The 50577-nt window shown below is 72.1% G+C and carries 49 protein-coding genes and 2 tRNA genes; 39 read left to right on the forward strand and 12 right to left on the reverse strand.

Annotated elements, in window-relative coordinates; genetic code table 11:
• Positions 1 to 256: 256 nt before the first annotated feature.
• From WEB03_RS14925 to mfd, 11 genes are all read left to right on the forward strand, one after another.
• Positions 257 to 1027, forward strand: coding sequence for a TatD family hydrolase (locus WEB03_RS14925; protein WP_368071712.1), 771 nt, complete (start codon positions 257 to 259; stop codon positions 1025 to 1027).
• 150 nt (positions 1028 to 1177) lie between these two features.
• The gene (locus WEB03_RS14930) at positions 1178 to 2341 is read left to right on the forward strand and encodes a ubiquitin-like domain-containing protein (RefSeq protein ID WP_368071713.1); all 1164 of its coding nucleotides are present in this window, start codon (positions 1178 to 1180) and stop codon (positions 2339 to 2341) included.
• A gap of 84 nt (positions 2342 to 2425) precedes the next feature.
• Positions 2426 to 3256 (forward strand): 16S rRNA (adenine(1518)-N(6)/adenine(1519)-N(6))-dimethyltransferase RsmA, encoded by an 831-nt coding sequence (rsmA, locus tag WEB03_RS14935; RefSeq protein ID WP_368071760.1) that lies wholly within the window; start codon positions 2426 to 2428, stop codon positions 3254 to 3256.
• A 135-nt stretch (positions 3257 to 3391) separates the two neighbouring features.
• On the forward strand, positions 3392 to 4357 hold the full coding sequence (locus WEB03_RS14940; RefSeq protein ID WP_368071714.1) for a 4-(cytidine 5'-diphospho)-2-C-methyl-D-erythritol kinase: 966 nt from the start codon (positions 3392 to 3394) through the stop codon (positions 4355 to 4357).
• 42 nt (positions 4358 to 4399) lie between these two features.
• Positions 4400 to 4470 (forward strand) — tRNA-Gln (locus tag WEB03_RS14945).
• A gap of 56 nt (positions 4471 to 4526) precedes the next feature.
• Complete coding sequence (gene glmU, locus WEB03_RS14950) at positions 4527 to 5918, forward strand: bifunctional UDP-N-acetylglucosamine diphosphorylase/glucosamine-1-phosphate N-acetyltransferase GlmU (RefSeq protein WP_368071715.1); 1392 nt, start codon at positions 4527 to 4529, stop codon at positions 5916 to 5918.
• 92 nt (positions 5919 to 6010) lie between these two features.
• Positions 6011 to 6979, forward strand: a complete 969-nt coding sequence (locus WEB03_RS14955) for a ribose-phosphate diphosphokinase (RefSeq protein ID WP_368071761.1) — start codon at positions 6011 to 6013, stop codon at positions 6977 to 6979.
• Positions 6980 to 7187: 208 nt separating this feature from the next.
• Positions 7188 to 7892 (forward strand): 50S ribosomal protein L25, encoded by a 705-nt coding sequence (locus WEB03_RS14960; protein WP_368071716.1) that lies wholly within the window; start codon positions 7188 to 7190, stop codon positions 7890 to 7892.
• A gap of 65 nt (positions 7893 to 7957) precedes the next feature.
• Positions 7958 to 8545 carry an aminoacyl-tRNA hydrolase gene (gene pth, locus WEB03_RS14965; protein ID WP_368071717.1) on the forward strand — a complete coding sequence of 196 codons (588 nt, stop codon included), beginning with the start codon at positions 7958 to 7960 and terminating at the stop codon, positions 8543 to 8545.
• 19 nt (positions 8546 to 8564) lie between these two features.
• Positions 8565 to 9215 carry a DUF4191 domain-containing protein gene (locus WEB03_RS14970; RefSeq protein WP_368071718.1) on the forward strand — a complete coding sequence of 217 codons (651 nt, stop codon included), beginning with the start codon at positions 8565 to 8567 and terminating at the stop codon, positions 9213 to 9215.
• 4 nt (positions 9216 to 9219) lie between these two features.
• Positions 9220 to 12753: a transcription-repair coupling factor gene (gene mfd / locus WEB03_RS14975; RefSeq protein WP_368071719.1), complete on the forward strand. Its 3534-nt coding sequence runs from the start codon at positions 9220 to 9222 to the stop codon at positions 12751 to 12753.
• 91 nt (positions 12754 to 12844) lie between these two features.
• Here the strand turns inward: mfd and WEB03_RS14980 are convergent, their stop codons facing one another.
• Positions 12845 to 14119: an MFS transporter gene (locus WEB03_RS14980; protein ID WP_368071720.1), complete on the reverse strand. Its 1275-nt coding sequence runs from the start codon at positions 14117 to 14119 to the stop codon at positions 12845 to 12847.
• 192 nt (positions 14120 to 14311) lie between these two features.
• Here WEB03_RS14980 and WEB03_RS14985 point away from each other — a divergent pair, with 192 nt between their 5' ends.
• From WEB03_RS14985 to WEB03_RS15005, 5 genes are all read left to right on the forward strand, one after another.
• A complete protein-coding gene (locus tag WEB03_RS14985; protein WP_368071721.1) occupies positions 14312 to 15094 on the forward strand; it encodes an exodeoxyribonuclease III in 783 nt (260 codons plus the stop codon).
• A gap of 72 nt (positions 15095 to 15166) precedes the next feature.
• The gene (locus WEB03_RS14990) at positions 15167 to 15703 is read left to right on the forward strand and encodes a sigma-70 family RNA polymerase sigma factor (RefSeq protein WP_368071722.1); all 537 of its coding nucleotides are present in this window, start codon (positions 15167 to 15169) and stop codon (positions 15701 to 15703) included.
• Positions 15700 to 17382: a hypothetical protein gene (locus WEB03_RS14995; protein WP_368071723.1), complete on the forward strand. Its 1683-nt coding sequence runs from the start codon at positions 15700 to 15702 to the stop codon at positions 17380 to 17382. The genes WEB03_RS14990 and WEB03_RS14995 overlap by 4 nt, the downstream gene beginning before the upstream one ends.
• A 52-nt stretch (positions 17383 to 17434) precedes the next feature.
• Entirely contained in the window at positions 17435 to 17800 is a 366-nt protein-coding gene (locus WEB03_RS15000; protein WP_368071724.1) for an HIT domain-containing protein, read from the forward strand.
• 67 nt (positions 17801 to 17867) lie between these two features.
• Entirely contained in the window at positions 17868 to 18821 is a 954-nt protein-coding gene (locus tag WEB03_RS15005; RefSeq protein ID WP_368071725.1) for a hypothetical protein, read from the forward strand.
• Positions 18822 to 18830: 9 nt separating this feature from the next.
• On the opposite strand, the gene WEB03_RS15010 is transcribed toward WEB03_RS15005, so the two are convergent.
• Positions 18831 to 19631 (reverse strand): metal ABC transporter ATP-binding protein, encoded by an 801-nt coding sequence (locus tag WEB03_RS15010; RefSeq protein ID WP_368071726.1) that lies wholly within the window; start codon positions 19629 to 19631, stop codon positions 18831 to 18833.
• A 94-nt stretch (positions 19632 to 19725) separates the two neighbouring features.
• On the opposite strand from WEB03_RS15010, the gene WEB03_RS15015 reads away from it, so the two are divergent.
• Entirely contained in the window at positions 19726 to 20820 is a 1095-nt protein-coding gene (locus WEB03_RS15015; protein WP_368071727.1) for a metal ABC transporter solute-binding protein, Zn/Mn family, read from the forward strand.
• A gap of 77 nt (positions 20821 to 20897) precedes the next feature.
• Entirely contained in the window at positions 20898 to 21755 is an 858-nt protein-coding gene (locus WEB03_RS15020) for a metal ABC transporter permease (protein WP_368071728.1), read from the forward strand.
• Between the two features lie 26 nt (positions 21756 to 21781).
• Here WEB03_RS15020 and WEB03_RS15025 read toward each other — a convergent pair whose 3' ends face one another.
• Positions 21782 to 22204: a Fur family transcriptional regulator gene (locus WEB03_RS15025; protein ID WP_368071729.1), complete on the reverse strand. Its 423-nt coding sequence runs from the start codon at positions 22202 to 22204 to the stop codon at positions 21782 to 21784.
• Between the two features lie 236 nt (positions 22205 to 22440).
• Between WEB03_RS15025 and WEB03_RS15030 the strand changes: the two genes are divergently transcribed.
• The 5 genes from WEB03_RS15030 to WEB03_RS15050 all read left to right on the forward strand — a co-directional run bounded on the left by WEB03_RS15030 (position 22441) and on the right by WEB03_RS15050 (position 27159).
• Positions 22441 to 23532 carry a peptidylprolyl isomerase gene (locus WEB03_RS15030; protein ID WP_368071730.1) on the forward strand — a complete coding sequence of 364 codons (1092 nt, stop codon included), beginning with the start codon at positions 22441 to 22443 and terminating at the stop codon, positions 23530 to 23532.
• Positions 23529 to 24740, forward strand: a complete 1212-nt coding sequence (mazG, locus tag WEB03_RS15035; RefSeq protein WP_368071731.1) for a nucleoside triphosphate pyrophosphohydrolase — start codon at positions 23529 to 23531, stop codon at positions 24738 to 24740. The genes WEB03_RS15030 and mazG overlap by 4 nt, the downstream gene beginning before the upstream one ends.
• Positions 24741 to 24827: 87 nt before the next feature.
• Complete coding sequence (locus WEB03_RS15040) at positions 24828 to 25250, forward strand: hypothetical protein (RefSeq protein ID WP_368071732.1); 423 nt, start codon at positions 24828 to 24830, stop codon at positions 25248 to 25250.
• Between the two features lie 104 nt (positions 25251 to 25354).
• On the forward strand, positions 25355 to 26647 hold the full coding sequence (eno, locus tag WEB03_RS15045) for a phosphopyruvate hydratase (protein ID WP_368071733.1): 1293 nt from the start codon (positions 25355 to 25357) through the stop codon (positions 26645 to 26647).
• 50 nt (positions 26648 to 26697) lie between these two features.
• Positions 26698 to 27159 (forward strand): septum formation initiator family protein, encoded by a 462-nt coding sequence (locus WEB03_RS15050; protein ID WP_368071734.1) that lies wholly within the window; start codon positions 26698 to 26700, stop codon positions 27157 to 27159.
• 17 nt (positions 27160 to 27176) lie between these two features.
• On the opposite strand, the gene WEB03_RS15055 is transcribed toward WEB03_RS15050, so the two are convergent.
• Positions 27177 to 28298: a ferritin-like domain-containing protein gene (locus WEB03_RS15055; protein WP_368071735.1), complete on the reverse strand. Its 1122-nt coding sequence runs from the start codon at positions 28296 to 28298 to the stop codon at positions 27177 to 27179.
• A 434-nt stretch (positions 28299 to 28732) separates the two neighbouring features.
• Between WEB03_RS15055 and WEB03_RS15060 the strand changes: the two genes are divergently transcribed.
• Genes WEB03_RS15060 through WEB03_RS15075 form a run of 4 tightly spaced genes read left to right on the forward strand, consistent with a single transcriptional unit; the run spans position 28733 to position 32241 of the window.
• The gene (locus WEB03_RS15060; RefSeq protein ID WP_368071736.1) at positions 28733 to 29119 is read left to right on the forward strand and encodes a S1 RNA-binding domain-containing protein; all 387 of its coding nucleotides are present in this window, start codon (positions 28733 to 28735) and stop codon (positions 29117 to 29119) included.
• Positions 29116 to 29811, forward strand: coding sequence for a DUF501 domain-containing protein (locus WEB03_RS15065; RefSeq protein ID WP_368071737.1), 696 nt, complete (start codon positions 29116 to 29118; stop codon positions 29809 to 29811). Before WEB03_RS15060 ends, WEB03_RS15065 begins: the two co-directional genes overlap by 4 nt.
• On the forward strand, positions 29808 to 30734 hold the full coding sequence (locus WEB03_RS15070; RefSeq protein WP_368071738.1) for an exopolyphosphatase: 927 nt from the start codon (positions 29808 to 29810) through the stop codon (positions 30732 to 30734). The genes WEB03_RS15065 and WEB03_RS15070 overlap by 4 nt, the downstream gene beginning before the upstream one ends.
• 55 nt (positions 30735 to 30789) lie before the next feature.
• Positions 30790 to 32241 (forward strand): NAD(P)H-hydrate epimerase, encoded by a 1452-nt coding sequence (locus WEB03_RS15075; protein ID WP_368071739.1) that lies wholly within the window; start codon positions 30790 to 30792, stop codon positions 32239 to 32241.
• Positions 32242 to 32268: 27 nt separating this feature from the next.
• Here WEB03_RS15075 and WEB03_RS15080 read toward each other — a convergent pair whose 3' ends face one another.
• Complete coding sequence (locus WEB03_RS15080) at positions 32269 to 32616, reverse strand: DUF952 domain-containing protein (RefSeq protein ID WP_368071740.1); 348 nt, start codon at positions 32614 to 32616, stop codon at positions 32269 to 32271.
• Between the two features lie 25 nt (positions 32617 to 32641).
• Positions 32642 to 32723 (reverse strand) — tRNA-Leu (locus WEB03_RS15085).
• 569 nt (positions 32724 to 33292) lie between these two features.
• Between WEB03_RS15085 and WEB03_RS15090 the strand changes: the two genes are divergently transcribed.
• Positions 33293 to 34648 (forward strand): flavin monoamine oxidase family protein, encoded by a 1356-nt coding sequence (locus tag WEB03_RS15090; RefSeq protein WP_368071741.1) that lies wholly within the window; start codon positions 33293 to 33295, stop codon positions 34646 to 34648.
• A 22-nt stretch (positions 34649 to 34670) separates the two neighbouring features.
• On the opposite strand, the gene WEB03_RS15095 is transcribed toward WEB03_RS15090, so the two are convergent.
• From WEB03_RS15095 to WEB03_RS15110, 4 genes are all read right to left on the reverse strand, one after another.
• Positions 34671 to 35609, reverse strand: coding sequence for an amino acid ABC transporter permease (locus tag WEB03_RS15095; protein ID WP_368071742.1), 939 nt, complete (start codon positions 35607 to 35609; stop codon positions 34671 to 34673).
• On the reverse strand, positions 35606 to 36259 hold the full coding sequence (locus tag WEB03_RS15100; RefSeq protein WP_368071743.1) for an amino acid ABC transporter permease: 654 nt from the start codon (positions 36257 to 36259) through the stop codon (positions 35606 to 35608). The genes WEB03_RS15095 and WEB03_RS15100 overlap by 4 nt, the downstream gene beginning before the upstream one ends.
• A gap of 78 nt (positions 36260 to 36337) precedes the next feature.
• Positions 36338 to 37240: a glutamate ABC transporter substrate-binding protein gene (locus tag WEB03_RS15105; protein ID WP_368071744.1), complete on the reverse strand. Its 903-nt coding sequence runs from the start codon at positions 37238 to 37240 to the stop codon at positions 36338 to 36340.
• A 99-nt stretch (positions 37241 to 37339) separates the two neighbouring features.
• Positions 37340 to 38080: an amino acid ABC transporter ATP-binding protein gene (locus WEB03_RS15110; RefSeq protein WP_368071745.1), complete on the reverse strand. Its 741-nt coding sequence runs from the start codon at positions 38078 to 38080 to the stop codon at positions 37340 to 37342.
• Positions 38081 to 38255: 175 nt separating this feature from the next.
• Here WEB03_RS15110 and WEB03_RS15115 point away from each other — a divergent pair, with 175 nt between their 5' ends.
• Both WEB03_RS15115 and WEB03_RS15120 read left to right on the forward strand, forming a co-directional pair.
• Positions 38256 to 39854 (forward strand): gamma-glutamyltransferase family protein, encoded by a 1599-nt coding sequence (locus WEB03_RS15115; RefSeq protein ID WP_368071746.1) that lies wholly within the window; start codon positions 38256 to 38258, stop codon positions 39852 to 39854.
• Positions 39855 to 39945: 91 nt separating this feature from the next.
• Positions 39946 to 40191, forward strand: a complete 246-nt coding sequence (locus WEB03_RS15120; protein WP_368071747.1) for a hypothetical protein — start codon at positions 39946 to 39948, stop codon at positions 40189 to 40191.
• Between the two features lie 9 nt (positions 40192 to 40200).
• Here the strand turns inward: WEB03_RS15120 and WEB03_RS15125 are convergent, their stop codons facing one another.
• Complete coding sequence (locus tag WEB03_RS15125) at positions 40201 to 40734, reverse strand: hypothetical protein (protein ID WP_368071748.1); 534 nt, start codon at positions 40732 to 40734, stop codon at positions 40201 to 40203.
• A gap of 260 nt (positions 40735 to 40994) precedes the next feature.
• Between WEB03_RS15125 and purN the strand changes: the two genes are divergently transcribed.
• From purN to WEB03_RS15145, 4 genes are all read left to right on the forward strand, one after another.
• Positions 40995 to 41621 (forward strand): phosphoribosylglycinamide formyltransferase, encoded by a 627-nt coding sequence (gene purN, locus WEB03_RS15130; protein WP_368071749.1) that lies wholly within the window; start codon positions 40995 to 40997, stop codon positions 41619 to 41621.
• 53 nt (positions 41622 to 41674) lie between these two features.
• The gene (gene purH / locus WEB03_RS15135; protein WP_368071750.1) at positions 41675 to 43240 is read left to right on the forward strand and encodes a bifunctional phosphoribosylaminoimidazolecarboxamide formyltransferase/IMP cyclohydrolase; all 1566 of its coding nucleotides are present in this window, start codon (positions 41675 to 41677) and stop codon (positions 43238 to 43240) included.
• A 46-nt stretch (positions 43241 to 43286) separates the two neighbouring features.
• Positions 43287 to 44162 carry a bifunctional methylenetetrahydrofolate dehydrogenase/methenyltetrahydrofolate cyclohydrolase FolD gene (folD, locus tag WEB03_RS15140; protein WP_368071751.1) on the forward strand — a complete coding sequence of 292 codons (876 nt, stop codon included), beginning with the start codon at positions 43287 to 43289 and terminating at the stop codon, positions 44160 to 44162.
• A gap of 124 nt (positions 44163 to 44286) precedes the next feature.
• Positions 44287 to 45279 carry a sigma-70 family RNA polymerase sigma factor gene (locus WEB03_RS15145; protein ID WP_368071752.1) on the forward strand — a complete coding sequence of 331 codons (993 nt, stop codon included), beginning with the start codon at positions 44287 to 44289 and terminating at the stop codon, positions 45277 to 45279.
• 4 nt (positions 45280 to 45283) lie between these two features.
• Here WEB03_RS15145 and WEB03_RS15150 read toward each other — a convergent pair whose 3' ends face one another.
• Entirely contained in the window at positions 45284 to 45907 is a 624-nt protein-coding gene (locus tag WEB03_RS15150; RefSeq protein ID WP_368071753.1) for a class I SAM-dependent methyltransferase, read from the reverse strand.
• A gap of 97 nt (positions 45908 to 46004) precedes the next feature.
• On the opposite strand from WEB03_RS15150, the gene WEB03_RS15155 reads away from it, so the two are divergent.
• The 5 genes from WEB03_RS15155 to sdhA form a co-directional block, all read left to right on the forward strand.
• Positions 46005 to 46994, forward strand: coding sequence for a malate dehydrogenase (locus WEB03_RS15155; RefSeq protein WP_368071754.1), 990 nt, complete (start codon positions 46005 to 46007; stop codon positions 46992 to 46994).
• 35 nt (positions 46995 to 47029) lie between these two features.
• The gene (trpS, locus tag WEB03_RS15160) at positions 47030 to 48037 is read left to right on the forward strand and encodes a tryptophan--tRNA ligase (RefSeq protein WP_368071755.1); all 1008 of its coding nucleotides are present in this window, start codon (positions 47030 to 47032) and stop codon (positions 48035 to 48037) included.
• Positions 48034 to 48393 carry a mycoredoxin gene (locus WEB03_RS15165; protein ID WP_368071756.1) on the forward strand — a complete coding sequence of 120 codons (360 nt, stop codon included), beginning with the start codon at positions 48034 to 48036 and terminating at the stop codon, positions 48391 to 48393. The genes trpS and WEB03_RS15165 overlap by 4 nt, the downstream gene beginning before the upstream one ends.
• 162 nt (positions 48394 to 48555) lie before the next feature.
• Positions 48556 to 49284: a succinate dehydrogenase cytochrome b subunit gene (locus WEB03_RS15170; protein ID WP_368071757.1), complete on the forward strand. Its 729-nt coding sequence runs from the start codon at positions 48556 to 48558 to the stop codon at positions 49282 to 49284.
• 41 nt (positions 49285 to 49325) lie between these two features.
• Positions 49326 to 50577, forward strand: a 1252-nt coding sequence (gene sdhA / locus WEB03_RS15175) for a succinate dehydrogenase (quinone) flavoprotein subunit (protein WP_368071758.1), incomplete at its 3' end; no start/stop codon positions are given.

A 50577-nucleotide genomic window follows, 5' to 3' on the forward strand; every position in this document is an offset into this window, starting at 1 on the left:
CGACGGTCGCTTCACGACCGTCGACCACGCGCCGCGATCGCGACCGAGCGACACACCCCGCGCGGGACACCGGGACGAGCGTCCTGGTACGCTGTTCTTCGACCCGCCCGCGTGGCGGGTCGCGTCGTGTCCGGCCCTCGAGCGGGCCGACGGGGGAGCGACGGGGCGTGACCACCCCCGCCCCACTCGGCCCGGTCCTCGGACCGGAACCCCGGTCCCGACGTGCTCGTTCGTCCCCCAGACGGAGGCCAGCCTCGTGCCGTACGTCGACACCCACTGCCACCTCGACCACCACTTCGACCTCTCGGCCGCCACCCAGGTGGCCCGGGCCGTTGACGCCGGGGTCACGACGCTGATCACGGTCGGGACCGACATGGCGTCCTCGGCGCAGGCGGTCGCCACCGCCCGGCGTCACGACGGCGTCTACGCCGCCGTGGGGGTGCACCCGAACGACGCCATGGAGGCCACCCCGCAGGTGCTCGAGGTCATCGCGCGGCTCGCTACCGAGCCCGAGGTCGTCGCCATCGGCGAGACCGGCTTGGACTACCACCACGACCACACCACGCCCGAGCAGCAGGATGCGGCCTTCCGAGCCCACATCGATCTCGCCAAGGAGCACGACAAGACCCTGGTGATCCACTGCCGCGACGCCTGGGACGACCTGCTCGCCGTGCTCGAGGACCAGGGAGCGCCCGGCCGGGTCGTCATGCACTGCTTCTCGGGGGACGTCGATGTCGTGGCCAGGTGCGCCGACCGGGGCTGGTTCCTGTCCTTCGCCGGGAACCTGACGTTCAAGAACGCCGGGGACCTGCGCGCTGCAGCCGCTGCGGCACCGGCCGAGCTGCTGCTCACCGAGACCGACTCGCCGTACCTGACCCCGCACCCCCACCGTGGCGGGTCCAACGACCCCTCCTACCTCCCGCTGACGTTGCGTGCGCTGGCCGCGACGCAGGGTCGCGACCCGGAGGACCTCGAGGAGCAGGTGCTCGCCAACGCGGTCCGGGCCTTCGCCCTCCCGGTGGACTGATACCCGAGAACCGCCTCTGACCTGCAGGTTCGCTGCCGTGGCCACGATCCGATCGCGCCGCACCGCGCCGGGATCCGGAGGGGCGAGCTCGGTGGACCCTGTCCGGAAGGCCCCGGCCGTTCGTCGCGTCCATCCGTACGGTCCGCCCTCATGTCTCCCTCCGCCAACCGTCCGCGCCTGCGGTCCCGCACCCGCGCAGCGGTCTCCCTGGTCGCTCTCGGGCTCGCCTCCGTGCCGCTCGTGGGTTGGTCGCACGCCGTCGAGGTCGCCGTCGACGGGGACGTGCTGCACACCCGGACCTACGCCACGACGGTCGGCGGGGTCCTCGACGAGCTCGGGCTCGGGCTCGGTCCTGCGGACCAGGTGATCCCCGCCCGTGACGTCCCGCTCGAGCAGGTCGACACCATCGACATCGACCGGGCCATCACCGTCGACGTGGCCATCGCCGGGGCCGTGGTGCGCCGCGTGACCGCACCCGTCGGGTCCGTCGCAGGCATCCTGACCGAGGCGGGCATCGACGTCCGCGACGACGGCGGGTACAGCACGCCGAGGTGGACCTCACCGATCGAGGACGGCGACACCATCGCCGTGCACCTGCCCCGTCCGGTGCAGCTGCAGGTGGACGGAACGGTCCGCGAGGTGCGGACGCTGGCGACCACCGTCGGGGCGCTGCTCATCGACGCGGGGATCGAACTCGGTCCCGACGACACCGTCGACTGGGACCTCGCCGCTCCGGTCATGCCCGGCAGCAACGTCACCGTCGAGCGCGTGGCCTTCGACGAGGTCGTCGAGGATGTTCGGCTCGAGCGCGACGAGGTCGAGCGGCAGAGCGGCGACCTCGAACGCGGGGAGCGGCGCGTCGAGACGGAGGGCAGCGACGGGCTGCGACGCGACACCTACCGCGTCGAACGCGTCGATGGCGACGAGGTGCACCGCGAGCTGATCGACTCCGAGGTGGTCCGCGAGCCCGTCGGCCGCGTGGTCCTCGTCGGCACCGCGGCGCCGCATCCGCATCCGCCACCAGCGCCGGCGCCGAAGCCCGCTCCGGCGCCACGCGCGAGGAGCGCCCCCGGTGACGACGTGTGGGACCGGTTGGCGCGCTGCGAGTCGGGCGGGAACTGGGCGACCCGTGGGACCTACCACGGTGGGCTGCAGTTCCACCCCGACACGTGGCGGGCCAACAAGCCGGCCGGCGCCCCGACGTACGCCTACGAGGCGACCCGCGAGCAGCAGATCGAGGCCGGCAGGTGGGTGCAGCGGTCGCAGGGCTGGGAAGCGTGGCCGCACTGCTCGCGTCAGATCGGCGTGCGCTGACGGTCCGGCCCGGGTGGGGGCGTAGCCTCGGCCCGCCCCCCACCTTCGAGGACCGCCCTGCTCACGCCGACCGAGGTCCAGCGGCTGCTACGCGAGCACGGCCTCGCTCCCCGCAAGGCTGCCGGGCAGAACTTCGTCGTCGACCCGAACACCGTGCGTCGCATCGTCGCCGCGGCTGAGCTCGGTCCCGGGGACACGGTGCTCGAGATCGGGCCCGGCCTCGGTTCGTTGACGCTCGGCCTCGCGGAGGCGACCCGCCACGTCGTGGCGATCGAGATCGATGCCGGGATGGTCGGTGCGCTCGCCGAGGTCCTCGCCGACGTACCGAACGTCGAGGTGGTGCACGCCGACGCGCTCCGCAGCGACCTCGGGGCCCTCACCGGAGGCGAGCAGGTCCGGCTGGTCGCGAACCTGCCCTACAACACCGCGACGCCGATCGTCATGCACGCGTTGGCCGACCCGGCCGTCGGCGACCAGTTCGTCATGGTGCAGCGCGAGGTGGGCGAGCGGTGGGTCGCTCGTCCCGGTGACCCGCTGCACGCCGGCGTGTCGGTCAAGCTGGCACTCCAGGCCGATGCGCGGGTGGTCCTCGCCATCCCGCGTGCGGTGTTCCACCCGGTCCCGAACGTCGACTCGGTCATGGTGCGGATCACCCGCCGGGCCGACGCCCCGACGGGCGACCGGCGGCGGATGCTGCTCGCCCTGACCGATGCGGCCTTCGCCCAGCGTCGCAAGACCCTGCGCAACACCCTCCGCGCCGTCGCGTCACCGGACGAGCTGGCGGCTGCGGCGGCCCAGGCGGGCGTCGACCTCGGTGCCCGGGCGGAGACCCTCGACGCGGCGGCGATCACGCGGCTCGGCGACGCGATCGTCGCGGGACGCGGCGCTGGTGGTGACGGTCCCGTCGGCGGGTGACGCGCACCGGAGGCCCCCGATGCGGAGGCCAGGCGCCGCCTCCGTAGCATTGCCCATCGGCTGAGCGGGACGGCCGAGCCGCGCTCGAGCTGCGGCGCGTGCCGTCCCCACGGAGCGGCCGGGGAGGTGATGCGGTTGAGCCGCGACGGGGACGAGCACCGTCCTGTCTCGCGCGTCCGCGTCCGCGTGCCGTCGAAGATCAACCTCTTCCTCACCGTCCGCGGTGTTCGGCCGGACGGCTACCACGAACTGGTGACGGTGCTGCAGACCGTGTCCCTCTACGACACCGTGACCGCGCACGTCGAGGGGCCCTCGGCGCAGCACCCCGCCGGGCGGCGCTCGATGCAGCTCGACTTCACCCAGGACGGCACGTCGGGCGTCCCCGACGACGAAGCGAACCTCGCCGTCCGGGCCGCTCGCGTCATCATGGCCGAGACCGGCTTCGGCAGCGCGACCAACGGCTGCGGCCCCACCACGCGGCTGCACCTCGACAAGCACATCCCGGTCGCCGCTGGGATGGCCGGCGGCTCGGCGGACGCGGCGGCTGCGCTCGTCGCGCTCGACGAGCTGTGGGGTGCTGGTCTCGGCCGCGCGCGGCTGCGGGAGCTGGCCGCTGAACTCGGCGCCGACGTGCCCTTCTGCGTGTCCGGTGGCACCGCCCTGGCGACGGGCACCGGGACGGCCACCGCCCAGGTCCTCACCCGTGGCAGCTACCACTGGGTCGTCGGGATCAGCGACACACCGCTGTCCACCCCCGACGTCTACCGCGCCTACGACGAGGTGGCGACGCCCTCGGAAGCCGAGCCAGACGCGGTGTTGCAGGCGCTGCGCAACGGCGACGCGGAAGCGCTCGGCGACGCGCTCCACAACGATCTGCAGGTCGCCGCCGAACACCTGCGCCCCGAGCTGACCGAACGGCGCCAAGCGATCCTCGACGCAGGTGCGCTCGGTGCGCTCGTCTCCGGCTCGGGGCCGACGGTGGTCGGTCTGGCCGAGAACGCGCAGGATGCCGTCCGGCTGCAACGCGCGGTGGCCGACGTGTTCGACCGGGTCGAGGTCGGGCTGTCGCCGGCCGGCGGGCCCGACGTCTGGCGCGACTAGCCTCGCGCCGCACCCGCGGGTCGCGACGCGCGGGTCCACCCTTGGGAGGTGGTGTAGCGGTAACACGCCGTCCTTTGGAGTCGGAATCCAGGGTTCGATCCCCTGCCTCCCAGCTGCACACACGCCCGACGGGACGAACGCCCCGAGGGGCACCGCCGAGGAGATCACCGTGGACCAGGACCCCAACCCGGAGCGCGGCGACGTCGCTGCGATCGTGCTCGCCGCCGGGAAGGGCACCCGGTTCCGCTCGGACGTGGCCAAGGTGCTGCACCGCACCGCCGGTCGGTCGCTGGTCGGCCACGTGCTCGAGGCGCTCCGCCCCCTCGGGCTCGGGCAGGTCATCGTGGTGGTCGGCCACCAACGGGAGGACGTCGAGGCGGAGGTCGCGGCGGTCGGCGTCCCCGGGTCGGTCACGGTGGTCCAGGGGGAGCAGCGCGGGACCGGGCACGCCGTCCAGGTCGCCCTCCCGGCCCTGCGCGAGGGCATCGACCGGGTCGTGATCGTGCCGGGTGACACCCCGTTGCTGACGGCCGCGACGCTCGGGTCGCTCCTCGACGCCGCCGAGGGTGGCGTCGCCGCGATGCTGACGGCGGTGCTCGATGACCCGACCGGGTACGGCCGGGTCCTCCGGGACGGCCACGGTGCCGTCGACCGCATCGTCGAGCACCGGGATGCCACCGAGGATGAGCGCTCGGTGGGCGAGATCAACGCCGGGATGTACCTCGTGGCACGCGGCCCGCTCGAGGACGCGCTCAGCCGGATCGACGACCGAAACGTCCAGGGCGAGCTGTACGTCACCGACGTCGTCCAGATCCTGACCGGCGACGGGCAGCGCGTGGCGGCCGTGGTCGCCGACGAGACGCACGTCGCCGGGGTCAACGACCGCTGGCAGCTCGCCGCCGCTGGCGCCGTCCTCCGCGACCGGCACCTCGCACACCTCGCCGCCGAGGTCGGCGTCACCATCGACGACCCCGCGTCCACGCACGTCGACGTGTCCGTGCGCGTCGACCGTGACGCACGGCTCCTGCCCGGCACGATCCTCGAGGGCAGCACGGTCGTCGGTGAGCGTGCCGTGGTCGGACCGAACAGCCACCTCACCGACACCGAGGTGGGTCCCGACGCGACGGTGCACTCGACCCGCGCCGACGGCGCCGCCATCGGTCGTGGCGCGAGCGTCGGGCCGTTCACCCACCTGCGAGCTGGCACGCGGCTCGGCGCGGACACGAAGGCGGGGGCGTTCGTCGAGACCAAGAACGCCGACGTCGCGGACGGCGCGAAGGTCCCCCACCTGGCCTACGTGGGCGACGCGACCGTCGGCGCTGGCGCCAACATCGCCTGCGGCGTCATCACCGTGAACTACGACGGTCGGACGAAATCCCACACCACCATCGGTGCCGGCGCCTTCGTCGGGTGCGACGTGTCGTTGATCGCTCCGGTGACCGTCGGGGCGGACGCCTACGTCGCTGCCGGGTCGGTGGTGACCGACGACGTCCCCGACGGTGCGCTCGCGATCGCCCGCAGCCGCCAGATCACCAAGGAGGGCTGGGTCGGGGAGCGCTGACAGCGCTACCGTCGCGCGCAGCTTCCCCGCTCGCTCCCTCACTCCACCCACCACCTGCCGAGGCTCCTGTGGAACTGGTCACCAAGAAGCGGATGATGCTCTTCTCCGGCACGAGCTACCCGGAGCTGGCACGCGAGGTCGCCGACCACCTCGGGATGCGCATCGGCGAGGTCAAGCTCGCCCAGTTCAGTAACGGCGAGCTGTACACCCGCTTCGCCGAGTCGGTCCGTGGCACGGACGCCTTCGTGCTGCAGTCGCATGTCTCGGTCCCGGGTGGGATGAGCATCAACGACTTCATCGTCGAACAGCTGGTGATGATCGACGCGCTCAAGCGGGCGTCGGCCAAGCGGGTCATCGCGGTGGTGCCGTACTACGGCTACTCGCGTTCCGACAAGAAGGCCCTGTCGCGCGAGGCGATCGCGGCCAAGCTGATGGCCGACATGTACGAGGCCGCAGGTGTCGACCGGATCATGTCGGTCGACCTGCACACCGGCCAGATCCAGGGCTTCTTCGACGACCCGTTCGACGCCCTCACGGCGCTGCCGCTGCTGGTCGAGTGGGTCAAGGAGAACACCTCACCCGAGGAGCGGGTCATCGTCTCCCCGGACGCGGGACGGGTGCGCCTGACCGAGAAGTTCGCCGGCCAGGTGGGTTCGACCATCGCGATCCTGCACAAGCGGCGCGACCCCGAACAGCAGAACGTCAGCGTCACCCTGGACGTCATCGGTGACGTCGAGGGCAAGACCGCGATCCTGGTCGACGACATGATCGACACCGCGGGCACCATCTGCGGCGCTGCCAAGCTGCTGAAGGAACGGGGGGCGGCCAAGGTCATCGCACTCGCGACCCACCCACTGTTCTCCGGCCCCGCTGCCGAGCGGCTCACCGAGTCCGACATCGAACGGGTGGTGGTCACCAACACCCTGCCGATCCCCGAGGAGCGTCGCCCCGCGGGGGACAAGCTCGTGGTCCTGTCGATCGCGCCGATCATCGCCTCGGCCCTCCGAGCGGTGTTCGAGGACGAATCCGTCAGCGAGATCTTCCGCGGCGAGAACGTCTGACGAGCGGCCACCGGTTGCCGGGGTCACCGGCGTCCGGGTAGCCTCACGGGTCCACGGCCCGCGTCAACCGCGGGTCGTCGCACGTCCGGCGTCCGTGGCACCGCCCGGCCGGACACCCCGCGTGAAGCACCTCGCCGCCCGACCCCCGGGACCTTCGGGGTGAGAGTGACCGACCCACGCCGGGGACCGACCCACCCCAGGAACTCCCGTGTCCAAGCAGGTCAGCCTCTCCGCCGAACCGCGCACCGAGCTCGGCAAGGGCCCCACCGGTCGCCTCCGCCGCACCGGTCGCGTCCCCGCCATCGTCTACGGCTACGAGGTCGAGCCGACCGCGCTCCACGTCGACGCGCTCGAGCTCTACCACGCCCTCCACACCGAGGCCGGCCGCAACGTCATGATCCGGCTCGAGCTCGCCGGTGACACCACGCTGGTGTTCGCCCGCGACCTCCAGATCCACCCGGTCCGCCAGGAGGTCGTCCACGTCGACTTCCTCGCCGTCGACCGCAACGCGCAGATCTCGGTCGAGATCCCGGTCCACCTCGAGAACGAGGACGAGACCGTCGACGACGACGGCATCCTGAACCAGGTGCTCCACACCGTCCCGATCGCCGTCAAGCCGCTCGACGTACCGAACTACCTCGGGCTCGACGTCACCGGCATGGCGATCGGCGACGTCAAGCGCGTGTCCGACCTGACCCTGCCCGACGGCGCCGAGTTCGAGATCGACCCCGAACGCACCGTTGTCACCATCAACGCGCCGATGTCCGAGGAAGCGCTCGAGGCGCTCGAGGCGGATGCCGGCGTCGAAGCCGACGAGCCCGAGCTGGTGGACGCCGAGGACGCGGACGCGACCGAGGGTGAGTCCGAGGCTGACGGCGACGCGCCGGCCGACGGCGACAACGACGAGAGCTGAGCCCCGTGTTCCGCCGAGGTCGCCGCCGCGCGGCCTCGGCGTCGCGCCGAGCCGCGGAGGACGCCGTGACCGCCGACCGCTGGTTGGTCGTCGGTCTCGGCAACCCCGGCGGCGAGTACGCCGGGACCCGCCACAACGTCGGCGCGGACGTCGTCCGCGCGATCGCTCGTCGTGAGCACACCGAGCTCGGGCGCAACAAGCGGGTCCGCTGCGAGATCGCCGAGGTGCGCGGGCTCGGTTCGACCGGCGTCCCGGTCGTGCTCGGCGTCCCGATGACCTACATGAACCTCTCGGGTGACCCGGTTCAGTCGGCGGCGGCCTGGTTCAAGGTCCCGCCCGACCGGACCATCGTCATCCACGACGATCTCGACGTCCCCGTCGGGGGGCTCAAGCTCAAGCGCGGCGGTGGGCACGCGGGCCACAACGGTCTCAAGGACGTCGATCGGGCCCTCGGGACCCGCGAGTACGTGCGGGTCCGGATCGGCGTCGGTCGTCCACCTGGCAGGATGCCGGGCAAGGACCACGTGCTCCGCCGGCCCTCCCCAGCCGACCGGGAACAGCTCGACGTGGTCATCGAGGAGGCCGCCGACGCCGTGGCGCTCACCATCGCCGATGGCCTCGAGTCCGCCCAGAACCGTTACCACGCCCGCTGACGCGGGCAGGAGGCGCACCGTGAGGGAACGCATCCGTCAGCTCGGCGCCGCGTGGCGTCAGCTGCGCGAGCTCGACCCGAACGCGATCTGGTTCACCCTGCTCGGGGCGGTGGTCGGTGCGCTCGTCGGCGCCGGGCTCGGCCTGCTGATCCACCCGATCGCCGCGATCGTCTTCGGGTTGCTCTTCGCGTTCACGGGCGGGCTGCTGGTCTTCAGCCGCCGGGTCCAGAAGGCGCAGTTCGCCGCGATCGAGGGCCAGCCGGGCGCGGCCGCGGCCGTGCTCAACGTCATGCGCGGTCAGTGGTTCGTCACGCCCGCGGTCGCCTTCTCGACCAAGCAGGACCTCGTGCACCGGGTCGTCGGCCGTCCCGGCGTCATCCTGGTCGGCGAGGGCTCGCCGCAGCGGACCAAGGCGCTGCTCGCCAAGGAGCGCAAGCGTCTGTCGCGGGTCGCGGGCGACGCGCCGCTGCACACCGTGCTCGTCGGGGACGCCGAGGGTCAGGTCCCGATCAACAAGCTCCAGGTCCACCTCACCAAGCTCCCGCGCGAGCTCGGCAAGAACGACGTCCCCAAGCTCGAACGGCGGCTCAAGCCCATGGACCGGGGTATGCCGATCCCGAAGGGCATCGACCCCAACCAGGCCAACCGTCCGCGTCCGAAGCCGCGCTGACCACGTGGCCGACGTCCGTCCTCCGAGCTCCGTCGACGACGTGCTCGACCGCGGCCGCGCGGTCGGGCCGCTCGCGGCGGTGCTGCGCCGTGGGCGGGCGGACTGGAGCGAGCTGCTCGCCGAGCACGACCTCGTCGCGCCACCGTCGCTGCGGCCCTACCTGCTCAGCCTGCTCGTCGACCGGGTCGCACCCCTGCTCGTGCTGGTGCCGCGCTCGTCAGATGCCGACGCGATCGCCGATGGCCTGGCCGCCTACCTCGGTGAGCAGCGCGTGGGCGTCTTCCCCGCCTGGGAGACGCTCCCGCACGAACGGCTCTCACCGCAGCCCGCGACGGTGGGCCGGCGGCTCGCGGTCCTCGACCGCCTGCTGCACCCGGACGCCCACGAGCACCCGCTGCTCGCCGTCGTCGCGCCCGTGCGGGCGGCACTGCAACCGATGGACCCGGGCCTCGGCTCGCGTCGACCGCTGGTGCTCGACGCCAGCTGGCAGGGGTTCGACGAGCTGATCGAGGGGCTCGCCTCGCTCGGCTACAGCCGCGCCCCGCAGGTCGAGGTGCGGGGGGAGTTCGCGGTCCGGGGTGGGATCGTCGACGTCTTCCCGACCGCGGCGGACCACGCGGTCCGCGTCGAGTTCTGGGGCGACGACGTCGGATCTCTGCGTTCCTTCTCGGTCGGCGACCAACGCTCGACGGGCTCGGTCGAGCGGGTCATCTGCGACCCGGCCCGCGAGGTGGTCATCGACGCTGGGCTCCAGGAGGACGCCCGTCAGGCGATGCGCCGCTGGCCCCAGCTGACCGAGCAGCTGGACGCGCTGGCGGAGGGCAGGACCTTCGAGGGCATCGAGTCGCTGGTGACCCTCCTGCGGCCCACCACGCGGCTGCTGCCGGAGTTCCTGCCCGCCGGAGCGGGTGTGGCACTCGTCGACCCGCTCCTGCTCGAGGAGCGGGCGGGCAAGCTCCGCGAGGAGGCCGAGGTCCTGCTCGAGACCGCCTGGCACAGCCTGGCGGGCGACGACCTCGGGACGGATCAGGGACGCCACCGGTCGGGGTTCGCCGCACCGGGCGAGCTACTGGACCTCGCACCCGACGACGTGTGGCGGTTGGCTCCGTTCGGTGCGGCCGATGCGGTCCGTGCGGACGCCAGCCCGTGGGAGTCGTTCCGGGGCGACGTGGACACGTTGGCCGAGCGGGTCCGCGGCATGCTCCGCGACGGCCTGCGCGTGGTGGTCAGCGCCGACGGGCACGGCCCCGCCAAGCGGCTCGCCGACGTGTTCAACGAGCACGGGCTGCCGACGGCCTTCGCCGAGACCGCCGACCCGGATGGCGTCGGCGCGCGCGTCGAGGTGGTGCCATCGCCGCTGCGGCAGGGCTTCCGGTCCGAGGAGCTCGACCTCGCCGTCCTCGGGACCTGGGACGTGTTCGGTCCTCGGAGGCGACGGTCGAACAAGCGCGTCGGCAACCGGACGACGGCCGCGGACGCGGTGCTGCAGCTCGAGGTCGGGGACCCGGTCGTGCACCGCACCCACGGGGTGGGGACCTACCGCGGGATGATCACACGCGAGTTCTCCGGTTGGGTCGGCCCCGGGGGACCGAACGGCGGGAAGGGCCGGACCGCACACCGCGACTACGTGGTCCTCGAGTACGCCGGCGAGGACACCCTGTACGTGCCGTCCGACCAGGTCGACGCGATCAGCCGGTACCAGGGCGGCGAGAAGCCCAGCGTCATGAGCCTCGGCGGTTCGCAGTGGGAGAAGGCCAAGTCCCGCGTCCGCAAGGCCGTGCGCGACATCGCGGCCGAACTGATCCGCCTCTACGCCGCGCGGATGCACTCGCCGGGGCACCCGTTCGCACCCGACGGGACCATGCAGACCGAGCTCGAGGACGCGTTCGCCCACGTCGAGACCCAGGACCAGCTGACGGTCGCCGACGAGATCAAACGGGACATGGAAGCGCCGTTGCCGATGGACCGGCTGCTGGCCGGGGACGTCGGGTTCGGGAAGACCGAGGTGGCGGTCCGCGCCGCGGCCAAGGCGGTCTTCGATGGCAAGCAGGTGGCGGTCCTCGTGCCGACCACGATCCTCGCGCAGCAGCACTCGGAGACCTTCCGCGAGCGCTTCGCCGGCTTCCCCGTCGATGTCGCGGTGGTCAGCCGCTTCGTGCCGGACAAGGACAAGCGAGCCGTCATGGACGGGCTCGCGGCCGGCACCGTCGACATCGTCATCGGCACCCACGGCCTGCTCGGCAAGGACGTGACCTGGAAGGACCTCGGGCTGGTCATCGTCGACGAGGAGCAGCGTTTCGGCGTCCAGCAGAAGGAGCGGCTCAAGCAGCTGCGGACCTCCGTCGACGTGCTGTCGATGTCGGCCACACCGATCCCGAGGACGCTCGAGATGGCGGTCTCGGGGATCCGCGACCTGTCGGTGATCGAGACCGCACCCGAGGACCGCCAGCCGGTGCTCACCGTGGTGCAGGAGTACGACGAGGCCCAGATCTCGCTGGCGATCCGGCGCGAGCTCCTCCGCGACGGCCAGGTCTTCTACCTGCACAACAGGGTCGAGACCATCCACGCCGCGGCGGCCAAGCTCCAGGAGCTGGTGCCCGACGTGCGGGTCGAGGTCGCCCACGGGCAGATGGACGAGAAGCAGCTCGAGCGGGTGATGGTCCGGTTCTGGGAGCGCGAGTTCGACGTGCTGGTGGCGACCACCATCATCGAGGCCGGGCTCGACATCCCGAACGCGAACACCCTGATCATCGAAAGCGCCGACGTCCTCGGGTTGTCCCAGCTGCACCAGCTGCGCGGCCGGGTCGGACGGTCCTCGGAACGGGGGTACGCCTACTTCCTGTACCCCGAGGGCACGTCGATCACCGAGCCCGCCTACGAGCGGCTCAAGACCATCGCCGAGCACACCCGGCTCGGCAGCGGGTTGGCGATCGCGATGCGCGACCTCGAGATCCGCGGTGCAGGCAACGTCATCGGCGCCGAGCAGTCCGGCCAGGTCGCCGCGGTCGGGTTCGACATGTACTCGCAGCTACTCAAGGAGGAGGTCGCCGACCTCACCGGCGAGCCGATCGAGGTCGAGGTCGACATCAAGCTCGAGCTCCCCGTCGACGCCCACCTCCCGCACGACTACGTCGAGGACGCGACGCAGCGGCTCGAGCTCTACAAGCGCATCTCGGCCGTCCGCGACGCTGCCGGGGTCAAGGACGTCCGCGCCGAGCTCGTCGACCGCTTCGGTGCACCCCCCGAGCCCGCCGAGCGGCTGCTGACGCTGACGGCGCTGAAGGCGGCGCTGCGCCGGTGGAACGTCACCGAGGTGGTGGTCACCCCCGGCGCGGTGCGCCCGCCCGAGCTGCGGATCGCGCCCGTGTCGCTGTCGTCCGCGCAGGAGGTGCGGCTCGATCGTCTGCACCCCCGCCACCGCTACAACGCCGAACGTGGCACGCTGCTGATCCCGGTCCCACGCCCGAAGCCCGACGACCTCGTCGCGTGGGTCGCCGGGACCCTCCGCGACATCTTCGCCGCGCCGAAGAAGCGCTGACACCGCCCTGCCTACCGGTAGGTCCCGAGGGGCGTCCGTGCCCCTCCCCGCCTACCGGTAGGGCGGCGCGCGTCCTCCCGGTGCCGTTCGCTCAGGTGCCGTCGGCCGTGGCGTGCCCGGGCTCGTCCTCGTCGAGCTCGTGACCGCGGGTCTCAGGCAGCAGCACGAACCCGACCGAGACGAGCGCGACGACGATGCCGATGATGCGCGAGGCGCTGGCGAACGACCCGGTGGCGTCGGCCAGGACCCCGAAGGTCATGAGGCCGATGACGGCGCCGAGGACCCCGGCGACCGTCACCCAGCCGGCGACGGTCGCGCGCACCCGCGTCGGGACCAGCTCGGCGGCGAGCGCTCCGGTCGGTGGTGCGAACCCGGTCGATGTCGCGATGGCGGCGAGGTAGCCGATCGCGAGGGCGCGGGTGCTCCCGGAGTAGGCGTAGGCGATGCCCACACCGGTCAGCAGCATCATCAGCCCCGCGGTGACCCGCCGACCGATGCGGTCCGCGCCGGCGCGGCCGATGAGCAACCCGATCACGCCGGCGGGCCCCGCGCCGAGCACCAACAGCGAACTGAAGCCGGTGGACGCGCCGAGGATGTCCTCGCCGTAGACGAACAGGTAGGTGAAGCCCGGGCCGGTGGCGAGCGCCGTCGACCCGGCCAGGGCCGACAGGATCAGCACGCGGACCCGCAGGCCCGCCGGGATCGCACCGGGGATCCCCTGGCTGTGTTCGGCGTCGCGTGCGATCCTCGGCTCGCGGATGCGCCGCGCGAGCAGCGGGAGGGCCAGCAGCGGCAGCAGCGTGAACGCGGTCACCACCCGGAACGACGGCTCGCCCGGCAGGGCGGTGCGCGACAGCGACACGATGCCCGCGCCGAGCCCGTAGGCCGCGGTGACGAGGGCGATCGCGGCGGAGCGGTCGCGGGCGCTCGACTCCTCGGCGGCCACCACGCCCGCCAGCCCGTTGACCGCGCTCAGCATCGGGCGGGCCAGCGCGACGAGCCCGATGTAGAACCAGAAGCTCGGTGCGAGGGCCGCCAGCGTCGTGAGCGTGAGGCCGATGGCGGCGAGGGTCAGCAGGACCTGGCGGCGGCCGTAGCGATCGGCGAGCGCCGCGGCGGGTAGCGATCCGAGCGACGCGAGCCGGATGAGCGCCAGCGCGACGCCGATCGTCGTCGTCGGCAGCCCGATCTGGGCCGTCAGGTCGTCGCCACCGCTGGTCGTTCCGAACGCGGACGCGACGTCACCGATCACGGCCGTGACCGAGAACTGGGCGATCCCCGACGCGATCGACAGGCCAGCCACGGTGAGGACCGGCGCGGTCAGCCACGCTGGTCGCCCGCGTCCTGGCTGCGTGGCGTCGGGCACGGGGGACTCGGCGAGGATCCGGGCCGGCGAAGCCGGCGTGCGGTCGGTAGCGGCGGCGGGCGGACGGTACCGGCCGAGACCTCTCGGACCGCCTCGTCGAACGCCCGCCCGCCGCCGCGTACCGTCGCGGCTCCGTGGCGGTCCCCCCGCCGACGGAGGACGTCCGAGCCCCGCATCTCCCGGAGGACCACCGTGCGCGTCGTGTCGTGGAACCTGAACTCGCTGAAGGCTCGCCTCCCGCGCGTGCTCGAGCTGCTCGAGGTCCACGCGCCGGACGTGCTGCTCGTGCAGGAGTCGAAGTGCACCTCCGACGGGTGGCCCCACGAGGCGCTGGCCATCGCGGGCTACCGCGCGGTCCATCACTCCGAGGGGCGGTGGAACGGGGTCGCGATCCTCGTGCCCGAGACGCAAGACGTCACCGACGTGCAGCTCGGGCTGCCGGGTGAACCGAACCCCGAGGAGGCGAGGTGGATCGAGGGCACGGTCCGCGGGGTGCGCTTCATCAGCACCTACGTGGTCAACGGTCGCGAGGTCGGCCACGAGATGTTCCAGCAGAAGCTCGATTTCCTCGACGCGGCCCACCTCCGACTCGAGGACCTGGTCGCCACAGGCCCGGTCGTGGCCGTTGGCGACTGGAACGTCGCGCCGGCCGACACGGACGTGTGGGATCCGGCGCTGTTCGTCGGCTCGACCCACGTCACACCGGACGAGCGGTCCCGGTTCGAGGCGCTGCTCGAGCTCGGCATGCAGGACGCGTGGCGGACCGTCCACGGCGACGAGGTCGGGTTCACCTACTGGGACTACCGGATGGGTGCGTTCCGCCGGAACATGGGCATGCGGATCGACGCGGCCCTCGTCAGCCGCGATCTGACGATCCGCTCGGTGGCGGTCGACACCGTGTTCCGTCGCAACAACGCCGCGGGGGACAAGCCCTCCGACCACGCCCCGCTCGTCCTCGAACTGGACCTCGACTAAACCTCCCGGGACCACTCGTGCGTCTCTCCGGCGACGGCAGCGACGACGACGAAGACGGTGGCGGAGGTTCGGTTGGGGGGCGATGCGGTCGTTCGCGGTGACCAGGGCGCGGCCGGAACCGAGCCCGGCTCGTTCGACGGCTTCTACCGCGCACACGTCACCTCGACGCTGGCGGTCGTGATCGCGCTCCGGGGTCACCGTGTGGGGGCCGAGGACGTCGTCCAGGAGGCGTTCCTGCGAGCACACCACCGATGGCAACAGGTGGCGGACATGGACCGTCCCGATCTGTGGGTGCAGCGCGTCGCGCTGAACCTGGCCACATCGCAGCTGCGTCGGCTCGGTGCGGAGACGCGAGCGCTCGTGCGCCTCCGGGGTCGACCCGCACCGCCAGTGACCGAGGCGTTCGGCCGCGAGCAAGGGTTCTGGGACGCCGTGCGGCGCCTGCCGCCGAAGCAGGCGCGTGTCGTGGCGCTCCGGTACGCCGCCGATCTGCCGGTTGTCGAGATCGCCGAGGTGGTGGGTGTCGCCGAGGGCACCGTCAAGGCCCAGCTCCACACGGCGCGCGCGCGGCTGGCCGTGCTGCTGCACGACGAGGAGGTCGGACGATGACCGACATCGATGCCCGCGCCAAGCGAGCCGGCGAGGCAGCTCGCACCGAGGCCGCAGCGCGTGTTCGAGACATCGAGGTGCCGGGGGCCCGGTCTCCGTCGAGGCGCCACGTCCGGCCCCTCGCCGGTGTCGCGAGTGGACTCCTCGCGCTCCTGCTCGTCGTGGTCGTGATCGGGCAGGTGACCTCGCCGGACGGACCGGTCATCGATGCGGCCGTTCCGGATCTCAGCGAGCTCGTCCTCGACCCGGTCGCCCTCGATGGTTCGCTGCCGGTCCCGCCGGTCGGTGATGCGATCCCCGCCTACCTCGCTGACGGCACGCCGGTGTTCGTCAGTCAGCCCGAGCCGGGCGAGGTGTTCGTGCTGGTCGCCTTCGACGGACACGGAGCGTTCGGGATCCGCGAGATGGTGCACTGGTGCCCGCCGATGGGTTGGTTCGAGGAGGCACGTCACAGCACCCGGTTCAACGCGTACGGCGACTACACCGGTGGACCAGCGCCGTACGCCCTGGTCGACGTCCCGTCCGAGCTCGCCGCCGATGAGGACACGGTGCGCGTCACGGGGCCGCCTGCTGCGCCGCGCGACCGGGCCGACGTTCGCGCCGAGGTGTCGCAGCGCGGACCGAACTGCCTCGAGGCGGAGGGTGCCTTGACGGACCTCGCGGTCGGACACGCACGGCCCGACCAGGTCCCGGCGCTCGACGGGTCGGCCCTGCCTCAGGGTCGCTGGGTGTGGGCGCAGGTCCGACTCGGGGGGCCCGAGGGGGACCCGCGCGTCTGCGAGCTCGATGGTCGCTGCCCCGCCTCCGCGCCGAGGTTCGCCTCGGCCGACCGTCAGGTCGTCTCCGTCGATCCGGCCGAGCTCGTGACGGTGCTGGTCCGCGGCGACGGGGCCACGGCCACGCTGGCGGTCGGGCCTGACCCGACCTGGTCGCACGTGCCGTCCGCAGGACCGGCGACGAGGAGGTCGTTGCCGATCCCGAGACCGGGGCACGTCGGGCTGGAGCAGCTCGAGGACGGCACGCCGGTGGTGGTCACGCACGATGCCGACGGACAGCTACACGTGCTGGACGCGACGGTCCCCGGTCAGCCGGCTCTCGTTGGTCGATGCCGGGAGGGTGGACACATCGCCGACGTGTCGGGAGCGACCTGGACGTTCAGCGGCGCTGCTGTCGGTGGGCCGGAGGAGAGCGACCTGCTGGCGTACCCGTTCGAGGTCCTGGAGGACGGCGAAGCGCAGGCGCTCCGGGTCACCGGACCGGTCGGCGCTGCCTCGGCGCGAGCTGAAGGGGAGACAGGCGACGTCCCCGACCGGTGCACCGATGGTCTCGAGGGTCACCGACCCCCGGCCGCTCGAGAGGTGCCGGACCGTCTCTCCGCGGCGACCGATCGCGGAGACGCATCATCCTGGGTCTGGGTCTGGACGCGGTTGGCCGAGGTCGACGACCAGCTCGTGGTGTGCGTCTACCTCGGACCCGACGGTTGCGGGGAGCCCGTCCCGACCGACGAGACGACAGCGGACTGCTACGGCGATCTGCCGACCGGTGGCCACTGTGCCGACCGCGATCCCGTCGTTGTGACGCCAGGTCTGTCCGCGTCCGAGGAGCCGGGTTCGCTGCTCGTCCGGTTGTCCGAGGACGGCAGCACCGCGGAGGTCCGGCTTCCGTCCACCACCGACTGACCCGCGCTGGGCGGGACTAGCCTCGGCACGGCGTACCGACGAGGGGACCACCGTGGCCAGCGACTGTCTGTTCTGTCGGATCGTGGCGGGGGACGAGGACGCCGAGGTGCTCGGCCGTGACGACGGTGTCGTGGCCATCCGTGACATCTTCCCCCGGGCGCCGTTCCACGCGCTGGTGATCACCGAGACCCACCTCGGGTCGGCGCACGAGCTGACCGACGACCACGCCGACGTGCTGAACGCCGCGTTCCGTCTGGCTCGGAAGGTCGCCGCGGAGGGTGATACCGCCGACGGGTACCGCATCGCGACCAACGTGGGGACCCTCGGCGGCCAGGCGATCCCGCACCTGCACCTGCACGTGCTCGGCGGCCGCCAGCTCGGCCACATCGACACCGGTGAGCCGCCCACCGAGAGCTGAGCGCACCCGGGAACCCGCACACGCACGGCGACGTCCCACCGTTCGACCGCCACGACCGGGAGTCGACGTGCGCACCATCGCGACCCTCGCAGCCCTGCTCATCCTCGCCGCCAGCTGCGCCCGACCACCGGCTCCGACCGTCGAGCCGAACGCGGTAGCACCTGACGCCGAAGCTCCGATGGACGGCGCCGCTGCCGGGAGCCAGTTGGCGCTCGGCACGCCGGACTGCCCGCCGGTGCTCGGCGCCGACGACCCGGATCCGTTCGGGCAGGGCACGGACCCCGCCCTGGCGGGAGAGTGGGTCGGCGCGGCGAGCCAGTTCGTCGAGGGCGATCTCGCCGATCGGACCGGCGGGCTGTACCTCGACCAGGACGCTGGAGAGCTGGTGGTCATCGCGGTCGGTCCCGACCCGGACGCGACGGTGGACGAGGTCCGTGCCGCCGTGCCCGACGAACACCGGGACCGGGTCGTCTGCCGTCACGGGGCGTGGACGACCTCACAGCTCCAGCGCATCCTCGAGGTGGCGGTCGGCGCCGTCGACGGGCCGTCCTCCGGTGGGGTCGACACGGTCCGCAACCGCGTGACCTTCGCGCTCGAGACCGGCGATCCCGAGCAGGTGCGCACCGCCGTCGCCGACGAGCTCGGCCTCGACGCCTCCGCAGCCCTGGTCGTCGAGGTCCCGCCCTGCGCCGAGGAGGTCGGTGACGTGCCCGACGGCGCGACCGCTCTCCCCGGCGGCGGCAGCACGTGTCAGGGGATGGACGCGTTGGCGACGGGCACCCTGGTCGGCGACGTGGCGACGGGGTGTCTGGCGCTCGGGACCGGTGACCTCGAGGAACCGCTGGCGTGGCCGCGCGGCTGGTACGTCACCGCGGACGGCGTGGTCCACGACCACCGGGGCGAGCCACGGGCGAGCCTCGGTGACGAGGTCGCGCTCGGTGGCGGGTTCGTCCCGATCGAGGACGACGGCGGGTGCGGCTTCGACGGGGCGTTCCTCGTCAGCAGCCTCGACCCTGCCTGAGGCCCCGGCTCAGAGCTGGTCGTGATGGCGGTGGTCGTGGTGGTGGGCCTCGTCGATGACGAGGGTCCCGTCCCCGAGCACGTGGGCGTGGTCGCCGTAGGCGCGCGCGAGGACATCCGGTCGCAGCACCTCACTGGCCGCACCGCTCGCCACGAGCGTGGTGTTCAGCAGCACGACGTGGTCGGCGAGGCTGGCCGTGCCGACGTCGTGGGTGGTCAGTACCACGGTCCGACCGGCGGCCGCCTCGGAGGTCACCACATCGGCGATGACCTCCTGGGTGACGAGGTCGAGCCCCGTGATCGGTTCGTCGAGCAGGAGGACGTCGGCCTGCTGGGCCAACCCCTGCGCCACGTAGGCCCGCTGGCGCTGCCCGCCCGACAGCTCCACGAGCTGCCGCGCCGCGATGTCCGCGACCTGCAGACGGTCGATGGCCGCCTCGATCGCATCGCGGTCCTCGCGACCCAGGCGTCGGAACCAGCCGGTGTGGCCGTAGGCGCCCATGCGGACCGTCTCGCGGACCGTCAGGGGGACCGCCGTGTTCGCGGTGGTCGTCTGGAGCACGTGGGCGACGCGGCGCCGGACCTCCGCGGGCCGCCGCCCGAGCACCTCGACCGTGCCCGAGGCGGGGTCGACCAACCCCGACAGCACGCCCAGCAACGTGGACTTCCCCGACCCGTTCGGACCGATGATGGCCGTGACACGACCGGCGGGCAGGTCGAGGTCGAGGTCACGCAGGGCGGTGTGACCGCCGTAGGCCACGGTCAGGTTCCGGCACGAGACCGCGGGCGCAGCGGTGGGTCGCTCGTCCATCCCGAGCCACCTCCATCGTGTTGCGGTCTAGGAACGGTTCCCATAACCTCTTCGGGACCGACCCCGAACGTTACCCGACGATGGAACCGCTGACATGGATCGTCCCTCCCGCTCCTCCCGCTCTTGCCGCTGCGCCGGACGCTTCGTCGTTGCGACCTCGGCGCTCGCCCTGGTCGCGAGCGGGTGCAGCACCGGCACCGAGCCGGAGCCGAACGTCGCGGCGTCCGTCGAGACGGTCAGCGACGTCGAGCCGGTGACCGTCGTGGCGACCACCTCGATCCTCGGTGACGTGGTCGAGCAGCTGGTGGGGGAGGATGGGACGGTGACGGTGCTCATGGGCCCGGGGGTGGACCCGCACGGGTACGCACCGAGCGCTCGCGATGCCGCGACGATGCGCGAGGCCGATCTCGTGGTCGCCAACGGTCTGCAGCTCGAGGAGTCGCTGGTGTCGACCCTGGAGGCGACCGAGGACGAAGGGGTGCCGGTCTTCGAGCTCGCGCCGCTGGTCGACCCGCTGGCGTACGAGCTGGCGGGCACGCACGACGATGAGGACGAGCACGGGCACGCGGACGAGCACGGGCACGAGGACGACCACGCCGACGAGGACGACCACGCCGCGGACGCACACGGCCCCGAGGATCCGCACGTCTGGTTCGATCCGGAGCGGATGGCTGCAGGGGTGGAGCTGTTGGCCGCCGAGCTCGCGACGGTCGCGCCCCAGGTCGCCGCTGCCGAGTGGGAGACGCGCGGAGCCGCGTACGCCGCCGAGATCCGCGCGGTCGATGCCGAGCTCGCCGCCGCGTTCGCGGACGTGCCGACCGAGCGCCGGGTGATCGTGACCAACCACGACTCGCTCGGGTACCTCGCAGCCCGCTACGACCTCGAGGTCGTCGGCACCGTCATCCCGGGGTCTTCGACCCAAGCCGAGGCCGACCCCCGCGGTTTCTCCGAGCTGGTCGCCACGGTCGAAGCCGAGGGCATCGAGGTGATCTTCGCCGAGAACACCGATTCGGTCCGGCTTGCCGAGCAGCTCGCCAGCGAGGTCATCGGCCGCTCCGACCTCGAGGTCGAGGTCGTGCAGGTGGCGACCGACGCGCTCGGCGAGCCCGGCTCACCGACCGGTTCCTACCTCGGTCTCCTGCGTGAGACCGGCACGACCATCGCGGCGCGGTTGGCCCGGGCCGGGTGAACCGGGCCGTTCGCCGGCCGGGCTGCGCCTACCGTGCGCTGGTCCACCGCACGCGACGAGCGACCAGGAGGTTGCCGGTGCTCGAGCTGCTGACCGAGCCCTTCGGCTTCGAGTTCCTGCGCAACACCCTCTACGCCGGGCTCTTCACCGTCGTGGCCAGCTCCCTCATCGGCACCTGGGTCGTGCTCCGCGGCATGTCGTTCATGGGGGACGCGCTCGCGCACGGCGTCCTGCCGGGCATCGCCGTGGCCTACATCACGGGGGGCAACCTGCTGCTCGGGGGTGCGGTGTCGGCGGCCCTCATGATCGGTGGTGTCACCCTCATCTCGGCGCGCAGCCGGCTCGGTGAGGACGTCTCCATCGGGCTGCTGTTCGTCGGCATGCTCGCCGCCGGCGTCGCCATCATCAGCAAGGGCGGCTCCTACGCGGGTGACCTGACGACGATCCTGTTCGGCGAGCCGCTCGGTGTGCGCCCCTCCGACGTGCGCATCGCGGGCGTCGCGGCGCTCGTGACGCTGATCGCGACCGTCCTGCTCTACCGGCCGTTCCTCGTGCTGTCGTTCTCCCGGGTGAAGGCGCAGGCGCTCGGCCTGCGACCGACGCTGTCGCACTTCGTCATGCTCGCGCTGATCGCCGGGGTGGTGATCAGCTCGTTCCGCACCGTCGGCACGCTGCTGGTCTTCGCGCTCCTGGTCGCCCCGCCCGCCACCGCGGCGCTCGTGTCGCGCCGGGTCCCGGTGATGATGGGGGTGGCGGTGCTCGTGGGCTCGTTCGCCGTGGTGCTCGGCCTGGTCGTCAGCTACCACGCCGCGACCGCGACGGGGCCGACGATCGCGGGGCTGGCGGTCGTCACCTTCTTCGTGGTCCTGGCCGGGGTGGAGATCCGGGACCGCCTGGCGAGCGCGCGGGTGTCGCGGCGGCCGGTGACCGCCTGACGTCCCGACGGCGCGTCAGCAGCCGATCAGCCGCAACCGCCGCAGGTCCCCACGAGCTCGAGGTGGTGGGCGTCGACCGAGAAGTCCCGATCGCGCTGCGCCGTCGTCACCGCCTCGTGGAGGGCGTCCTCGACCGCGTCCGGCAGCGTGATGTCCTCGATGCCTCCGCAGGAGGAGCACACGAGGTGGTGGTGGTGCTCGGAGAGCTCCTCGGCGAGCTCGAACCGGCCCGTGTCGTCGGTCGAGGTCAGACGCCGGACCGCACCGGCCTGCTCGAGGATGGCGAGGTTGCGGTAGATCGAGCTCTGCGACTGGTGCGCTCCGAGGTCGATCAGCTCCGGGATGGTGACGGGGCGGCCGGTATCGGCGAGCAGGTCGACGAGTTGACGTCGGCCGCTGGTGTACCGCTGCCGCGTCCGTCGCAGCTGCTGGTCGACCGTCGCGTGCATGTCCCTGCTCAACGCGGGGCCCCCAAGGCGTCCGTGGCACCGTTCCGGTGCGGATCGTGCGGTCCCGCCACGGTACCAGCCGTTCCGAGAACGCCTGGGAACGGGCGGGTGTGGCCCACCGACTCGGGGGACATCGACCGGAGCCGGGCTCACTACACTCCCCACCTCGGTCGGGCCCGAACGCCTGACGCTCCCCGCGGCCTCGTGCCGCCTCCCTGACCTCCCGGAGCTGTCCCGTGCGCACCTACCTGCGGCCCATCGCGGCCCTCCTCGCTGCTGTGCTGTTGACCGCGTGCGGGGACTCCGGAGGTGCGCTCGGCAACCGCGCGGCGACCGTCGACGGCAGCGACATCAGCCGTGAGCTGCTCGAGCGGATCGTCACCTCGCAGCTGTCCGGTGAGGGTGCGCCGACCGGTGACGAGCTCGCCGCGGCCACCGGCGAGGTGCAGCGCAACGTCCTCTCCACCCTGATCTCGATCGAGATCGTCGAGGGGCTCGCGGAGGAGGAGGGCATCGAGCTGTCCGAGGAGGACCTCGACACCGCCTACGAGGAGCAGGTCGAGCTCTACGAGGAGCAGGCGGAGATGTCCGGGCAGGACCCGGACTTCGAGGTGTTCCTCGACTCGATCGGCCTGACCGAGGAGGAGTACCGCGACCTGATCGTGGCCGACGTCGCCCGCCGCGAGGCACTCACGGCGCTCTACGCCGAGGAGATCAGCGACGACGACGTCCAGGCCCTCTACGAGGAGACCGCCGAGCCCCAGATCGACTCCCGGCACATCCTGGTCGAGACCGAGGACGAGGCGCAGGACGCGATCGACCGCATCGAGGGTGGCGAGGACTTCGCCGACGTGGCCGCGGACGTGTCGACCGACGGGTCCGCACAGGACGGCGGCAACCTCGGCGTCGCGCCGGCCAGCCGCTACGTGCCGGAGTTCGCCGACGCCATCTCGAGCGGCGAGGTAGGTGAGCTGCTTGGACCGGTGCAGACCGACTTCGGGTTCCACGTGATCGAGGTGCTCGACGTCCAGGACCCGCCGTCGTTCGAGGCGACCGAGGAGCAGCTCCGCGCCCAGCTCGAGCAGCAGAACGAGCAGAACCCCGAGCTCCTCGCGCGCTACGAGGAGGCGTTCGCCGCCGCCGACGTGTCCGTCGCGGCTGGGCTCGGCGAGTGGGACTCCGAGCAGGGTCGCGTCATCGACCCGGACGCCGCGGTCGGTGAGGGCGGCGAACCGCCGCTGCCCGGCGAGGACGGCACCGACCAGGTACCCGCCGAGGACGGCTCCGGTCAAGCGCCTGCCGAGGACGGCGAGACGGCCGACCAGTGACCCCGGTCGCGCCCACCGTCGTCCTCGTCGAGACCGACGCTGGGCTGCCGGGGCTCCTGCCCTTCCAGGCGTGGGACGCGCTCGGCACGGCTGACGTCGTGCTGCTGCGCGACCCCGATGTCCACCCCTCCGCGCCCCACCTGCACTTCGCGGGGATCGACCTGGTCGCGCTCGAGCCCGCCACCCTCGAGCGTGCCGACCTCGACCTGACGCGCCCCGGCGATCCCACCGATCGCAAGCTCGCGAAGGCGCTCGTCCAGCGGGCCCGGACCGACGGGCGGGCCGTCTACCTGCTCGGCCCGGACGACCCCGGCCTGCCCGTGGCGGTCGGGTCGGCGTCCCAGGGCACGGGGGTCGAGGTCGAGCTGGTCTTCCTCGCCCAGCAGCCCGCCGGCGTCGAGGTCCTGCGCCTGGTCGACGTCATGCGACGCCTGCGCGACCCGGACGACGGCTGTCCCTGGGACCTCGAACAGGATCACGCGACGCTCGTGCGGTACCTGATCGAGGAGACCTACGAGCTGGTCGATGCCATCGAGACCGGCACCGACGTCGACGTGGTCGAGGAGCTCGGCGACGTCCTGCTGCAGGTGGTGTTCCAGGCGCAGGTCGGCGCCGATCGGCGCGCCTTCACCATCGACGACGTGGCCCGCGGTATCGCGGACAAGCTGGAGCGTCGCCACCCGCACGTGTTCGCCGACGGCACCGCGTCGCCGGAGGCGCGGAGCGGAGCGAGCACGCCCGGCGCCGGTGGACTGACCGCCGCCGAGGTCCAGGAGAACTGGGACCGACTCAAGCAGGACGAGAAGCGCCGCCAGGGTCCCTTCGACGGCGTCCCGGACGCGCTGCCCGGTCTGGTACTGCTCGAGACCCTCCAGCGCAAGGCGGCCAAGTGGGGGTTCCGCTGGGACGATCTCGCGGGGCCGGTCGCCAAGGTCCGTGAGGAGCTCGACGAGGTCGAGGCCGCTGCCGCAGCCGGCGACCCCGACCACGTCGCGGCCGAGGTCGGCGACCTCGTCGGTGCGGTCGTCGCTCTGGCCCGCCGGCTCGAGGTCGATCCGGACGAGGCGGCCCGTGCAGCCGCTCGACGCTTCCGCACCCGGTTCGAGCGGGTGTTGCGCGACGCGGCCGAGCGGGAGCTCGACCCCGCCGACCTCGACCGATCGACGTGGCTCGAGCTGTGGGAACGGGCCCGGTCGCCCGAGAGCTGATGCCCGCCTCGGATCGTGGACCGCGCTGGACCGAGCGCCATCGCTAGGCTCGTCCGCGCGAGCAGCGTCGACCCCGGAGGCGAGCCCGTGCCACCTGAGCAGTGCCCCGAGTGCGGCCGGTTCCTGAAGCGGGCGCTCATCGTCGGTCTGGCCGAAGCGCCGGCCCCGTGCCCCCGCTGCGGGGTGGAGCTCACCGCCGATCGGTTCGGTGGTGGCACGCCGACCGACCCTCCGGCGACCTCGGTGCGCCCGCCGGACCTGCGACCCGACGAGGTGCGGGACATCGACGACCCGGTCGCCACCTGGGATGCGGGCGTGCCCGTCGGGGTCGCCGCGGTCCGCGACGAGCGTCCGTTCCCGGTCGACACCGTCGTCGTGCTGGGGGCGGCTGCGGTCGGTCTGGCGCTCGGCCTCGGTCTCGGTCAGCGCCGCGGTCGGAACGCCGTCCTCGGCGCCCTCGGCGGCGCCGTCGGTGCCGGGATCGCCCGTCGGGTGTGGCAGCTGCCGTAGGGCCGCCAGCCGTGGGGTACGTGTTGCCCGTGTGATGCGTCGTTGTCAACGGTGTGCGTGTGTCGTACCGTCGCGCGCGTTCACCCGCCCCGTCAGGACCCCCCGTGGACGTCACCACCATCGAGCTCGTGCGTGCGCGCGAGATCCTCGACAGCCGCGGCAACCCGACCGTCGAGGTCGAGGTGGGCCTGCTCGACGGTTCGCTCGGTCGCGCGGCGGTCCCCTCCGGCGCGTCCACGGGTGAGTCCGAGGCGGTCGAGCTGCGCGACGGTGGCGACCGCTACCTCGGCAAGGGCGTCCAGCGCGCCGTGGCGAACGTGCGCGAGACCATCGCCCCCGCCCTGCTCGGCCACGACGCGACCGAGCAGCGCGCCATCGACTCCCTGCTGCTGCAGCTCGACGGCACCGACAACAAAGCCTCGCTCGGCGCGAACGCCGTGCTCGGCGTGTCGATGGCGGTGGCTCGGGCGGCCGCGCAGGCGTGCGGTCTGCCGCTCTACGCCTACCTCGGTGGTCCGAACGCCCACCTCCTGCCCGCTCCGTGCATGAACGTGCTCAACGGCGGCAGCCACGCGGACTCGAACGTGGACTTCCAGGAGTTCATGATCGTCCCCGTCGGCGCCCCGACCTTCAGCGAAGCGCTGCGGATGGGGACCGAGACCTACCACCGGCTCAAGACCGTCCTCCACGACCGTGGCCTGTCCACCGGGCTCGGCGACGAGGGTGGCTTCGCGCCGAACCTCCCCTCGAACGCCGACGCGCTCGACCTGCTCGTTGAGGCCATCGAGGCGGCCGGGTTCACGCCCGGGGACGACCTCGCGATCGCGCTCGACCCGGCGACCAGCGAGCTGTTCCGCGACGGCGCCTACCACCTCGACGGGGAGGGCCGTGTCCTGTCCTCGGGTGAGATGGTGGACCTGTGGGAGGACCTGATCGGTCGTTACCCCATCGTCTCGATCGAGGACGGGCTCGACGAGGGCGACTGGGATGGTTGGCAGCTGTTGACCGAGCGCATCGGTGACCGGGTCCAGATCGTGGGCGACGACCTGCTCGTCACCAACCCGGCGTTCGTCGCGAAGGGCATCGAGCTCCGTGCGGCCAACAGCGTCCTGGTGAAGGTCAACCAGATCGGCACGCTGACCGAGACCTTCGACGCGGTCTCCCTCGCGCACCGCGCGAGCTGGACGACCATGATCAGCCACCGGTCCGGCGAGACCGAGGACGCGACCATCGCCGACATCGCCGTCGCGGTGAACGCCGGGCAGATCAAGACCGGCGCACCGGCGCGATCCGACCGCGTCGCCAAGTACAACCAACTCCTGCGCATCGAGGAGGAGCTCGGCGACGCGGCGCGGTACGCCGGCGTCGACGCCTTCCCCCGGGCCCGACGCGGGTGACCGGGACCCCGCCCCGACGTCCGGACGCGCACGCGCCGAAGGTCGACCGCGTGCCGCGTCGCGCTCCGGCGCCGGTGCAGCGCGCGGCGTCCGGTGTCGCCCGGGCGGGTCACGGCCTCCGCGGGTTGTGGGTCGATGCACGGTCGGGGCAGCGGCCGCTCCTCGTCGTGCTGGTCGTCTCGATCATCCTCGGCGTCGTGATGCTGTCGGGCCCGTTCGAGCGCTACGCCGACGGACGGACCCGCGTCGAAGCGATGCGCGTCACGGCGGCTGCTCTCGACGAGGAGAACGCCCGGCTCGAGCGGCGCGCTGAGCACCTCTCCGACCCGGCCGAGCTCGAGCGCCTCGCCCGCGAGGAACAGGGGATGATCCGACCCGGTGAGGTGCCCTACACCCTGGTGCCCCCGGAGGTCGACCGGCCCGTCATCTCCGCGCCCCGCGGGTCGGAGACCGACCAGCTGACCGCGCCCTGGTACGCCCGAGCGTGGGACACCGTCCGCGGCTGGTTCTGATCGACAGGTCCGTGGAGCTACTCGGCGGCGGCGATGGTGGCGGCGATCTCCGCGCCGCGTGACCCGTCGACGGGTGCCTGGCGGCCCTCGCTCCGGGCGGCCACCAGCGCCTCGACCTCCTCGGCGATGCGCTCGTCGCTCTCGGACAGCTCCTCGACGTCGAGGTCCTGGAACTGCAGCACGCCCATGTCCTCGTAGGCGGCCTGCACCTTGGGGCCCCACAGCCCGATGTCCTTGACCGTCGGCACCACGCGGCTGAAGAGGGCCTTGCGGAACTCGGTCATCATCTGGTGGCGGTCGACGTAGGCACACAGTTCGTCCGCATCGAACCCGAGCGTGTCCCACACCTCGCGGGCCAGGAACCGGTCGCGCAGGAGGTAGGACGCCTCGACCACGAACTCCTCCCGCTCCTGCCGTTCGGCCTCCGTGAGGTCGGCGTACGCGTCCTTGAGGGCGAGTCGGCCGAAGGCGATGTGGCGAGCCTCGTCCTGCATGACGTAGGCGTTGATCGACTTGGTCAACGGATCGCCGGTGAAGTCCCGGATCATCGAGAACGCGGCGAGCGCCACGCCCTCGATCATCACCTGCATGCCGAGGTAGGTGAAGTCCCACCGCCCGTCGGTGATGGTCTGATCCAGCAGGCTCTTGAGCGAGTCGTTGATCGGGTAGGCGAGCTGCAGCTTCTCGTGCAGGAACCGAGAGTAGGTCTCGACGTGGCGGGCTTCGTCCATCGTCTGCGTCGCGGCGTAGAACTTGCTGTCGATGTCGGGAACGGTGCTGACGATCTTGGCCGAGCAGACGAGCGCGCCCTGTTCGCCGTGGAGGAACTGCGAGTTGGTCCAGGCCATGTAGTGGAGGCGGACCTCGTCCTTCTCGGCGCGTGACAGCCGGTCCCAGGTGGGGGAGCCGAAGATCGGCACGACCTCGTCGGGGACGACGCTCTGGTCGGTCGGGTCGGGGTCGTGGGACCAGTCGATGCGGTGCACCGAGTCCCACTGCTTGTCCTTGCCCTTCTGGTACAGGTTCAGCATGCGCTCGCGCCCCGCCTGGTAGTCCCAGGTGAAGGCCACGGTCGACTCGACACCGGGGATGTGCCACCCGGTCTCCTCGACCGGCACGGTGTAGGTGTGGGTCTGCACGCAGCGCTCCTGCTGTCGGGACGGCACGGCCGGGCTCCCGCCGGACGCGTGGCACAACTGAACGCTACACGTAACACCGTGGGCAACCACCTCTCCGGTGGCCGCAGGGACCGTCACGCGCACCGCGCACCGCGCGCCGCGCGCCGTGAGCCCCCTGGGCACCCGGACACGAGCCCGGAGCGCCCGCGGGTGCCGGCCCTCCGCCCGTCGGGCCGGTGGCGCGGTGTTGCCGTGCCGGGGGCGGCTCCGTACCGTGGTGGGCGTCGCTGCCCGCCGGTTGGGCGCCGATCAGCACCTCGGGTGGTCCTTCGACCGCTCCGCGCGCCCCGCCTCGCTTCCCGTCAGGCGGGTCACAGTCCGAAGAAGCTCGGCTGCTCCGGTGGCCACGACGGGGTCCCACGGTGCCGCGCGCGCACCAGACGGCCCACAGGGAGTTGATCGCACTGCAGGGACAGATCGTCAAGGGCAAGGTCGTACGGCTCGAGGAGTACGGCGCGTTCGTCGAGGTGACCACCGAGGAGGGCACCACCGTCACCGGTCTGGTGCACGTCTCCGAGGTCTCCACCGAGTTCGTCGAGAACATCTACGCCGAGCTGGCCGAGGGTGACGAGGTCGACGTCAAGGTCCTCGACATCAAGGAGGACGGCAAGGTCGACCTCTCGATCAAGCGCGCCGACCCGGACTGGCAGGACGAGGAGTCCGTCAACCTGCGGTCGAAGCTCGACAAGGACTTCAACAAGCGGCTGCGCCGCTTCATGCACAAGTCCCAGATGATCCAGGGTGAGGCTCGCCGGCAGAAGCGCGGTCGCGTCGATTCGTGACCGCTGAAGGGACCCCGGACGTCGACGCTCGGGGCCCCGGCGCGACGACCGCGCGTCGCCGTCCGGTGATCCGGCCCGCAGCGCCGGGTCGCGTCCCGCACCCGGACGATCCCCGAGCGGACGACGCGGTCCACCGCGACCCGGCTGCCTCGTACGCCCGGGCAGCCGCGGGATCGACGGTCGATGCGCGCGAGCGTGCGGTCGTGACCGCCCAGCTCGGGCGGCCAGCCCGCGGCCAGCCCGCGGTGGTACACCGGTGCCGCTGGGATCTGCCGACGGTGGTGCGCGTGGCGCCGAAGCTCGAGGACGGCACGCCGTTCCCCACCACCTTCTGGCTGTCGTGTCCGGCGCTGCGCAGCGCCATCGGCACGCTCGAGGCCGACCAGTCGATGGTCGGGCTCAACGACCGACTGCAGGACGACGGCGAGTTCGCGGGGGAGTACGCCGCCGCGCACGAGCGCTACGTCGGCTTCCGCGATGACCTCGGAGGCCAGCTCGAGGGTGACCCCGGAGCCGGGGGGATGCCGGGCTACGTCAAGTGTCTCCACGTGCACGCTGCCCACCACCTCGCCACCGGCGACAACGTCGTCGGTGCGTGGACCGTGGACGCGGCGGCCCCGGTGCGGTGCCACGGGCCGTGCGTGGACCCAGCCGACATCGACGGTGCCGTGTCGCCGGAGGACGGTCCGTGACGGGCCCGCGTGCTGCGGTCGACGTCGGCACGAACTCGGTCCGGTTGTTGGTGGTCGACGCCGACGGGGCGAGGCTGACCCGCGAGCTGACGATCACCCGGCTCGGCCAGGGTGTCGACGCGACCGGCAGGCTGGACCCCGCCGCGCTGCAGCGGACCGTCGACGCGATCGCGGGCTACCGAGCGATCTGGGAGTCGCACGGGGTCGACCGGGCCGTCCGGATCGCTGCCACCTCGGCGGTCCGGGACGCGAGCAACCGGGACGCCTTCTTCACGGGCGTCCGCGCGGTCGCCGGGGCCGATGCGGAGGTGCTCTCCGGGGACGAGGAGGCAGCGCTCGCCTTCGCGGGTGCGGCCGGAGCGGTCGACGTCGCTACGCCGACCGCGGTCATCGACGTCGGTGGTGGTTCGACCGAACTCGTGGTCGGCGACGAGGTCGGCGCCGTCGTCGGGTCGGTGTCGTTGCAGCTCGGTTGCGTCCGGCTCACCGAACGTCACCTCCACGGTGACCCGGCGACCGACGATGAACGCCGCGCGGCGGTCGCGGAGATCGATGCCCGCCTCGACGAGGCCGATGCGGCGCTCGGCCGCCAGGGTGCGTCCCTCGGTGAGGTCGGATCGCTCATCGGTGTGGCGGGGACGGCCACGACACTCGCCGCGCTCCACCTCGGGTTGGACGAGTACCACGAGGAAGCGATCCACGGCACGCGCATCCCGACCGCAGCGCTCGTTGCGCTGACCGAGGACCTGGTCGGGCGCACCTCGGCGCAGCGCGCCGCGCTCGGACCGGTCCAGGCCGGCCGCGAGGATGTGCTCCACGGTGGGGCGCTGGTGCTTGCGGCGGTGCTCCAGCGCTACGCACTGGCCGAGCTGGTGGTCAGCGAGGCCGACGGCCTGGACGGCGCGGTCGCCTCGCTGGGTTGACTAGCGTCATCCGACCGGCGCGAGCGCGCCATCACCGCTGCCCGTAGGACGCGACGTGGACGAACGGTTGGCCCCCGAGGTCTTCTGGCCGACGCTGCGGACCGCGCTCGCGGGCGTCCCGAGCGAGCTCAGCACTCCGCCGCCGGAGGCACGGGTCGGCGCGGTGCTGGTGCTGATCGAGGACACCTCCGACGGTCCCACCGTGGTGCTGACGCGCCGCCGGCGGGATATGCGTTCGCACCCGGGGCAGCTGTCCTTCCCCGGCGGTCGGCTGGACGCCGACGAGAGCATCGAGCAGGCGGCGGTCCGCGAAGCCGAGGAGGAGGTCGCCCTTCGGCCGGACACCGTCGAGGTCGTCGGTCGCGGCCCGACCTTCTACATCCCGCCGTCCCGGTTCTGGGTCGTCCCGGTGCTGGCCCGCTGGAACGAACGCCACGAGCTCATCGAGAACCCGTGGGAGGTCGACGAGGTCCTCCACGTGCCGCTCACCCAGCTGCTCGACCGGGACCGGTGGCGTCACACCCCGCTCTCGCTCGAGGGGTCGGCGTGGGCCTGGCAGCTCGAGGACGACCTGCTGTGGGGCGCGACAGCGATCGTGCTCGCGCTGCTGCTGGACACCGCGCTACCGGGGTGGAACGACGGGCTCGGTCCGGCGGACCTCGGCGAGGACCTCGCCGCCAGGCCGTGGGAGCAGGTGCCGGCGTGGGAGCGTCGCGCACGGCTCGACGGGGACCTGCCGTCGGTGCCCCAAGGCGAGGTGACGCACGTCACGCAGCAGCAGGCTCGCGGCGTCCGCGCGTGGCTCGACGAGCGTGGCGTGGACGCCGCGGCCCGAGCCGAGCAGGCGGGCCGCGGCGCCGCGCACGCCGTCCGACGTCTGCTCGTGGGGTCGCTCACGGACCGGTCCGTGACGGTGCTCGCGGGCCCGTCGTCGAACGGGTGGGCGGGCATGGTCGCGGCACGTCTGCTGTGCACCGCCGGGGCGCACGTCGAGGTGCTGCTCGTCGGTGAACCACGTTCGCCGGACGCGGCGCGGGTGCTCGAGGACGCCGGTGTGGACGTCGTGCGCGTCGTTGCCGAGGAGCTCGGGGACGACCGGCCACCGGGTGAGGTCGTCGTTGACGCCCTGCTCGGCATCGGCGGCGAGCCGCCGCTGCGTGACCTCCCGGCCCGGGTCGTCACGTGGTTGCGGCGGCACGACGTCGCGGTCGTCGCGCTCGACCTGCCGTCGGGGATGGGCGCCGACGTCGGGCTCCGAGGCGCCTGCGTCACGGCGGACGTGACGGTCGCCTTCGGCGCGCCGACCGTGGGTCTCACGCCGCGCATCGTGGCGCCCTACGTGGGCGACCTCTACCTCGCCGACCTCGGCATCCCGCCGGCCGCGTGGCGGTCGGTCGGGGCCGAACCGCCGATCGAGTTCGGTGGGGGGCCGCTGGTGCGGTTGACCGCGGAGGACCGGGCGACCGATGCCGGGACCCCGGACCAGGGCGAGGTGCCGCCGGCCTGAGCTCCGGTCTCGCTCGACGCCGGCTGGTCAGAGCGGCCGCGGGAAGCGACCGTCGGGGCCAGGCCGGTAGGGCCGCGCTTCGAGCACCGCAGTGCGGTCGATCGGGCCGTAGACGTGCGGGAACTGCTGCCCCTCGTCGGCCAGGTCCTCCCACACCACCGGCGCCGTCAGCCGGGTCGAGTCGATGGTGAGCACGACCAGGTCCTCACGACCGGCGAACCGCGCGTCGGCCACCGTGGCGATCTGGTGCGGCGCCGAGCAGTGCACGAACCCGTCCTCGGTGAACGCCGGTGGCGCGTAGCTCGACCCCGCGGCCTCCCACTCGGTGGCGACCGCGATGTGCAGGATCGGCGTGACCGGCTGCTCGACGAGCACGTGGGCTTCGCTCGATGTGGACTCGTGCGGACGGTGGGATTCGAACCCACAAGAGCCGAAGCTCCAGGTCTTTTAAGGACCCTGCGTCGCCGCTGCGCCACGTCCGCGTTCGGTTCAACAGTACGTCAGCTCGCGTCAGGAGGTCGAGTCGACCGGCTGCCCTCGGCTCCACGCTTGGCCGGTGTGGTGCGAGGTGTCGAGACCCAGCCTCGTCATGGCTCCTGCGACCCGGGCCCGCGTCCCCCCTGCATCCGGAAGTCCCAGCTCGCGGAGCACAGCTGCCATCGATCTGCTGCCCTCGACGGCTGTCCGGAGGTGAACGTCGTCGATCGGGACGGACGCGACACGCTGGCGGACGGGTGGAACCGCGACGCCGAGACGGTCGGCGGCCCTGCGAACCACCTCGTAACTGCCGCCTCTCGGGACGATGCCGAGGGCTCGGCAGAGGTCGGCGATGGTCCGGACCTCGGGGTCGGCGACGGCGTCGCGGAACTGCTGGTCGGTGTAGCGGCGCGCTCCCACGCGGGCGGCTCCTCACCGCCCCCGGTGATGGATGTCGACGAGGTCGACCGTAGGTCGCGGGTGCGACACCGACGCACGCGACGGCCGTGGCTCTGAGGGCAACCACCGCGGACGCGGGCGTCTACGCTGCCGGCCCAACGAGCGGGAGGCGTCGGTGAACAGCGTCGACGTCGTGGTGGTGGGCGCGGGGCTGTCGGGACTCGTGTGCGCCCGCCGGCTCGCCGCGGCCGGTGTCAGCGTGCAGGTGGTCGAGGCACGCGACCGGGTCGGCGGTCGGACCGAGCATGGACGGCTCCCCGACGGCCAGCCGATCGAGCTCGGGGGCCAGTGGATCGGGCCGGGACAGACGCGGATGTACGCGCTGCTCGAGGAGCTCGGGCTGTCGACGTTCCCGACCTACGACGAGGGCGAGCACGTCCTCGAGTTCGGCGGCGACCGACGCACCTTCACCGGAGACACGCCGCCGCTCGGCGGCTTCGGGCTCGCCGATCTCGCGGCCTCGATGGCCCGCCTCCACCGCCAGGCGGGCCGCGTCGACCCGGCTGCACCCTGGACCGCTCGGCACGCGCAGCACCTCGATGCCCGGACGTTCGAGACCTGGGTCGCGCGGCACCCGACCCGCGCGGCACGCTCGTTCTGGCGGCTGTTCGCCCGCGCGGTGTTCGCGACCGAAGCGGCGAACCTGTCGCTGCTGCACGTGCTCACCTACGTGCGGCAGGCCGGTTCGGTCGAGACGTTGATCGACACCACCGGCGGAGCGCAGCAGGACCGGGTCGTCGGCGGAACGGCGCGCATCGCCGAACTGTTGGCGGATCAGCTCGACCCGTCGGTGAGGCTCGACACACCCGTCCGAGCCATCCACACCGATGACCGGGGGGTCGACGTCGAGAGCGTCGACGGCGAGCGCCTCCGGGGACGCCAGGTGGTCGTCGCCCTGCCTCCCACCCTGGCGGGCCGGATCGCCTACCACCCTGCGCTCCCGGCCGACCGCGACCTGCTGACCCAGCGGGTACCGATGGGAGCGGTCATCAAGCTGCACCTGGTCTACGACCGGCCGTGGTGGCGCGAGGATGGCCTGTCCGGCCAGGCGCTCTCCGACGGCCCGGTGACCCAGGTGGTCTTCGACAACTCGCCGCCGGACGGGTCGTGCGGCGTGCTGCTCGCCTTCATCGAGGGCGTCGACGCGCTGCGCTGGGGACCCGCGCCGGCCGAGGAGCGTCACGCCGCCGTGGCCGCGAGGCTGGCGGGGATGATCGGCCCGGCTGCGGCTCACCCGGTGGCGGTGGTCGAGCGCGACTGGACGACCGAGCCGTACTCACGTGGCTGCTACGGCGGCCACCTGCCGCCCGGGGTGTGGACCCAGCTCGGCCCCGCTCTCCGCCGACCTGTCGGCCGCATCCACTGGGCCGGGACCGAGCACGCCACGGCGTGGACCGGGTACCTCGAGGGCGCGGTCCGCAGCGGCGAGGAGACCGCAGCAGCCGTCCTGCGCTCGCTCCGGACGGACTGACCAGCCACACGTGGCAGCGAGGTCAGCCCTTCGTGGCGTCGCCCTGTGCGGCGCGCGCCACGTCCTCCTCCGCAGCCTCGGCCAGAGCGCCGAGATCGGCCTCACCCGCGACGTCGATCGCGCCGGCACCGAGCTTGGCGCGCTGCACGACCTCGAGCCGTCGCGCGAGGCGCGAGAGCCCCCAGATGATGATGAAGTACAGGACCCCGACGCCGACCCAGGTCTGCAGGTCGTTGATCGGTGAGCCCTGCGCGAACGCCCGTCCGCGGCCGGTGAGGTCGCTGGACAACCCGATGATGAACCCGAGCGAGGTGTCCTTGGTGATCGTGGCCAACTGCGCCACGATCGTCGGGATCATCCGCCGGAGCGCCTGCGGCAGGATCACCAGGCGCATGGCCTTGCCCTCGGTCATCCCCACCCCGAGGGCGGCTTCACGCTGACCACGGTCGAGCGAGAGGATGCCGGCCCGGAAGACCTCGGCCAGGACGGCCATGTGGTAGAGCGTCAGGCCGATGATCAGCGCGTACAGGGCGTTGCGCGAGATCGTGTTCCCGAGCCCGGCGGGCAGCAACTGCGGCAACGCGAAGAACGAGAAGTAGATGAACAGCAGCACCGGTGGGCCGCGGAAGACGTCGATGACGAGCCCCGCCAGGAACCGGAACGGGCGGCTCGGCGAGAGACGCACCAGCGCGAGGAACAGGCCGATGATCGAGGCCAGGACCATCACGGCCACGGCGGCGCGCAACGTGTCCCACAACCCGGCGACCAGGAAGCTCGGCCAGCCGGCGTCGAAGTCGACGAACTGGGACCACAACCGCGGCGCGAACTGCCCCTCGGCGTACAGCCGGTACAGGATCATCCCGACGAAGGCGGCCAGGACGATCGAGGCGGCGATCGTGGCGTAGCGCACCCGAGCGCGGCCACGCGGGCCGAGCTCCTCGGTCAGGACGGAGGCGCTCATCGGGCGATCTCCACGCGACGTTCGATCAGCTTGAACAGCTGGGCAGAGCCGTAGACCAGCACGATGTAGATGAAGCCGATCACGAGGAAGGCGGACGGGAAGTCCGCGTTCGCCTGACCGATGTTCCGAGCGCCGCGGGTCAGCTCGTTGATACCGATGACCAGGAACACCGAGGTGTTCTTGAGGTTGGCGATCCAGAGGTTGCCGAGCGGTGGGACGACCGTGCGGATGGCCTGCGGCAGGACGACGCGGCCGACCACGCCCGTGAAGCCCAGACCGATCGCTCGGGCGGCCTCGGCCTGGCCGAGCGGCACCGCGTTGACCCCCGACCGCAACGCTTCAGCGATGTAAGCGCCGGTGTACATGCCGAGCACCAGGATCACGGTGTCGGTACGACCGAAGGGCCACCCGGCCCGGCCGCCACCGACCCAGAAGAGGATGGCGAGGACCAGGAGCGGCAGGTTGCGGTAGAACGAGGTGTAGAGCGACCCGGCCCGTTGCAGCACCGGGACGGGGGACAGCCGCATGCCGGCGATGACCACGCCGATGACGAACGCCAGCGCGTAGGACAGCACCGCGAGGCGCAACGTCTCGAGGGTGAGCGCGACCAGGAGATCGGCGTTGTCGCTCGCGAGTTCGAACAGGGCCACGGCTCACCTCCTCGATGTGCGTCGTTCCAGCGCCGTTCCGGGGCGCGGCAGGTGCGGCGCCCCGGAACGAGGTGGTGCTCAGTAGCGGTCGACGGCCGGCGGCTCGGGGGCCGGGACGACCACACCTGCGGTCGCGTCCCACGCGGCTTCCCACTCGCCGGACTCGTAGAGCTGCTCGAGACGGTCGTTGATCCAGTCGCGGAAGTCCTCGGCCTCGAGCTGGACGCCGATGCCGTAGGGCTCCTCGGTGAACGGGTTGTCGACGAGCTCGAAGTCGTCCGGACGCTCATCGATCAGACCGATGAGGATCACGTTGTCGGTCGAGACGGCCTGGACGCGGCCCTGGGCGAGCTCCTCGGCGCAGGCTGAGTAGGTGTCGAGCGCGATGACCTCTTCGGGGTCCTCGACCATCTCGTTGATGTTGTCGAGCGAGGTCGAACCCTCGACCGAGCAGATGGTCTTGCCCGTCAGGTCCTCGACGCCGCCGATGCCCTCGGGGTTGCCCTTGGCGACCATGATGTCCTGGCCGGCCTCGTAGTACGGACCCGCGAAGCCGACGAGCTCCTTGCGCTCGTCGTTGATGGTGTAGGTCGCCACCACGATGTCGACGGTGTCCTGCTGGAGGAACGGTTCGCGGTTCGCGGACACGGCCTCCTGGAACTCGACGTTGTCGGCGCCGCCCTCGCCCCAGATGCCCTCCGCGATGAGGCGGGCGATCTCGGCGTCGAAGCCCTCGACCCCGCCAGGGGTCTGGACGCCGAACAGCGGCTGGTCGTACTTCACGCCGACCCGGAGCACGTCGGCCTCCTGGATGGCGGCCATGGTCGAGCCCTCCTCGAACTCGCCCTCCTCGGCGGTCGCCTCGGCGTCGCCGCCGTCCTCCGCGCCATCGTCGCCGCCGTCATCGCCGCAGGCCGTGGCCAGCAGCGCGAGCGACGCAGCGGCGGCGATGAGCCGTCGGTGCTTGGTGAAGGTGCGCATCTGTTTCCTCCGTCTCGTCGCGGTTCTCCACGACGTTGGTGGTTCTCGGTGCTCGGCGCCCCCGTGCCGCCGAGCCTGGGACAGTTCGTGGGACAGGATCTAGTGGGACAGGATCTTCGAGAGGAAGTCCTGGGCCCGTTCGGTCTGCGGATCGTTGAAGAACCGGTCCGGGGTCGCGGTCTCGACGATCCGGCCCTCGTCCATGAACACCACGCGCCTCGCGGCGGACTTGGCGAACCCCATCTCGTGGGTCACGACGATCATGGTGGTGCCCTCGGAGGCCAGCTCGAGCATCACGTCGAGGACCTCGGAGATCATCTCGGGGTCGAGCGCCGAGGTGGGCTCGTCGAAGAGCATCACCTTCGGGTCCATCGCCAAGGCCCGGGCGATCGCCACACGCTGTTGCTGCCCACCGGACAGCTGCGCCGGCATCTTGTCGGCCTGGTTGGCGATGCCCACCCGCTCGAGCAGTTCCATCCCGCGGGCCTTGGCGTCGGTCTTGCTCTTGCCGCGGACCTTGATCGGGCCGAGCGTGACGTTCTCGAGGATGGACTTGTGCGCGAACAGGTTGAAGGACTGGAACACCATGCCGACGTCGGCGCGGAGGGTGGCGAGCGCCTTGCCCTCGGCGGGGAGGGGCTCGCCATCGATCAGGATGCGGCCCTCGTCGACCGGTTCGAGCCGGTTGATCGTGCGACACAGCGTCGACTTGCCGGACCCGGACGGCCCGATGACGACGACGACCTCCTGCGGCGCGACCTCGAGGTTGATGTCCTGCAGCACGTGCAGATCACCGAACCACTTGTCCACGCCCTCGACGGCGACCAACGGTTGCGTCACGTGCACCTCCGAGCGGGTGGGACCATCAGGCGACGCTAGCAGCGGACCTCCTACCGCGGTCGGAGGAACGGAACCCGCGTGCTCGGCGGCACTCCAGCGTCCAGCTTCGTCGGCTCCCGGCGCCCTCGCCCTAGCCTCGGCTCCTGCCGCGACCATCGACGGACTGGAGCACGTTGTGTCGAGCCGCTGGTTCCCACGCGGGGCGGTCGCGTCCCCGCACCACCTCGCCTCGTCGGCCGGGGCCCGGGTCCTTGCCTCGGGCGGGAACGCCGTCGATGCCGCGGTCGCCGCCAACCTGGTGCTGGCGGTCGTGACCCCGTACCACTGCGGTGTCGGCGGCGATCTCCTGGCGATCGTGCACGACGGTGCGGCCACCGGCGTCCTGTCGGTGGGGGCGATGCCCGGCGGTGCGACGCCGACCGCGCTGCGTCGCGCCATCGAGGCCGGGCACGGCAGCGTCGTCCGGTTGCCCGGGACCGACGGGATGCCGACGTTCGGTGCGCTGCCGGTGACCGTCCCGGGCGCGGTGGCGGGGTGGGCGCACCTGCTCGACCGCTGGGGCTCCCGCTCGTTCGGTGACGTGGCGTCGGCAGCGGTGGCGCTGGCGGAGGACGGGTTCCCCGTCTCGTCCCACGCCCAGGTGCACGTCGACCGTGCCCGCCCGGTCCTCGCCGAGCAGCCCGGGTGGGAGACCACCTACGGGGTGATGCGGGCAGGCCGGCGGTTCGTCCAACCTGAGCTGGCCCGGACGCTGCGGATCGTGGCCGAGGACGGTCCGGATGCCGTGTACCGCGGCCCGATCGGCGAGCGGATCGTCGAGGTGCTCCAGGCCCACGGCTCGACGATGACCGCCGCGGACCTCGCCGACCACGGGGTCGAGGAGGTCGCACCGCTCCGCGGCCGGTTCCGTGACCGGACGGTCCTCGAGCTGCCGGCGCCGACGCAGGGCGTCACGGCGCTGACCGCGCTCGGCATCCTCGACCGGTGTGCACCGCGGCCGGCCGACGACACCGACCGCGAGGCCGGACGTGCCTGGCACGACGAGGTCGAGGCGGTCCGACTCGCCCTGCGCGACCGGCAGCACCACCTCGGCGACCCGCGGGCCATGCGGACCACCGAGGCTGCACTGCTCGACCCGTCGCGGCTCGATGCGTTGCACGGCGAGATCGGGGACCGGGCCGCGCCCATCGAGCTCGTGCGGCCCTCACCCGGCGGCACGGCCTACCTCTGCGCCGGTGACGCCGACGGTCTGGTGGTGTCGTTGATCCAGTCCAACTTCGTGGGCTTCGGTTCCGGGGTCGTCGTGCCGAGCTACGGCTTCGGCCTCCACGACCGGGGTGCGCACCTGCGCCTCGAGGGACCGCCCGACGAGCCGAACGTCGTGGCGCCCGGGATCCGGCCGATGCACACCCTGATCCCCGGCATGACCGTCACGGACGAGGACGCTCCCGACCTCGTGTTCGGCACGATGGGTGGTGACGGCCAGGCGCAGATCCACGCCCAGCTGCTGCGGCGGTGGATCGATGCTGGGCAGGACCTCCAGACCGGTATCGACGCGCCTCGGTTCACCGTCGACGTCGGCGATGGCAGCGTGGCCGTCGAATCCCGTGCGCCGCGAGCCGTCACGGACGGTCTGCGTGAGCGCGGTCACGAGGTCCGGGACATCGGTCCGTTCGAGCACCTCAGCGGGCACGCCCACGCCCTGCGGGTGACCGCCGACGGGTACGAGGGCGGCAGCGACCCTCGCTGCGAGGGCGCGGTCACCGGCTGGTGAGTCGGGCTCCAGCCAGGCTGCTGACCGGCCAGCCGGAACACTCCGGTACCTCCTCGGTACCGTCGGCTCGCACACGCCATCGGAGCCTCCCGTGTCGGATATCCGCACCGTCGAGCTCGGCCAGTTCACCGACGAGAACGCGGACCGCATCGCGGGACTGCTCGAGGAGGCTGGCATCGTGTGGTGGTTCAAGCAGAGCGGGCGGTGGGGCCGGACGCTCTTCCTCGGCGACTGGGGGACCCGCCTCTACGTCGATGCGACGCGACTCGAAGACGCCCGGGCGCTGGCACGCCAGGTCCTGGACGGTGACGGTCCTCCCGAGCAGGGGCGCTCGTAGCGGGTGACCTCAGCGCTGGTCGAGATCGCGGGCTGCGGCCACGGCGACCAGGAGCGTCAGGCCGGCCACCAGGGCCGCGACAGCCGCCGGCCCGGGTCGCACGGCGAGCGTCAGCTCCACACCGCGGGGCAGGTCGCCGGCGACAGCGCGTAGTTCCGCGACGGCGCCGGCACCGTCCGGGAACCGCTCGAGCGTCGGACGGCGCAGCTGTGCCACGAGCCCGGAAACGACCAGCGCGGCGGTCGCGGCGAGCAGGCACGGTCGGGTCCACCCGGGGTGCCGGTCGATCGCGAGCGCCACGCCCAGCCCGACCGCGACGGCGCCGGACACGGCTGCCACCCACCCGGCCACGGTCGACCACCCGGGGATGGTGGCGACGGCGCGGTCCTCGGCGACCCCCAGCATGGCCAGCTCCGCCGTCGCCTCGTGCCACGGCAGGGCGAGTGCGACGACCGCCAACACCCCGGCGAGCGCCGCCACCGCCCCGGCGACGCCAGAACCGCGGCCGAGCGAGGCCAGGACGGGATGGTGGTGAGGGCGCACGTTCGTACCCTCCTCCGCACCAGGTCCGGTCACCGCGACCCCGGCGGCGACCGCCGCGCACCCTACGTCGTGCTTCCGCGGTGTCGTCCACCTCGTGGTGTCCAGGCGCCGGCGGGCGTTCGCGGACGGGCGCACGGCTCCGGCTCCGAGGTGGGCGAGCGACGTCCGGGCGGTAGGCTCCGCCGCCGTCCAGCCACCGCGGTCCGTGCCTCGCTCCGATCGCCGCCGGACCCGTCCGCTGTCCATCGTCAGGAGCGCCCGTGTCGCCGTCCGCGCCGATGCGGCTGGCCGTGCTGGTGTCGGGGTCGGGGACGAACCTCGCCGCGCTGCTGTCGGCCGTCGCGCAGGACCCGGACTTCGGGGGCGAGGTGGTGGTCGTCGCATCGGACCGCCCCGATGCCGGCGGCCTCCAGCGCGCGGACGACGCGGGGATCGCCACGGTCGTGGAACCGCTGGCCGACCACCCGGACCGTGCGGCTTGGGAGACGACCCTGCGCCGGCGGATCGAGGAGCACCGGCCGGATGCGGTGGTCCTCGCCGGCTTCATGCGGATCCTGTCGGGGGCCTTCCTCAGCGGGTGGCCCGACCGGGTCATCAACACCCACCCATCGATCCTGCCCGCCTTCCGCGGTGCTCACGCGGTGCGCGACGCGCTGGAACACGGGGTGCGTCTGACCGGGTCGACGGTCCACCTCGTCGACGAGGAGGTCGACCACGGTCCGATCATCGCCCAGCGGGCGGTCGAGGTCCGTGAGGACGACGACGAGACCTCCCTGCACGAGCGCATCAAGCACGTCGAACACGAGCTGCTGCCGGCCTGCGTCAAGCTGCTGTGCCAGGGGCGGCTCGAGGTGGCCGGCCGCCACGTGCGCGTGCGCCCCACCTGATCCGCCGACCTACCCGCCCGGCGCGACCCGCGCCCCCGCCCGAGGAGCCACCCGTGAGCGACGCCGCAACCCCCGTCCGTCGCGCGCTCGTCAGCTGCTTCGACAAGGCGGGCGTCGCCGACCTCGCTGCCGCCCTGCACGACCGCGGGATCACGATCGTGTCGACCGGTTCGACCGCGGCGACCATCCGGGAGTCCGGCGTCCCGGTCACCGAGGTGGCCGAGGTCACCGGGTTCCCCGAGTGCTTCGACGGTCGGGTCAAGACCCTCCACCCCCGGGTCCACGCGGGGATCCTCGCCGATCGCACCGACCCCGCCCACGTGGCGGAGCTCGCGGAGCTCGAGGTCGACGCCATCGACCTGGTCGTGGTCAACCTCTACCCGTTCGAGGAGACCGTGCGGTCGGGCGCCGGCGCCGACGACGTCATCGAGATGATCGACATCGGCGGGCCGACCATGATCCGGGCTGCGGCCAAGAACCACGGTTCGGTCACGGTGCTCGTCGATCCGACCGACTACGACGGCGTGCTGGCCGAGCTCGACGAGCACGGTGGGGTGGCGGCCGCGACCCGCCGACAGCTCGCGACCAAAGCGTTCCAGCACACCGCCGCGTACGACACGATGGTCGCGGCCTGGTTCCAACGTGACGAACCCTTCCCGGACCAGCTCGGTCTCGCGCTGCCGAAGGTGTCGAGCCTGCGGTACGGCGAGAACCCGCACCAGGGGGCGGCCCTGTACCGGATCCCGCTGCCGGTGAACGAGACCGGATCGCTCGCGGCCGCGGGGATCGCGGATGCCGAGCAGCTCCACGGTAAGGAGCTGTCCTACAACAACATCCTCGACACCGACGCCGCCTGGAACATGGCTGTCGACCTCGACGATCCGTGTGTGGCGATCATCAAACACACCAACCCGGCCGGGTACGCGATCGCGGCGAGCATCGAGGACGCCTACCTCCGCGCGCTCGAGGGCGACCCGGTCAGCGCGTTCGGTGGCATCGTCGCCGCCAACCGCCGGATCGACGCGGCGACGGCCGAGCGGATCGTCGAGGTGTTCACCGAGGTCGTCATCGCCCCGGGGTTCGAACCGGAGGCGCTCGAGGTCCTGCGGACCAAGAAGAACCTTCGCATCCTGGCCATGATGGACGCGTCACGTCCCCGCACGGGTCGTCAGCTGCGCAGCGTGTCGGGCGGCTTGCTGGTCCAGGACCTCGACGTCGGTGCCGAGCCGTGGAACGAGTGGCGGGTCGCCGGCGCCGTCGAGCCGGACGAGGACACGATGGCCGACCTGCACTTCGCGTGGACCGCGGCCAAGCACACCAAGTCCAACGCGATCGTCCTTGTCCACGACGGCCAGCTGGTGGGGTGCGGCGCCGGGCAGATGAGCCGGGTCGACTCGGTCCGTCTCGCCGTCGAGCGGTCGGGTGACCGGCACACCGGGTCCGTGCTCGCCAGCGACGCGTTCTTCCCCTTCCGTGACGGTCCGGATGCTGCTGCCGCCGCCGGGGTGCGCGCCATCGTCCAGCCGGGTGGCTCGGTCCGCGACGACGAGGTCATCGCCGCCGCCGACGAGCACGGCATCGCCATGGTCTTCACAGGCCGGCGCCACTTCCGCCACTAGCACCGCTCCGGCACGAGTCCAGACCCACCCGCTCGGAGGAGCCCCGATGACCGCCGACCTGATCGATGGCAAGGAGCTGGCCCGCCAGCTACGGGGCCGCATCGCCGACGAGGTGACGCGGATGCGGGCGGACGACGACGTGATCCCCGGGCTGGCCGCCGTGCTGGTCGGCGACGACCCCGCGTCCCGCATCTACGTCGGGATGAAGCACCGCGACTGCATGGAGGTCGGGATCGCCTCCCGGATGGTGGAGCTGCCGGCGGACACCTCGCAGGCGGACCTCGACGCCCTGGTCGAGGAGCTGAACGCCGCCGACGAGATCGACGGCATCCTGGTCCAGCTGCCGCTCCCCGACCACCTCGACGAGCGTCGGATCCAGGAGCTGATCTCGCCGGACAAGGACGTCGACGCGCTGAACCCGTACACGGCGGGCCGGCTCGCGATCGGTGACCCGACGTTCCTGTCCTGCACGCCGTACGGGGTCCTCGAGCTGCTCGCGCACGCCGGCGTCGACACGGTCGGTGCGAACGTCGTGGTCATCGGGCGGTCGAACCTCGTCGGCCGTCCGTTGGCGAACATGCTGACCCTGAAGGGGCGCGACGCGACGGTGACGCTCGCACACTCCCGGACCCGCGACCTCGCGGCCGTGTGTCGGACAGCGGACGTGCTGGTGGCTGCGGTCGGTCGAGCGGGCCTCGTCACCGCGGACATGGTGCGGCCGGGTGCCACCGTCATCGACGTCGGGACCAACCGCGCCGACGACGGGTCGCTGGTCGGCGACGTCGATTTCGAGGCCGTGGCGGAGGTGGCGGGGGCGATCACGCCGGTGCCCGGCGGTGTCGGTCCGATGACCCGCACGATGCTGCTCCAGAACACGCTGACCGCCGCGCGGCGTCGCCGCGGGCTCGAAGCGCCGGAGTAGAGCGCGCGGCTGACGGTCCCCGGACGCTCGCCGGTCGCGCGGGGCGCTGGTCGGGGTCGCACCGCCGCCCTACGGTCGGTCGGTGTGCGCGGCGGACGCGCCGGGGGCTGGTGGGGAGGTGCACGTGAGCGTGACCGTCGCGACGACGCCCGTCACCGGGCAGGAGCTCGAGCGGACGCTCGAGGCCCACCGCCGCGAGCTGACGGGGTACTGCTACCGCATGCTCGGGTCGAGCTTCGAGGCCGAGGACGCCGTGCAGGACACCATGGTCCGCGCGTGGCGGAGCCACGACCGTTTCGAGGGACGGGCGTCGCTCCGGACCTGGCTGTACCGCATCGCCACCAACGTCTGCATGGACGCGTTGGCGGGGCGTCAGCGCCGAGCCCAACCCGTGGACATGGGCCCCGCCGCCGTCCGGCCGAACGAGCCCGGCCCGGCCCTGCCCGAGTACGTGTGGTTGGAGCCGGCGCCCGACGGCCGCGTGCTGCCGGCCGAGGGCGATCCCGCCGAGCTCGCGGTCGCGCGTGAGTCGATCCGGCTGGCGTTCGCCGCCGCGCTGCAGCACCTGCCGCCTCGCCAGCGTGCGGTGCTGGTGCTGCGCGAGGTGCTGCGGCTGCGCGCCACCGAGGTCGCCGAGCTGCTCGCAACCTCCGTGCCGAGCGTGAACAGCGCGCTGCAGCGGGCGCGGGCGACCCTCGCCGAGCGCGGCGTCAGCGAGGACGCACCGGCCGCTGATCTCGACCCGTCGCAGCTCGCGCTCCTCGAGCGGTACGTCGACGCGTTCGAGCGCTACGACCTCGGAACGCTCACCTCCCTGCTGACCGCGGATGCGACGATGTCGATGCCGCCGTTCGCGTTGTGGCTGCGCGGACCGGAGGAGGTCGCGGCGTGGATGGCCGGGCCGGGAGCGGCCTGCGAGGGGTCGCGGATCGTGGCGACGCGGGCGAACGGCCGACCGGCCTACGGGCAGTACAAACCGAGCCCCGACGGCGGGTTCACACCCTGGGCGTTGCAGGTGGTCACCGTCGACGGCGATCGCATCACCGACCTGGTCTTCTTCCTCGACACCGACCGGCTGTTCCCGCTCTTCGACCTGCCCCTCCGGCTCGACGCGTGACACCTCAGCGCGTCACGACACCGGTCTGACCCGGCCGCGTCGGCGCTGGCATGGGGAGCTGGACGTCGACCAGCCCGCTGACATCCCAGCCGCGTCGGGCGAGGGCTGCCCGCGGGTCGCGGTCGAGGTTGCAGCCCTGGCCGATCACGTGCCACGGTCGACGCAACACCCGTTGGAGGCGAGCCGTCGATGGATCGTCGGCAGCGACGTGCTCGAGCAGGACCAGTCGCCCTCCAGGTCGCAGGACCCGTTCGACCTCGCCGAGCGTCCGGTCGACGTCGCTGACCGTGCAGAGCACGAGCGTGCTGACGACCGCGTCGGCGGACGCATCCGGGAGTGGCAGGGCTTCGCCGGGAGCGCGCAGCACCTCGACGTCGGCGCTCACCGGCGTGTCCGCAAGCCGGGTGCGGAGCCGTGCGGTCATCGCGGCGCTCGGCTCCAGCAGGGTGAGCCGTTCCACGCCCGGCCCGTACGCGGCGAGGTTCGCGCCGGTCCCGGCGCCGAGTTCGACGACGTTGCCCGTCAGGTCCGCCAGGAGCTCGCGTCGACGCTGTGCGAGGCCGGCGCGCTCGGAGGAGGCCAGCACGCGGTCGTAGAACGCGGCGAAGATCCGGTCGAGGACGGGCAACGGTGGCCCTTCGGTCGGGGACGTCCGGCGAGGGGACGGTGATCAGGTCCACACTAGGCTCGTTGCGACCTCACACCCGTACCCGCAGGAGCTTGCCATGAGCACCCCGATCCGTGTCGCTGTCACCGGAGCCGCCGGGCAGATCGGCTACGCGCTGGTCTTCCGCATCGCGTCCGGCCAGATGTTCGGTCCCGACACGCCGATCGAGCTGCGGATGCTCGAGATCACGCCCGCCCTGGGCGCGCTCGAGGGCGTGGCGATGGAGCTCGACGACGGCGCGTTCCCGCTGCTCACGGGTATCGAGTGCACCGACGACGCGGCCGTGGCCTTCGACGGTCTGAACGTCGCCTGCCTCGTCGGCGCGAAGCCGCGCGGGCCAGGCATGGAGCGGGCCGACCTGCTCAAGGACAACGGCGCGATCTTCACCGGCCAGGGGAAGGCGCTCGCGGCCAACGCGGCCGACGACCTCAAGGTCGCGGTCGTCGGGAACCCCGCGAACACCAACGCGCTGATCGCCGCGGCCAACGCCGACGGCGTGCCGACCGACCGCTTCACCGCCATGGTCCGGCTCGACGAGAACCGCGCGAAGTCGCAGCTCGCCAAGAAGGCCGGCGTGCCCGTCGCCGACGTCACCAACCTCGCCGTGTGGGGCAACCACTCGCCGACGATGGTCCCGGACGTCGACAACGCCCGTATCGGTGGGAAGCCGGTCACCGAGGTCATCACCGACGAGGGCTGGCTGCGCGGCGAGTTCCTGACCACCGTCCAGCAGCGCGGCAAGGCCATCATCGACGCGCGCGGTTCGTCGTCGGCCGCCTCGGCCGCCAACGCGCTGGTCGACCACGTGGCCAACTGGTGCGGCGGCAAGCCCACCGCCGACGGCGACTGGGTGTCCATGGCCGTGCCGTCAGACGGTTCCTACGGTGTGGCCGAGGGTCTGATCTCCGGCTTCCCCGTCACCACCGACGGTGCAGGCAGCTACCGGATCGTCCAGGGCCTCGATCTGTCCGACTTCGTCCAGGAGAAGCTCGACGCGACCGTCGCCGAGCTCCAGGAGGAGCGCGACGCCGTGCAGGACATGCTCTGAGTCCTGACCCACCCCGCGCGACGAGAGCCAACGACGTGACCCGTGTCTTCTCCGGCATGCAGCCATCCGGTGCCCCACACCTCGGCAACTACCTCGGTGCCTGGGTCAACTGGCTGGCGCTGCAGGACACGGCGGACGAGACCATCTACTGCGTCGTGGACCTGCACGCGATCACCTCGCCGGCCGAGCACGACCCGGCCACGCTCCGGCAGCGCACCGTGGACCTGGCGACCTCGATGCTGGCCGTCGGCATCGACCCCGAGCGCTCGATCCTGTTCGTCCAGTCCCACGTCCGCGAACACGCCGAGCTGACCTGGCTGTTCAACTGTGTGGCCTCGTTCGGCGAGCTGCGCAAGCAACCGCAGTTCAAGGAGAAGTCCGAGGGCCGCGAGTCGGTTTCGGTCGGGTTGTTCGACTACCCGGTGCTGCAAGCCGCCGACATCCTGCTCTACCACGCCGACGAGGTGCCGGTCGGCGAGGATCAGCGCCACCACATCGAGCTGGCGCGTGACATCGGCCAGCGGTTCAACCACCGTTACGGCGAGGTGTTCACCCTGCCGAAGGCGGTCCACCCGCCGGCGGGCGCGCGGGTGATGGATCTGCAGGACCCCGCGCGCAAGATGTCCAAGTCGTCGTCGGCCGAGAAGGGCATCGTCTACGTCCTCGACGAGCCGAAGCGGGTGGAGAAGAAGATCAAGAGCGCCGTCACGGACTCCGACCCCGACGCGCGCATCGTCCACGATCGGGATACGAAGCCGGGCGTCTCGAACCTGCTCGAGATCCTGTCCGCGGTGACCGGGCGTCCGGTGGAGGAGCTCGCCACCGAGCACGATGGCCACGGGTACGGCGGCTTCAAGTCGGCCGTGGCCGAGGCGGTGGTCGAGCGGCTCCGTCCGATCCGCGAGCGCTACGACGAGCTCGCCGCCGATCCCGCCGAGGTCGAGCGTCTGCTCGGCGTGGGTGCCGATCGCGCCCGAGCCATCGCCGCCCCGACCTACCAGGCCGCGCGTGACGCGATCGGTCTGCTGGCGCCGACACCGTGACCGCACCCGACGGCCCCGACACCGCGGACGCGGATGCTGGGCCGCTGACGGTCTACTGGCGTCCCGGCTGCGGGTTCTGCAGCGCCCTGATCCGCGGGCTCGAACGCGACGAGGTGGCCTTCGAGCGGGTCGACATCTGGGAGGACGAGGAGGGGGCCGCGTTCGTCCGGTCCGTGGCGGACGGCAACGAGACCGTCCCGACGGTCCGCGTCGTCGACGTCGCCCTGGTCAACCCCTCGCGGGCCGAGGTCCTCCGCGAGCTGCAGGAGCGCGCCTCCGAGCACCTGCCGGAGGGCTTCGATGTCCCGGAGGTCGGCCGGCTCGGCCGTGCCGTCAACCGGCTCCTCGGCGGCTGATCGGGTGTCGACGGTCGCCCCGGTGAGGGAGGCCGGAGGGACCCGCTGCTAGGCTCGAACGGCCGGACGTCACGCTGCCCGTGAGGGCGAACGCCGGCCTCGTCGGAGCAGCAGCGGGACCCTGCGCGGTGCGTTCGCGTGGAGGTCGAGGAGGACCGATCGATGGCCCAGCAGGTCACGGACCGACCCGAGCGTTCGACGTCGCGGCGCACGCCGTTCGTCGTCGAGCTCTACCGCTCAGCGGTCGGCAAGAAGTACGTGATGGCCGTGACGGGCATCGTGCTGATGGGCTACGTGTTCGCGCACATGCTCGGCAACCTCAAGGTCTACCAGGGTCAGGAGGACTTCGACCGCTACGCCCACTTCCTGCGCGAGCTGCTCTACCCGATCGTCCCCGAGTCCGGGACGCTGTGGCTGATGCGCATCGCGCTGCTCGCCGCGGTGATCCTGCACATCGTGGCCGCCGCCCAGCTGACGGCCATGAACCGGCGTGCTCGGCCCGAGTCGTACCGTTCGAAGCGTGACTTCGTGGCCGCCGACTTCGCCGCCCGCACGATGCGCTGGACCGGCGTGATCGTCCTGCTGTTCATCCTCTACCACCTCGCCGACCTGACCTTCCACTGGGTCAACCCGGCAGCGGAGGGTGCGACGCCGTACGAGCGGCTCGTCGCCAGCTTCTCCAACTCCCTGGTGGCGACGTTCTACGTGGTGTCGAACCTCGCGCTCGGCGTCCACCTCTACCACGGCGGGTGGAGCCTGTTCCAGTCCATGGGTTGGAACAACCGGCGCTTCAACCACTGGCGCCGCTCGTTCGCGATCGCGTTCGCCGTGATCGTGACCCTCGGGAACGTGTCGTTCCCGCTGGCGGTGCAGCTCGGGATCGTCTCCTGAGCGCCTCGCCACCCGCCCGGCCCGAACAGGGAGCTGACACGATGCCGCTCGACTCCAAGGTCCCCGACGGTCCGCTCGAGACCATGTGGGAGGACCACAAGTTCTCGATGAAGCTGGTCAACCCGAACAACAAGCGCAAGTTCGAGGTGATCATCGTCGGGACCGGCCTCGCCGGCGCATCGGCGGCCGCCACGATGGGTGAGCTCGGCTACAAGGTGAAGGTCTTCACCTTCCACGACTCGCCGCGGCGCGCCCACTCGATCGCGGCCCAGGGCGGCATCAACGCCGCCAAGAACTACCACGGCGACGGGGACTCGGTCTTCCGCCTGTTCTACGACACGGTCAAGGGCGGCGACTTCCGCTCCCGCGAGGCGAACGTCTACCGGCTCGCCGAGGTCTCCAACGAGATCATCGACCAGGCCACCGCCCAGGGTGTGCCGTTCGCCCGTGAGTACGGCGGGTTGCTCGCCAACCGTTCCTTCGGTGGCGCCCAGGTCAGCCGGACCTTCTACGCCCGTGGCCAGACCGGTCAGCAGCTGCTGCTCGGCGCCTACCAGGCGCTCGCCCGGCAGGTGAAGGCGGGCACCGTCGAGCTGCACACCCGCTCGGACATGCTCGAGGTGGTCAAGGTCGACGGCAAGGCGGTCGGCATCGTCGTCCGCGACCTCGTGACGGGCGACATCACCTCGCACTCGGCCGACGCGGTCGTGCTCGCCACCGGTGGCTACGCCAACGTCTTCTACCTGTCGACCAACGCGATGGCCTGCAACGCCACCGCAGCGTGGCGGGCGCACCGCAAGGGCGCGCTGTTCGCCAACCCGTGTTTCACCCAGATCCACCCGACGGCCATCCCGTCCTCGGACGAGTTCCAGTCCAAGCTCACGCTCATGTCCGAGTCGCTGCGCAACGACGGCCGCATCTGGGTCCCGAAGGACCCCGACGAGACGCGCGCCGCTGCCGACGTGCCCGAGGATGAGCGCGACTACTTCCTCGAGCGCAAGTACCCGGCCTTCGGCAACCTGGTGCCGCGTGACGTGGCGTCCCGCAACGCCAAGGAGCAGATCGACCAGGGCAAGGGGGTCGGCCCGCTCAAGAACGGGGTCTACCTCGACTTCGCGCAGGCCATGGAGCGCCTCGGCCGTGACGCGATCGCCGAGAAGTACGGCAACCTGTTCGAGATGTACGAGCGCATCACCGGCGAGGACCCCTTCTACACCCCGATGCGCATCTACCCGGCCCCGCACTACACGATGGGTGGGTTGTGGGTGGACTACCACCTCCAGACCACGATCC

Origin of the sequence: Nitriliruptor sp., from assembly GCF_040882075.1 — a bacterium.
In the GTDB taxonomy this organism is placed as follows: Bacteria; Actinomycetota; Nitriliruptoria; order Nitriliruptorales; family Nitriliruptoraceae; genus Nitriliruptor.

What these genes read in the sequence shown, in the direction of transcription:
- WEB03_RS14930 (WP_368071713.1), top strand. Translation starts at nt 1,178, where the DNA reads ATGTCTCCCTCCGCCAACCGTCCGCGCCTGCGGTCCCGCACCCGCGCA.
- WEB03_RS14955 (WP_368071761.1), top strand. Translation starts at nt 6,011, where the DNA reads ATGATGCTCTTCTCCGGCACGAGCTACCCGGAGCTGGCACGCGAGGTC.
- WEB03_RS14995 (WP_368071723.1), top strand. Translation starts at nt 15,700, where the DNA reads ATGACCGACATCGATGCCCGCGCCAAGCGAGCCGGCGAGGCAGCTCGC.
- WEB03_RS15010 (WP_368071726.1), bottom strand. Translation starts at nt 19,631, where the DNA reads ATGGACGAGCGACCCACCGCTGCGCCCGCGGTCTCGTGCCGGAACCTG.
- WEB03_RS15015 (WP_368071727.1), top strand. Translation starts at nt 19,726, where the DNA reads ATGGATCGTCCCTCCCGCTCCTCCCGCTCTTGCCGCTGCGCCGGACGC.
- WEB03_RS15025 (WP_368071729.1), bottom strand. Translation starts at nt 22,204, where the DNA reads ATGCACGCGACGGTCGACCAGCAGCTGCGACGGACGCGGCAGCGGTAC.
- WEB03_RS15095 (WP_368071742.1), bottom strand. Translation starts at nt 35,609, where the DNA reads ATGAGCGCCTCCGTCCTGACCGAGGAGCTCGGCCCGCGTGGCCGCGCT.
- WEB03_RS15105 (WP_368071744.1), bottom strand. Translation starts at nt 37,240, where the DNA reads ATGCGCACCTTCACCAAGCACCGACGGCTCATCGCCGCCGCTGCGTCG.
- folD (WP_368071751.1), top strand. Translation starts at nt 43,287, where the DNA reads ATGACCGCCGACCTGATCGATGGCAAGGAGCTGGCCCGCCAGCTACGG.
- WEB03_RS15155 (WP_368071754.1), top strand. Translation starts at nt 46,005, where the DNA reads ATGAGCACCCCGATCCGTGTCGCTGTCACCGGAGCCGCCGGGCAGATC.
- WEB03_RS15170 (WP_368071757.1), top strand. Translation starts at nt 48,556, where the DNA reads ATGGCCCAGCAGGTCACGGACCGACCCGAGCGTTCGACGTCGCGGCGC.